The sequence below is a fragment of the Xanthomonas sp. LMG 12460 genome, from assembly GCF_009192895.1.
GTDB lineage: Bacteria > Pseudomonadota > Gammaproteobacteria > Xanthomonadales > Xanthomonadaceae > Xanthomonas_A > Xanthomonas_A sontii.
In genome coordinates, this window is sequence record NZ_NKUH01000017.1 from 1 (window position 1) to 57,671 (window position 57,671).

At 65.3% G+C, this 57,671-nt stretch carries 48 protein-coding genes and 2 tRNA genes (1 of these 50 running past the window's edge); 40 read left to right on the plus strand and 10 right to left on the minus strand.

Features of this window, described 5'->3' with window-relative positions; genetic code table 11:
- From CEK66_RS03335 to CEK66_RS03345, 3 genes are all read right to left on the minus strand, one after another.
- Nucleotides 1–982, minus strand: a 982-nt coding sequence (locus CEK66_RS03335; protein ID WP_152235953.1) for a DUF2272 domain-containing protein, incomplete at its 3' end; no start/stop codon positions are given.
- A gap of 296 nt (nucleotides 983–1,278) precedes the next feature.
- Nucleotides 1,279–2,157 (minus strand): carboxylating nicotinate-nucleotide diphosphorylase, encoded by an 879-nt coding sequence (gene nadC, locus CEK66_RS03340; protein ID WP_152235954.1) that lies wholly within the window; start codon nucleotides 2,155–2,157, stop codon nucleotides 1,279–1,281.
- Complete coding sequence (locus CEK66_RS03345; RefSeq protein ID WP_152235955.1) at nucleotides 2,154–2,423, minus strand: Trm112 family protein; 270 nt, start codon at nucleotides 2,421–2,423, stop codon at nucleotides 2,154–2,156. The genes nadC and CEK66_RS03345 overlap by 4 nt, the downstream gene beginning before the upstream one ends.
- 58 nt (nucleotides 2,424–2,481) lie before the next feature.
- Here CEK66_RS03345 and purE point away from each other — a divergent pair, with 58 nt between their 5' ends.
- A complete protein-coding gene (purE, locus tag CEK66_RS03350; RefSeq protein WP_017909417.1) occupies nucleotides 2,482–2,985 on the plus strand; it encodes a 5-(carboxyamino)imidazole ribonucleotide mutase in 504 nt (167 codons plus the stop codon).
- A complete protein-coding gene (locus CEK66_RS03355) occupies nucleotides 2,982–4,130 on the plus strand; it encodes a 5-(carboxyamino)imidazole ribonucleotide synthase (protein WP_152235956.1) in 1,149 nt (382 codons plus the stop codon). The genes purE and CEK66_RS03355 overlap by 4 nt, the downstream gene beginning before the upstream one ends.
- A gap of 97 nt (nucleotides 4,131–4,227) precedes the next feature.
- On the opposite strand, the gene CEK66_RS03360 is transcribed toward CEK66_RS03355, so the two are convergent.
- On the minus strand, nucleotides 4,228–4,806 hold the full coding sequence (locus CEK66_RS03360; RefSeq protein ID WP_152182728.1) for a Fe-Mn family superoxide dismutase: 579 nt from the start codon (nucleotides 4,804–4,806) through the stop codon (nucleotides 4,228–4,230).
- 125 nt (nucleotides 4,807–4,931) lie between these two features.
- Between CEK66_RS03360 and grxD the strand changes: the two genes are divergently transcribed.
- From grxD to ppnN, 5 genes are all read left to right on the plus strand, one after another.
- The gene (gene grxD, locus CEK66_RS03365; protein ID WP_010342114.1) at nucleotides 4,932–5,252 is read left to right on the plus strand and encodes a Grx4 family monothiol glutaredoxin; all 321 of its coding nucleotides are present in this window, start codon (nucleotides 4,932–4,934) and stop codon (nucleotides 5,250–5,252) included.
- Complete coding sequence (locus CEK66_RS03370; RefSeq protein ID WP_152235957.1) at nucleotides 5,249–5,989, plus strand: SDR family NAD(P)-dependent oxidoreductase; 741 nt, start codon at nucleotides 5,249–5,251, stop codon at nucleotides 5,987–5,989. The genes grxD and CEK66_RS03370 overlap by 4 nt, the downstream gene beginning before the upstream one ends.
- On the plus strand, nucleotides 5,986–6,585 hold the full coding sequence (locus tag CEK66_RS03375; protein WP_017907241.1) for a MarC family protein: 600 nt from the start codon (nucleotides 5,986–5,988) through the stop codon (nucleotides 6,583–6,585). Before CEK66_RS03370 ends, CEK66_RS03375 begins: the two co-directional genes overlap by 4 nt.
- A 405-nt stretch (nucleotides 6,586–6,990) precedes the next feature.
- Entirely contained in the window at nucleotides 6,991–10,212 is a 3,222-nt protein-coding gene (locus CEK66_RS03380) for a TonB-dependent receptor (protein WP_152236001.1), read from the plus strand.
- A gap of 113 nt (nucleotides 10,213–10,325) precedes the next feature.
- Complete coding sequence (ppnN, locus tag CEK66_RS03385; protein WP_017907239.1) at nucleotides 10,326–11,714, plus strand: nucleotide 5'-monophosphate nucleosidase PpnN; 1,389 nt, start codon at nucleotides 10,326–10,328, stop codon at nucleotides 11,712–11,714.
- Here ppnN and CEK66_RS03390 read toward each other — a convergent pair.
- A complete protein-coding gene (locus tag CEK66_RS03390) occupies nucleotides 11,704–12,741 on the minus strand; it encodes a histidine kinase (protein WP_017911246.1) in 1,038 nt (345 codons plus the stop codon). The two genes, ppnN and CEK66_RS03390, sit on opposite strands and share 11 nt — an antisense overlap.
- Nucleotides 12,742–12,968: 227 nt before the next feature.
- Here CEK66_RS03390 and CEK66_RS03395 point away from each other — a divergent pair, with 227 nt between their 5' ends.
- From CEK66_RS03395 to CEK66_RS03425, 7 genes are all read left to right on the plus strand, one after another.
- Nucleotides 12,969–13,463, plus strand: coding sequence for a GspH/FimT family pseudopilin (locus CEK66_RS03395; RefSeq protein WP_017911245.1), 495 nt, complete (start codon nucleotides 12,969–12,971; stop codon nucleotides 13,461–13,463).
- Between the two features lie 25 nt (nucleotides 13,464–13,488).
- The gene (pilV, locus tag CEK66_RS03400; RefSeq protein WP_152235958.1) at nucleotides 13,489–13,965 is read left to right on the plus strand and encodes a type IV pilus modification protein PilV; all 477 of its coding nucleotides are present in this window, start codon (nucleotides 13,489–13,491) and stop codon (nucleotides 13,963–13,965) included.
- The gene (locus CEK66_RS03405; protein WP_152235959.1) at nucleotides 13,962–14,930 is read left to right on the plus strand and encodes a PilW family protein; all 969 of its coding nucleotides are present in this window, start codon (nucleotides 13,962–13,964) and stop codon (nucleotides 14,928–14,930) included. Before pilV ends, CEK66_RS03405 begins: the two co-directional genes overlap by 4 nt.
- Nucleotides 14,927–15,508, plus strand: a complete 582-nt coding sequence (locus CEK66_RS03410; RefSeq protein WP_017907234.1) for a PilX N-terminal domain-containing pilus assembly protein — start codon at nucleotides 14,927–14,929, stop codon at nucleotides 15,506–15,508. Before CEK66_RS03405 ends, CEK66_RS03410 begins: the two co-directional genes overlap by 4 nt.
- Nucleotides 15,509–15,518: 10 nt before the next feature.
- The gene (locus CEK66_RS03415) at nucleotides 15,519–19,268 is read left to right on the plus strand and encodes a pilus assembly protein (protein WP_152235960.1); all 3,750 of its coding nucleotides are present in this window, start codon (nucleotides 15,519–15,521) and stop codon (nucleotides 19,266–19,268) included.
- On the plus strand, nucleotides 19,268–19,690 hold the full coding sequence (locus CEK66_RS03420) for a type IV pilin protein (protein ID WP_152235961.1): 423 nt from the start codon (nucleotides 19,268–19,270) through the stop codon (nucleotides 19,688–19,690). Before CEK66_RS03415 ends, CEK66_RS03420 begins: the two co-directional genes overlap by 1 nt.
- Before the next feature lie 89 nt (nucleotides 19,691–19,779).
- Nucleotides 19,780–19,856 (plus strand) — tRNA-Asn (locus CEK66_RS03425).
- Nucleotides 19,857–19,900: 44 nt separating this feature from the next.
- On the opposite strand, the gene CEK66_RS03430 is transcribed toward CEK66_RS03425, so the two are convergent.
- Nucleotides 19,901–20,551 carry a Tfp pilus assembly protein FimT/FimU gene (locus CEK66_RS03430; protein ID WP_226978481.1) on the minus strand — a complete coding sequence of 217 codons (651 nt, stop codon included), beginning with the start codon at nucleotides 20,549–20,551 and terminating at the stop codon, nucleotides 19,901–19,903.
- Nucleotides 20,552–20,584: 33 nt separating this feature from the next.
- Between CEK66_RS03430 and uvrB the strand changes: the two genes are divergently transcribed.
- The 4 genes from uvrB to CEK66_RS03450 all read left to right on the plus strand — a co-directional run bounded on the left by uvrB (nucleotide 20,585) and on the right by CEK66_RS03450 (nucleotide 25,127).
- A complete protein-coding gene (gene uvrB, locus CEK66_RS03435) occupies nucleotides 20,585–22,615 on the plus strand; it encodes an excinuclease ABC subunit UvrB (RefSeq protein ID WP_152235962.1) in 2,031 nt (676 codons plus the stop codon).
- 98 nt (nucleotides 22,616–22,713) lie between these two features.
- Nucleotides 22,714–22,788: transfer RNA gene (locus CEK66_RS03440), tRNA-Val, on the plus strand.
- Nucleotides 22,789–22,940: 152 nt separating this feature from the next.
- Entirely contained in the window at nucleotides 22,941–23,198 is a 258-nt protein-coding gene (locus CEK66_RS03445; protein WP_152235963.1) for a hypothetical protein, read from the plus strand.
- A gap of 255 nt (nucleotides 23,199–23,453) precedes the next feature.
- Nucleotides 23,454–25,127, plus strand: coding sequence for a type IV secretory system conjugative DNA transfer family protein (locus CEK66_RS03450; protein ID WP_150409464.1), 1,674 nt, complete (start codon nucleotides 23,454–23,456; stop codon nucleotides 25,125–25,127).
- A gap of 185 nt (nucleotides 25,128–25,312) precedes the next feature.
- Here the strand turns inward: CEK66_RS03450 and CEK66_RS20310 are convergent, their stop codons facing one another.
- Nucleotides 25,313–25,450: a hypothetical protein gene (locus tag CEK66_RS20310; protein ID WP_193312563.1), complete on the minus strand. Its 138-nt coding sequence runs from the start codon at nucleotides 25,448–25,450 to the stop codon at nucleotides 25,313–25,315.
- A 77-nt stretch (nucleotides 25,451–25,527) separates the two neighbouring features.
- Between CEK66_RS20310 and CEK66_RS03455 the strand changes: the two genes are divergently transcribed.
- The 13 genes from CEK66_RS03455 to CEK66_RS03515 all read left to right on the plus strand — a co-directional run bounded on the left by CEK66_RS03455 (nucleotide 25,528) and on the right by CEK66_RS03515 (nucleotide 38,770).
- On the plus strand, nucleotides 25,528–25,950 hold the full coding sequence (locus CEK66_RS03455; RefSeq protein ID WP_017916128.1) for a hypothetical protein: 423 nt from the start codon (nucleotides 25,528–25,530) through the stop codon (nucleotides 25,948–25,950).
- Nucleotides 25,951–26,011: 61 nt separating this feature from the next.
- Complete coding sequence (locus CEK66_RS03460) at nucleotides 26,012–27,022, plus strand: VirB8/TrbF family protein (protein ID WP_152235964.1); 1,011 nt, start codon at nucleotides 26,012–26,014, stop codon at nucleotides 27,020–27,022.
- Entirely contained in the window at nucleotides 27,019–27,780 is a 762-nt protein-coding gene (locus CEK66_RS03465) for a TrbG/VirB9 family P-type conjugative transfer protein (RefSeq protein ID WP_017911235.1), read from the plus strand. The genes CEK66_RS03460 and CEK66_RS03465 overlap by 4 nt, the downstream gene beginning before the upstream one ends.
- Nucleotides 27,777–28,955 carry a TrbI/VirB10 family protein gene (locus tag CEK66_RS03470; protein ID WP_152235965.1) on the plus strand — a complete coding sequence of 393 codons (1,179 nt, stop codon included), beginning with the start codon at nucleotides 27,777–27,779 and terminating at the stop codon, nucleotides 28,953–28,955. Before CEK66_RS03465 ends, CEK66_RS03470 begins: the two co-directional genes overlap by 4 nt.
- 19 nt (nucleotides 28,956–28,974) lie before the next feature.
- Entirely contained in the window at nucleotides 28,975–30,018 is a 1,044-nt protein-coding gene (gene virB11 / locus CEK66_RS03475) for a P-type DNA transfer ATPase VirB11 (protein ID WP_017907223.1), read from the plus strand.
- 146 nt (nucleotides 30,019–30,164) lie between these two features.
- On the plus strand, nucleotides 30,165–31,040 hold the full coding sequence (locus tag CEK66_RS03480) for a lytic transglycosylase domain-containing protein (RefSeq protein WP_193312564.1): 876 nt from the start codon (nucleotides 30,165–30,167) through the stop codon (nucleotides 31,038–31,040).
- Nucleotides 31,041–31,113: 73 nt separating this feature from the next.
- Complete coding sequence (locus CEK66_RS03485; protein WP_017911231.1) at nucleotides 31,114–31,509, plus strand: TrbC/VirB2 family protein; 396 nt, start codon at nucleotides 31,114–31,116, stop codon at nucleotides 31,507–31,509.
- Entirely contained in the window at nucleotides 31,502–31,813 is a 312-nt protein-coding gene (locus tag CEK66_RS03490) for a VirB3 family type IV secretion system protein (RefSeq protein ID WP_010340363.1), read from the plus strand. The genes CEK66_RS03485 and CEK66_RS03490 overlap by 8 nt, the downstream gene beginning before the upstream one ends.
- Before the next feature lie 169 nt (nucleotides 31,814–31,982).
- Nucleotides 31,983–34,454: a VirB4 family type IV secretion/conjugal transfer ATPase gene (locus CEK66_RS03495; RefSeq protein WP_152235966.1), complete on the plus strand. Its 2,472-nt coding sequence runs from the start codon at nucleotides 31,983–31,985 to the stop codon at nucleotides 34,452–34,454.
- Between the two features lie 64 nt (nucleotides 34,455–34,518).
- Complete coding sequence (locus CEK66_RS03500) at nucleotides 34,519–35,304, plus strand: hypothetical protein (RefSeq protein WP_051064752.1); 786 nt, start codon at nucleotides 34,519–34,521, stop codon at nucleotides 35,302–35,304.
- A 79-nt stretch (nucleotides 35,305–35,383) separates the two neighbouring features.
- The gene (locus CEK66_RS03505) at nucleotides 35,384–36,475 is read left to right on the plus strand and encodes a type IV secretion system protein (protein ID WP_017907217.1); all 1,092 of its coding nucleotides are present in this window, start codon (nucleotides 35,384–35,386) and stop codon (nucleotides 36,473–36,475) included.
- Between the two features lie 64 nt (nucleotides 36,476–36,539).
- Nucleotides 36,540–36,974, plus strand: coding sequence for a DUF4189 domain-containing protein (locus tag CEK66_RS03510; protein WP_081613217.1), 435 nt, complete (start codon nucleotides 36,540–36,542; stop codon nucleotides 36,972–36,974).
- Nucleotides 36,975–37,159: 185 nt separating this feature from the next.
- Nucleotides 37,160–38,770 (plus strand): alpha-glucosidase, encoded by a 1,611-nt coding sequence (locus CEK66_RS03515; protein WP_152235967.1) that lies wholly within the window; start codon nucleotides 37,160–37,162, stop codon nucleotides 38,768–38,770.
- 993 nt (nucleotides 38,771–39,763) lie between these two features.
- Here CEK66_RS03515 and CEK66_RS03520 read toward each other — a convergent pair.
- Nucleotides 39,764–42,514, minus strand: a complete 2,751-nt coding sequence (locus tag CEK66_RS03520; RefSeq protein ID WP_017911225.1) for a TonB-dependent receptor — start codon at nucleotides 42,512–42,514, stop codon at nucleotides 39,764–39,766.
- Nucleotides 42,515–43,006: 492 nt separating this feature from the next.
- A complete protein-coding gene (locus tag CEK66_RS03525) occupies nucleotides 43,007–45,100 on the minus strand; it encodes a glycoside hydrolase family 97 protein (protein ID WP_152235968.1) in 2,094 nt (697 codons plus the stop codon).
- Between the two features lie 239 nt (nucleotides 45,101–45,339).
- Here CEK66_RS03525 and CEK66_RS03530 point away from each other — a divergent pair, with 239 nt between their 5' ends.
- Genes CEK66_RS03530 through CEK66_RS03540 form a run of 3 tightly spaced genes read left to right on the plus strand, consistent with a single transcriptional unit; the run spans nucleotide 45,340 to nucleotide 50,701 of the window.
- Complete coding sequence (locus CEK66_RS03530) at nucleotides 45,340–47,541, plus strand: Six-hairpin glycosidase-like protein (RefSeq protein WP_193312566.1); 2,202 nt, start codon at nucleotides 45,340–45,342, stop codon at nucleotides 47,539–47,541.
- The gene (locus CEK66_RS03535) at nucleotides 47,538–49,019 is read left to right on the plus strand and encodes an MFS transporter (RefSeq protein WP_152235970.1); all 1,482 of its coding nucleotides are present in this window, start codon (nucleotides 47,538–47,540) and stop codon (nucleotides 49,017–49,019) included. The genes CEK66_RS03530 and CEK66_RS03535 overlap by 4 nt, the downstream gene beginning before the upstream one ends.
- Before the next feature lie 8 nt (nucleotides 49,020–49,027).
- On the plus strand, nucleotides 49,028–50,701 hold the full coding sequence (locus CEK66_RS03540) for an alpha-amylase family glycosyl hydrolase (RefSeq protein ID WP_193312567.1): 1,674 nt from the start codon (nucleotides 49,028–49,030) through the stop codon (nucleotides 50,699–50,701).
- 60 nt (nucleotides 50,702–50,761) lie between these two features.
- Here the strand turns inward: CEK66_RS03540 and CEK66_RS03545 are convergent, their stop codons facing one another.
- Complete coding sequence (locus CEK66_RS03545) at nucleotides 50,762–51,835, minus strand: LacI family DNA-binding transcriptional regulator (RefSeq protein WP_052250749.1); 1,074 nt, start codon at nucleotides 51,833–51,835, stop codon at nucleotides 50,762–50,764.
- 325 nt (nucleotides 51,836–52,160) lie between these two features.
- On the opposite strand from CEK66_RS03545, the gene thrS reads away from it, so the two are divergent.
- The 6 genes from thrS to pheT all read left to right on the plus strand — a co-directional run.
- Nucleotides 52,161–54,065, plus strand: coding sequence for a threonine--tRNA ligase (gene thrS / locus CEK66_RS03550; RefSeq protein WP_017911219.1), 1,905 nt, complete (start codon nucleotides 52,161–52,163; stop codon nucleotides 54,063–54,065).
- A 63-nt stretch (nucleotides 54,066–54,128) separates the two neighbouring features.
- Nucleotides 54,129–54,653, plus strand: a complete 525-nt coding sequence (gene infC / locus CEK66_RS03555) for a translation initiation factor IF-3 (protein ID WP_304412340.1) — start codon at nucleotides 54,129–54,131, stop codon at nucleotides 54,651–54,653.
- Nucleotides 54,654–55,036: 383 nt separating this feature from the next.
- Entirely contained in the window at nucleotides 55,037–55,234 is a 198-nt protein-coding gene (rpmI, locus tag CEK66_RS03560; RefSeq protein WP_010342861.1) for a 50S ribosomal protein L35, read from the plus strand.
- A 10-nt stretch (nucleotides 55,235–55,244) separates the two neighbouring features.
- Nucleotides 55,245–55,604 carry a 50S ribosomal protein L20 gene (rplT, locus tag CEK66_RS03565; protein WP_010342859.1) on the plus strand — a complete coding sequence of 120 codons (360 nt, stop codon included), beginning with the start codon at nucleotides 55,245–55,247 and terminating at the stop codon, nucleotides 55,602–55,604.
- A 203-nt stretch (nucleotides 55,605–55,807) separates the two neighbouring features.
- A complete protein-coding gene (gene pheS / locus CEK66_RS03570; protein WP_010342858.1) occupies nucleotides 55,808–56,803 on the plus strand; it encodes a phenylalanine--tRNA ligase subunit alpha in 996 nt (331 codons plus the stop codon).
- Nucleotides 56,804–56,933: 130 nt separating this feature from the next.
- Nucleotides 56,934–57,671: the start of a phenylalanine--tRNA ligase subunit beta gene (gene pheT / locus CEK66_RS03575; RefSeq protein WP_152235972.1), read on the plus strand. Its footprint extends 1,641 nt past the window's final position; only the first 738 of its 2,379 coding nucleotides appear in the window; it begins with the start codon at nucleotides 56,934–56,936; its stop codon lies beyond the right edge, outside the window.

Consider the following 57,671-nt stretch of genomic DNA (forward strand, 5'->3'; position numbering starts at 1 on the left):
GGACCGCACTGGCCGCGGGCGCGGCGGGCGTCGTCATCGGCGCGGCGGCGGGATCGGTCGGGGCGGTCGGCAGCAGCACCTGCGCCTGCGGTTGCAGCTTCAGCAGGGCCGACCAGTCCTGGCGATTGAAGTCGCACAGTTCCTCGTGGCCAGGCGTGCATTCGAGTGCGGCGCCTTCGTCGTTCTGGTCCTGGGCCAGCGGCGCATCCAGTTGCAGGCGCCCGCTGCGGTCCAGCTTGAGCTTGCGCATGGTCACCGCGTTGAACACGTTGCCGCCGATCAGGTACAGGGTCTGGTCGCCGCCGACATTGGCTGCGACCACGATGTCGCAATGCGATTCCCACGGCAGCGGGCGGCCGCGCGCCAGCGCCTCGCGCAGGCCGGCGGTGCCGACCGGCTGCCGGCGTCCGCGCAGGAAGCACAGCAGATCGCCGGGGGCAGGCTTTTCCTGCTGCGGGTCGGCAAAGCGATAGGGCAGGCCGTCGGCGCCGGCCTGGTAGGCGGCGCGGATGTAGTCGATATGCCGGATCGAGGTGTGGAAGCCGGCCACGCCGGCGCGCACCATCACGTACGACACGAAGGCTGCCGACCACGGGTTGTCGACGATGAAGGCGCGGCAGTCGTTTTCGCGGTAGCGCGACCCGTCCAGCTGCTGGCAGCTCTCGGCACCGTCGAAGCGGCCCATTGCGCCCAGCGTGCCGCTGTCGCGCCAGTAGGTGGCGACGCGCTGCCAGGCTTCGATGCCGTCGTCGGCAAGGTCGGCGCGCTCGGCCTCGGTGACGCGCAGGCCGGCCAGGCGGCCGTCGCGATCGATGAACGGGCGCCACCACAGCCGGTGCTCGTTGCAGGCGGTGCGCACGATCGCCACCGCCGCCGGGGTCAGGCCGAAGCGCGGCGGCAGATCGCAGACTTCCGCGGCCGCGGCGCGGCCGGCGGGAAACAGGGCGGCGACACACAGCAGCGCGAACCAGGGGCGGAACATCGGCGGACTCGGTGGGGACGGGGAAGCGCGCAGCGTCGCAGAGCGGCGTTGGCGAGGCCGTGAAGTGTAGGGCGTGCCGCGCGATCCAGGCAGATCGCGCCGTGCTGGCTAGCGCGTTTGCCGGCGGATCAGGCACTTCGCGATTTGCCCTTGGGGGTGGTGGGAATCACCCAGCGGGGTGGAAACGATCAACGTCGCGACTGGGCCATGCGTGCGGACATGCACGCATGGGATGTATCCGCATTCGCCGCGGGCTTGGAATGGGCGCGCGGTCGCCTCGTCGCGGCTCTGGCCGCCTACTGCGGCGGCGTTCCGAGTTTCAGCGACAGATCCACGGCCTGCACATGCTTGGTGAGTGCGCCGATGGAGATGCAGTCGACGCCGTCCTGCGCGATCGCGCGCACCGCCTCCAGGTCGACGCCGCCGGAGACTTCCAGCGGAATCGCGCGATTGAACGGTGCGGCCGTGGCGATCGCCACCGCGTCGCGGCGCTGTTCCGCAGTGAAGTCGTCGATCAGGATGCGATCGCAGCCGGCCTGCAGCGCTTCGCGCAGTTGCTCCAGAGTTTCCACCTCGACCACCAGCGGCAGCGCCGGCCACTGCGCGCGCGCGGCGGCCACCGCCGCAGGCAGCGAACCGGCGGCGTGGATGTGGTTCTCCTTGAGCATCACCGTGTCGTACAGGCCGATGCGGTGGTTGCTGCCGCCGCCGCAGCGCACCGCGTACTTCTGCGCCAGGCGCAGGCCAGGGAGGGTCTTGCGCGTGTCCAGGATGCGCGCGCCGGTGCCGGCGACCGCGGCCACGTAGGCGGCGGTGGCGGTGGCGGTGGCCGACAGGGTCTGCAGGAAGTTCAGCGAGGCGCGCTCGGCGCTGACCAGGGCGCGACTGCGCCCTTGCAGCAACGCCAGCACCGTGCCGGCGGCCACGCGCTGGCCTTCGGCCACCTGCCAGTCGATGCGGACCTGCGGGTCCAGCGCCTGGTGGCAGGCGTCGAACCAGGGGCGGCCGGCGATCACGGCGTCCTGCTTGCACAGCAGGTAGGCGCTGTCGGCGCGGTCGGGCAGCAGCGCGGCGGTGACGTCGCCGCTGCCGAGATCCTCGGCCAGCGCACGCGCGACATCGGCGGCGATCAGCTCCGCGGCGGGCGCCTGCGGCGGCGCCATGTCGCGGCTCATTTGGCCGGGAAATCGGCGAGCTGGGCGGTGCCGATGGCCTCTTCGGCCAGCAGCACCGGAATGCCGTCGTCGACGCGGAACACCTGCTTGCGGTCGCGGGTGATCAGGGCTTCGCGCAGCGGTTGCGCCTGCGCACTGCCATCGGCGCGCTGCACGCCGCCGGCGGCGATGGCGCGGTTCAGCGCCTCCAGGCCGCGCGCCTCCAGCAGCGCCAGCGGTTGGCGGGTGGCGGGCGAGCACAGCAGGTCGAGCAGTTTGCGGTCCATCCGGTCTTCGTCTTGCGTGGAAGACGGCTAGAATACGTCTTTAAGGCAGGGGACGGCCATGACCTCCAAGCAAACCGCGCCGCTCGTCGGCATCGTGATGGGTTCCCGCTCCGACTGGGAGACCATGCAGCATGCGGCGCAGAAACTCGATGCGCTGGGTGTGCCCTATGAAGTGAAGGTGGTGTCGGCGCACCGCACCCCCGACGTGTTGTTCTCCTATGCCGAGCAAGCGGCCGGGCGCGGCCTGCGCGCGATCGTGGCCGGTGCCGGCGGCGCCGCGCACCTGCCGGGCATGCTCGCGGCCAAGACCGCGGTTCCGGTGCTGGGCGTGCCGGTGCAGTCCAAGGCGCTCAACGGCATGGACTCGCTGCTGTCGATCGTGCAGATGCCGGCGGGTATCCCGGTGGCCACCTTCGCGATCGGCAATGCCGGCGCGGCCAACGCCGCGCTGTTCGCCGCGGCGATGCTGGCCCACGATCACGCTGAGATCGGTGCCGCGCTGGGCGAGTTCCGTCAGCGCCAGACCGACGACGTGATGGCCAAGGACGATCCGCGCCAATGACCACCGTCGGCATCCTGGGAGCGGGGCAGTTGGCACGGATGATGGCGGTGGCCGGCGTGCCGCTGGGCCTGCGATTCGCGCTGCTGGATCCGGCGGCCGATGCCTGCGCCGGGCAGATCGCGCCGCTGCGGGTCGGCGACTATGCCGACGAGACCGCGCTGGCCGCGTTCGCCGACGCGGTCGACGTGGCGACCTTCGATTTCGAGAACGTGCCTGCGGCCAGCGCCGGTTGGCTGGCCGGGCAGGTGCCGGTGTTCCCGAGCCCGGATGCGCTGGCCGTGGCGCAGGATCGCCTGGCCGAGAAGACCCTGTTCCGTGAACTCGGCATTCCCGTGCCGGCGTTCGCCGCGATCGACACCCGCGCCGATCTGGACGCGGCGCTGGCGCAGGTCGGCACGCCGTGCATCCTCAAGACCCGCCGGCTCGGCTACGACGGCAAGGGCCAGTTCCGCATCGCCTCCGCCGCCGACGCCGATGCGGCCTGGGCGGCGCTGGGCGCGCAGGCGGCCAGCGTCGGCCTGATCGCCGAGGCGTTCGTGCCGTTCCAGCGCGAGGTCAGCGTGGTGGCGGTGCGCGGCCGCGACGGCGAGTTCCGCACCTGGCCGCTGACCGAGAACTGGCATGTGCACGGCGTGCTGTCGGCCAGCCTGGCGCCGGCGCAGGCCGATGCCGCGCTGGAGCAGGCGGCGGTGGCGCATGCGCGTGCCCTGGCCGAACGCCTGCAGTACGTCGGTGTGTTCGCGCTGGAACTGTTCTGCCGCGACGGCGAATTGCTGGCCAACGAGATGGCCCCGCGCGTGCACAACTCCGGCCACTGGACCATCGAAGGCGCGGAGACCTCGCAGTTCGAGAACCACTTGCGCGCGGTGCTGGGGCTGCCGCTGGGCTCCACGCGCATGCGTGGCCATGCCTGCATGCTCAACTGGATCGGCGCGATGCCCGACGCCGCACCGGTCCTGGCGCAGCCCGGCGGGCATTGGCACGACTACGGCAAGCAGCCGCGCGAAGGCCGCAAGGTCGGCCACGCCACTCTGCGCGAGGACACGCCGGAGGCGCTGGCGCTGGCCCTGCAGACCGTGGGCGCGCAACTGCAGCGCGAGGCCCAGGTCGCCCCGGTGATCGCCGCGTTGCGCGGCGAGCGCTGAACCAGCAACAGGAGCGCCCAGGCCACGCCTGGGCCAGGAACCGGCAGCCACGGCCGCCGCTCCTGCGAATCTCCAATCCCGACTCCCCAATCCCCGCTTACCGCAGATTGGACGCCGCGAACTCCCAATTGACCAGTTTCCAGAACGCCTGCAGATAGCGCGCGCGGTCGCCGGGATGGTCGATGTAGTAGGCGTGTTCCCAGACGTCGCAGCCGAGCAGCGGCGTGTCGTCGCCGGTCAGCGGGGTGCCGGCGTTGGCGGTGCTGACCACGGCCAGGTTGCCGTCGGGACGCTGCACCAGCCACACCCAGCCCGAACCAAACAGCGCCAGGGCCATGCGCTCGAACTCGGCCTTGAACCGCGCCACGTCGCCGAAACTCCTGGTCAGGCGCTCGCCGAGCGCGCCGCCCGGTTCGCCGCCGCCGCGCGGGCGCAGGCCGCGCCAGTAGAACTCGTGATTCCAGACCTCGGCCGCTTCCTGGAACAGCCGGCCCTGCGCGCGCCGCAGCAGGTCCGGCAGCGCCAGCTCGGCCAGGTCGCTGCCGGCGAGCCGCGCATTGAGCCGTTCCACCAACGCGCGCTGGTGCTGGCCGTGGTGCTGTTCCACCGCGGCGGCGGACAGGTGCGGGGCCAGCGCCGCGGCGGCGTAGGGCAGGGGAGCGAGTTCGATGGGCATGGATCCTCTGGCGGTTTCGGGCGCGCGTCGCGGTACTGCCGCGCGCAGGGCTTACACTATGCGGCTACGCGAGAGTCTAGCCGACCGCCAAGGTCGTTCTTTCGCCCCAGCAGGAGAGAACCCGCATGCAGGTGATGGAGCGCATCCAGGCCGACGTCGAACGCCATCCCATCGTGTTGTTCATGAAGGGCACGCCGCAGTACCCGATGTGCGGCTTTTCCAGCCGCGCGTTGCAGGCGTTGCTGGCCGCCGGCGCCGACCGCCTGCACACCGTCAACGTGCTCGACGAGCCGGAGATTCGTGCCAATCTGCCGCGCTATTCGAACTGGCCGACGTTCCCGCAGCTGTTCATCCATGGCGAGCTGATCGGTGGCTGCGACATCACCATGGAGCTGTTCGAGTCCGGCGAGTTGCAGCGCATCGTGACCGAGGCCTACCAGTCGTGAGTGCGCCTGCGTCGCCGCAGGCCGGCGCGCTGGCGCAGCGGGTGGTCCTGGTCAGCGGCGCCGCCGGCGGGCTCGGCAGCGCTGCGGCGCTGGCCTGCGCCCAGGCGGGGGCCACCGTGGTCCTGCTCGGGCACAAGCCGGCACGCTTGAACCGCGTCTACGACGCGATCGCCGCGGTCGGCGCCGCGCCGCTGCTGTACCCGCTGGACCTGCTCGGCGCCACTCCGCCGGACTACGCGACCCTGGCCGAGCGCCTGCAGGGCGAGCTCGGCCGCCTGGACGGGCTGCTGCACTGCGCCGCCGACTTCTCCGGGCTGACCCCGTTCGAGCATGCCGATCCGGCCCAGTTCGCGCGCGCGATCCACGTCAACCTGACCGCCGCGGCCTGGCTGACCCAGGCCTGCCTGCCGTTGCTGCGACAGGCCGAGGATGCCGCGATCGTGTTCGCGGTGGACGATCCGGCGCGGGTCGGCCAGGCCTACTGGGGCGGCTACGGCGCGGCCCAGCACGGCCGCCGCGGCCTGCTGGCGAGCCTGCACGGCGAGCTGGCCGCCTCGCGCGTGCGCGTGTCCGGCCTGCAGCCGGGGCCGATGCGCACCGCCTTGCGCGCCCGCGCCTACACCCATCAAGAAGACCGCGACGCGGTCGATCCGGCGCGCTACGCCGACGCCTGCGTCGACCTGCTGTCGCCCGCTGGCGCCACGCACCGCGGCGCAATCTGGAATCCCCTGGCATGACCATCCTGTCGGCAGCGCTGCTGCTGTTCCTGATCCTCGACCCGCTGGGCAACATCCCGGTGTTCCTCAGCGTGCTCAAGCCGCTGCCGGCGCGGCGCCAGCGCGTCGTGCTGGCGCGCGAACTGCTGATCGCGCTGGGCGTGCTGATGGGCTTCCTGTGGGGCGGCAAGTACGCCCTGGAAGTGATGCACCTGCGCCAGGAGTCGGTGGCGATCGCCGGTGGCATCGTGCTGTTCCTGATCGGCATCCGCATGATCTTCCCGCGCCCGGAAGGGCTGATGGGCGAAATTCCCGACGGCGAGCCCTTCATCGTGCCGCTGGCCATCCCGCTGGTCGCCGGCCCTTCCGGCATGGCTGCGGTGATGCTGATGGGCAGCAACGAGCCGACCCGGCTGGGCGAGTGGAGCCTGGCGCTGATCCTGGCCTGGCTGGCGACCTCGGCCCTGCTGTTCTCCGGCACGCTGCTGTACAAGCTGCTCGGCATGCGCGTGCTGACCGCGGTCGAGCGGCTGATGGGCATGCTGCTGGTGGCGATCTCGGTGCAGATGTTCCTGGACGGGCTCAGCGCTTATCTGAAGCTGCCGGTCGCCGGCTGAGGTTGCATCGCGGCCGAGTCGGGGGCGCCGTGGGGACGGCGCGCTGGCCCCGGGCGGGCCTCGCTTCGAGCACGCCAGGCTGCTTGCTGCGGCCCCTTCAGGCGGCACGGGTAGGGGGCGTGGCCGGCGGCGGTCCCGGGCGGCCTTGCGTGCCTGTCCCGGCGTTGTCGCCGAAGCCCGCCAGGACTGGGATCGACGTCTTCTGATGTCCGCTTGTGCCGCGTTGTCACGGTTTGGCAACAAATTGGCCCTATGGTGTTAAACTCATGTTAACCCTTGCGGGGAATCGGCAAGGGTGACCAGCCCCCTCATTCCGCGGCCGTGCGTCCGTACCCCGCACGGCCTGCCATGCGCATTTCGTCAAACTCCATCGAGGCTATTGCAATGATTCAACCCCGTCTGCGGATGTCCAAGCTCACTCTGGGCCTCGTTGCGGCGCTGGCCGCGGCGCCGGTGTTCGCCCAGAGCACCTCCGCCGGTGTCGGCGGTGTGGTGACCCACGGCGGCCAGCCGGTCGCCGGCGCCGAGGTGACCATCACCCACGTCGAGTCGGGCACGGTCAGCCGCGCCACCACCGATGCCGCCGGTCGCTACAACGCGCGCGGCCTGCGCGTCGGCGGTCCGTACAGCATCACCATCACCAAGTCGGGTGACGGCACCAAGACCGAAGACGGCGTGTACCTGAGCGTCAACCAGAACGCCACCATCAACGCCGACCTGACCGGCGACATGGCTGCGCCGACCACGCTGGAGACGGTCAACGCGGTCGCCATCGCCACCGGCTCGGAAGTGTTCAGCGCCACCAAGATGGGCTCGGGCACCAACGTCGGCCGCGAGCAGATCGAAGCGCTGCCGTCGATCAACGGCAACATCCAGGACTACATGCGCCTGGATCCGCGCGTGGCCTTCGTCGATCGCGCCTCGGGCACGATCAGCGCCGGCGGCCTGAACCCGCGCTACAACTCGATCAACATCGACGGCGTCTCGGCCAGCGACACCTTCGGCCTGGAAGGCAACAACATGACCACCCGGCGTCAGCCGGTGTCGATGGAAGCGATCGAAGCCATCGACGTCAACCTGTCCAACTACGACGTCAGCATCGCCAGCGCCGCCGGCGCCACCGTCAACGCGGTGACCAAGTCCGGTACCAACGAGTTCCACGGTTCGGTGTACGGCAGCTATCGCGATGGCGACTGGTTCGGCGACAACCCGGACGGCAGCAAGTTCAACGGCTTCACCAAGGAGAAGACCTACGGCGCGACCTTCGGCGGCCCGATCGTCAAGGACAAGCTGTTCTTCTTCGCCAACTACGAGAAGTTCCAGCAGGACGCGCCGGGCCTCGACCTGGGCAGCACCGCGCTGGGCAAGGCCAACGCCAAGTACGGCATGGCCGACGTGACCCGCGCCCAGCAGATCGCCAAGAACTACGGCTTCGACGCCGGCACCCTGGACAGCGACGGCAACACCGACCTGAAGGAATACGCGCTCAAGCTGGACTGGAACATCAGCGACAACCACCGCGCCAGCTTCCGCTACAGCAAGCTCGACCAGAGCAAGCTGCGCATCAATGGTGCCGGCAACTCCAGCCAGGCCTCGCTGAGCTCGTACTGGTACCAGCACGAGAAGTCTGTCGAGAGCTACGTCGGCCAGCTGTTCAGCGACTGGTCCGAGAACTTCTCCACCGAGTTCAAGGTGTCCTACCGCGACTACTCCGCGATCCGCGTGGTGCCGACCAACGCGCCGAGCATCGCCGTGTACTTCGACGGTTCGGTCGCCAACCCGACCGGCGACGTGCTGTTCCTGGGCACCGAGACCAACTCGCAGGGCAACATCCTCACCACCAAGACCTGGAACTACTACGGTGCGGGCACCCTGACCCTGGACAACCACAACCTGAAGTTCGGCGTCGACTACAGCACCAACGACATCTACAACCTGTACGGCCGCAACACCTGGGGCGTGTACACCTTCTTCGGCCTGGACAACTTCGCCAGCGGCCGCTGGAGCTCGTACCAGCTCAACCAGGAGCGTAGCCCGGGTTCGATCGCGGCCGACTACAAGAACAGCAACCTCGGCCTGTTCGTGCAGGACACCTGGTACGTCAACAACAACCTGACCCTGACCCTGGGTCTGCGCGGCGATCGCGCGAGCGTGAGCCCGGATCCGACCTACAACGCCGCGGCGCAGGCCTACTTCGGCTACGACAACAGCAAGATCTTCAACGGCGATTTCCTGATCCAGCCGCGCGTCGGCTTCAACTACACCTTCGACACCGACCGTCCGACCCAGCTGCGCGGTGGCGTGGGCCTGTTCCAGGGCGATGCGCCGCAGGTGTGGATCGGCAACAGCTACTCCAACACCGGCTTCAACTACAACGCTTATAGCCTGACCACGTACGATCCGACGGTGCCGTTCAGCGCCAACAAGGATACCCAGCCGGTCCCGAATCGTCCCGGTTCGGCGACCCAGGGCGTGAGCTTCGTCGGCAACGACTTCAAGCTGCCGTCGCTGTACAAGGCCAACCTGGCCCTGGATCACGAACTGCCGTGGTACGGCATCGTGGCCTCGGCCGAGCTGCTGGTGACCAAGGTCAACAACGGCCTGTACTACAAGAGCCTGAACATCGGTCGCGTCAACAGCCCGGGCCAGGATCCGAGCCCGGCCTACTACGGTCCGGATGGCCGCGCGCTGTACTGGAACCCGGCGCAGACCGGTCGTCCGTGGGCCACTGGCAACAACCGCTACAACCGCAATCCGGCGTATAGCGACGTCTACCTGATCGACAACACCGACAAGGGCAAGACCCAGCAGTTCACCGTGTCGCTGTCCAAGCCGTTCAGCGAAGGCGGCGACTGGTCCTGGACCCTGGGCTACACCTACACCCACGCCACCGAAGTCGGTTCGCTGACCAGCTCCACCGCCAGCTCGGGCTGGGGCTACCAGTACGCCTTCAACGCCAACTCGGAAACCGAGAACACCTCGCGCTACGAGATCAAGGACCGGATCTCCGGCTCGCTGGACTGGAAGCACATGTTCTTCGGCGACTACGAGACCCGCGTGGGCCTGGTCTACGAAGGCCGCAGCGGCCGTCCGTACAGCTACGTGTTCAACGGCGACGCCAACGGCGACGGCCGTTCGACCAACGACCTGTTCTACGTGCCGAAGGGCCCGGGCGACGTGCTGTTCGGCACGCTGAGCAACACCGGTGCGTTCACCGCCAACCCGGCGCTGCAGCAGCAGTTCTTCGACTGGCTGGCCAAGAACCCGCAGCTGGCCAAGTACGCCGGCAGCTACGCCCCGGCCAACGGCTTCCGTTCCGGCTGGATCAACACCTTCGACGTGCGCATCACCCAGCAGCTGCCGGGCTTCTTCAAGGGCCACAAGTCCGAGGTCTGGCTGGACATCCAGAACGTGGGCAACCTGCTGAACAAGAAGTGGGGCCGGATCTACGACTACGGCTTCTACGCCGACGCCCGCGTCGCCAACCTGCAGGGCATCTACCAGGGCAAGTACGTGTACAACACCCTGTACACCGACCAGCCGACGGCCGCCAATGCCGACGCCGACGGCTTCAACACCGGCGTGTCGCAGTGGTCGCTGCAGCTGGGCTTCCGCTATCAGTTCTGATCGCGGCGCACGCTAGCTGAAGCGTTGGAAACGGCCGGGGCGACCCGGCCGTTTTCTTTTTGTGGGGGCTGACGTTAAAGTCGCCGGCTGACGACACCGACAAGACATTCGATATGACGACCAGCAATACGGCGGCGCGCGCGCTGCCGGTAGTGGATGCGCGGATCTACCCGCGCGGCGGCCTGGACATCCTCTCGCGCGTGGAAGTGGCGCGCCTGCGCGATGCCTCCAGCGGCGGCCTGCACGAACTGCTGCGGCGCTGCGCGCTGGCGGTGCTGACCAGCGGCAGCGCCTCGGACGATCCGCGCGCGGCGCGCGATCTGTATCCCGACTTCGACATCCAGGTGGTGCAGCGCGACCGTGGCGTGCGCATCGACCTGCTCAACGCGCCGGCGATGGCCTTCGTCGACGGCGAGATCATCAATGGCGTGGCCGAGCTGCTGTTCGCCGTGGTCCGCGACCTGGCCTACATGGCCATCGAGCTGGGCCCCGAATCCAGCACCGACCTGCAGTCCAGCGAAGGCATCACCAATGCGGTGTTCGGCCAGTTGCGCAATGCGCGCATCCTGCAGCCGACCGATCCCAAGCTGGTGGTGTGCTGGGGCGGCCATTCGATCTCGCGCGACGAGTACCTGTACACCAAACAGGTCGGCTACGAGCTGGGCCTGCGCGGGCTGGACATCTGCACCGGTTGCGGCCCGGGCGCGATGAAGGGGCCGATGAAGGGCGCCACCATCGCCCATGCCAAGCAGCGCAAGCACGACAACCGCTACATCGGCGTGACCGAGCCGGGCATTATCGCCGCCGAGTCGCCGAACCCGATCGTCAACCACCTGGTGATCATGCCGGACATCGAGAAGCGCCTGGAGGCCTTCGTCCGCATCGGCCACGGCATCATCGTGTTCCCCGGCGGTGTCGGCACCGCCGAGGAGATCCTGTATCTGCTCGGCATCCTGCTGCGCGAGGAGAACCGCGACCTGCCGTTCCCGCTGATCCTCACCGGCCCGACCATCGCCGCGCCGTATTTCGAGCAGATCGACCGCTTCCTGCGCCTGACCCTGGGCGAAGTGGCCACCTCGCGCTACGAGATCGTGGTCGGCGATCCGGTGGCGGTGGCGCGCAAGATGGCCGCCGGCATCCAGCACGTGCGCACGCACCGCAAGGAGCAGAAGGACGCGTTCTACTTCAACTGGTCGGTGGACATCCCGCTGGAGTATCAGCGTCCGTTCGAGCCGACCCACGAGGCGATGGCCGCGCTGGATCTGCACCATGGCCGTCCGCCGCATGCGCTGGCCGCGGACCTGCGTCGCGCCTTCTCCGGCATCGTCGCCGGCAACGTCAAGGAAGACGGCATGCGCCGGATCGAGCAGCATGGCCCGTTCGAGATCCACGGCGATGCGGACATGATGCAGGCCCTGGACGAGTTGCTGCGCGCCTTCGTCGAACAGCGCCGCATGAAGATCTCCGGCGAGTATCGGCCCTGCTACCGGGTCATGGCCTGAGTCCGATCCGGATCGTCGCGACGAACCAGGCGCCATCGCTGGCAGTGTGCAGCGAGGCGCCTTCCAGGCTGTCCAGGCGCGTGCGCAGTGCCGACAGGCCGACGCGGTGACCGCGGCCGATATGCGGCGACAGGCCGCCTATCGGCACCGGGTTGCGCACGCTGATCTCCAGGGCGCCGTCGCGTTCGCCGATGGCGATGCCGATCTCGCCGCCCTCGGCACTGCATTCGATGCCGTGGTGCACGGCGTTCTCCAGTAGCGGTTGCAGCGACAGCCGCGGAATCCGCACCGGTGCCGGCGCCTCCGGCACCTCCCAATGGACGCGCAGGCGTGGCCCGAAGCGGATCGCCTCGATGTCCAGGTAACGCCTGGCCAGGTCGATCTCGTCCTGCAGGTCGACCAGGTCCGGCGCGGCCAGCGCGGCGCGGAACAGATCCGACAGATCCATCAGCAGTTGTTCCACCTGTTGCGGTTGCCGGTGCACCAGCATCACCGCGGTATTGAGCGTGTTGAACAGGAAATGCGGCTGCACGCGCGCGGTCAGTGCGTCGATTTCGGCCTGCTTGGCGCGTTCGACCAGTTGCTTGATGCGCACGTGGTTGTGCAGCGCGGCCATGCCGAGCAGGCCGATCAGCAAGGCGATGCCGGACAACTGCAGCGACAGCGTCAGCCATGCGCGGTCGGAGAGCTGCCAGTAGTCGCCGAAGGCATAGAGAATCACGCCGCTGATCAGCCAGGTCAGTGCCTGCATCAGGCCCAGTGTGGCCACGGTGATGGACAGGAAGCCGCATCCGGCCAGCGCCCGGCGCAACAGCAGCAGGCTCGCCAGGGTCAGCAGCGCGACCCACTGGATGCCCAGCGACGCCAGCCCGAAGTAGACCCAGCGGCTCCCTGCCATGCCCGTGCCCGGGACCGGGGTCAGGGCCAGGATGGCCGCGATGCACTCGCCGGCCATCACGATCCAGATCAGGGTCGAGGGTTGCTTGAGGACCTGGAGCTGGTCCTTGGAGTAGGCGGAGGCGGGCATCGGGGTGGAAGGCGGTGGGGCAGGGCCGAGATGCATCATGCCGGCTGGCGCCCTGTCGCGCACGGTCCGTCCACTCCCCCATATCCGCCATCCGTCGGCAACGGCTGGCGCGGTCGCGGTCCGGCCGCTAGCGTGGCCGGCGGGAGAATCTGGGGAAGGATATGGCTGTTCCTTGCGCGCGTGGCCTTGCCGAGCGGACGCAGCGTGGTTTCACGCTGGTGGAATTGATGGTCACCGTGGCGGTGCTGGCGATCATCATGGCGCTGGCGGTGCCCAGTTTCACCGGTCTGATCCGCAGCAACCGCTTGACCGGCGCCGCCAACGAACTGATCGCCGCGGTGCAGTTGACGCGCTCGGAGGCGGTGCGCCTGAACGGTGGCGTCAGCCTGTGCCGCAGCGACGACGGTGCGACCTGCGCCAGCGGCGGCAACTGGACCCGCTACCTGACCGTGGCCCGCGACGGCACCGTGCTGCGCAGCACGACCCTGCGCACTGGCCTGGTCGTCACCAGTACGACCCTGGATGCGATGGGCGACAAGCTGACCTTCGGAGCGGACGGCATCGCGCGCAACAGCAGCGGTACGCCGGTGACAGGAGGCATCGTCGTCTGCATGGCGGTTACCAACCCATCCAACAATGTCCGGAGCGTCAAACTGATGGGCGGCAGCCGCGCCCAGGTCACATCGACATCCGACGGCGGCAGCTGCACCACCACCGGCTGAGCCGGTTCCGGCAAGCGGAGACACCATGAAGCGGTTCGAGAACGGCAGACATATGGCGGGCGTCACCCTCATCGAGGTGATGATCTCGGTGCTGATCCTGGGGGTGGGGATGCTGGGCGTGGCGGCGATGCAGACCACGGCGCTGCGCAACAACCAGAGCGCGCTGCAGCGCAGCCAGATCGTCATGCAGACCTACACCATCCTCGATGCGATGCGGGCCAACCGCAGCGCGGCGATGCTGGGGGCCTACAACACCGGCAGCATGCTCTGCACGGCGCCGGCGGCGGGCGACCTGGTGGCGAACGACAAGGCGGTCTGGCTCAGCGGGTTGAAGGCGGCGATCGGGGGCGACCCGGCGACCACGTGCGGCTCCATCGCCTGCAACGACGGCAATTGCACGATCACTGTGCAATGGGACGACAGCCGCGGCGTGAACTCCAGTGCTGGCGGCAACACCAGCGGCAGCGCGACCCAGACCCTGAGCACGACGGCCCAACTGTGAACACACTGATCGCTCGGGCGCTGCCACGGCGCCAATCCGGCTTCAACCTGATCGAGCTGATGATCTCGATGCTGCTCGGCCTGCTGGTGGTCGGTGCGGCGATCGGCATCTTTCTCTCCAACCGGCAGACCTATGCGGCGACCGAGGGCCTCAGCCGGCTTCAGGAGTCGGCCCGGACCGGTTTCGAGATGATGGCACAGGACATCCGCGAGGCCGGCGGCAATCCGTGCGATTCCGGATTGCCGGTCGCGAACGTGCTGAACAATCCCACGGCGAGCTGGTGGATGAATTGGGCGCTGCCGCTGACGGGCTACAAAAACAGCAACCCGTCCGGTCTCACCGTCACGGCAGGCACCGACGCGATCCAGATCCTCTCCGCGGGTACCGGCGGCGCCACCGTGACCGCGCACAACCCGGCGAACCAGACGCTGACGCTCAACGCGGCAGCACCGGACCTGCACAGCAACGCGATCATGCTGCTGTGCGATCGCCAGCAACTGGCCGTGCTGCAGGTGAACAGCGTTTCCGGCACCACGGCCAGTTACGCGAGCGGCGGCCTCAATACCTGCACACGGCTCGGACGCCTGCCGGGCGTGTGCGTCGCCGGCTCGAACAATTACACCTACGAGATCAACTCCATCCTGACCGAAGTGCGGGCGGTGCGCTGGTATGTCGCGGCCAGCAGCGGAGGAACGGGCGGCACCTCCTTGTATCAGGAAGTGGCCTTGCCTGGCGGCACGAGCCAGAAGAACGAAATCGCCGATGGCGTCACCGGCCTGCAGTTCAAGTATCTGTCCACCGGCGGCACCGCCTATGCCGATGCCAGCGGCGTGGGCAACTGGGCCAACGTGATCGCGGTGAAGATCGACATGACCGTCAGCGCCGATACGTCGGCCGGCGCCAACAAGCAGCCGGTGACGCGGACATTCAGCACGATCGTGAGCATCAGGAACCGGAACCCGTGAACACGTCGCCATCGCCCCGCCGGCAGTCCGGCATTTCGCTCATCGTCGTCCTGTTGCTGTTGCTGGTGATGACCCTGCTGGGGCTCGCCGTCTTGCGCGGCACGCTGCTGCAGGAGCGCATGTCCTCCAACATGTACGACCGCAGCCTGGGGTTCCAGGCCGCCGAAGGCGCATTGCGCGATGCGGAGAAGCTGATTCAGACAGAGGCTGGCAAGGGCAACACCGTCGGCTTCAACTGCGTGAAGGTCCCCGGCACCGTATGCCCTGCCGTTCCCAGCAACACGTATACCGGCAATGCCTCCAGCGGCTGTGCGCTGGGCACCCAGGAGTGCTGGGTGGACGGCACGGTGACGCCGACGGGCCAGGCCGTGCCGGCCCAGTACTACATCCAGTATCTGGGCCAGCGCACCAGCGAGGATCAGCTGGGCCTGGGGTCGAGCATCAATCAGAACCAATACGGCGGCACCGGCGGCACCTCGCTGGAGCACTACTACCGAGTCATCGCGCGCAGCGGCAACCCGGCCGCGTCCAATGGCCGGGCCATCGTCGTGCTGCAGACCAACGTCACCGTCAAGTAAGGATCCCACTATGACCAGTCGAGCGAAGAAGACGACGTACCGGGACTGGCTCCTTGCCGTGGTGGCCGGTCTATTCATCGGTACCGTCGGCGGCGCCGGTGCGGATGTGGATGTCTCGCAGTCGCCGCTGTATGTGGGCAGCGACGTGCCGGGCAACCTGGCATTCGTGCCATCGGTGGAGTTCCCGACGGTGATCAGTAAGGCGAATTTGTCCGATACGTATTCGGCGACGACCAAATTCGTGGGCTATTTCGATTCCGGCAAGTGCTACAGATACCACTACAGCGATACAGAAACTGATCGCTATTTTTATCCGGTCGGACTGCTGGGCAAAAACCCGGGCAGCTATTCCTGTGGCGGGGCCGGCGTATGGGCGGGGAATTTCCTGAATTGGGCGGCCACTCAGACGATCGATCCTTTTCGTTCGGCGTTGACGGGAGGGTATCGCGTACGCGATACCGCGACTGAGACCATTCTCGAGAAGGCGATCGCCGATCGCGACAGTACGGGCAATTTTCCGCGGCGCTTCATAAGCAACAACCAGGTGCTCATCTCCGGTGGAACGGCGGCCAACTGGCAAAGCTTCGGGATGCGCATCGATGGTCTCGGCAACAAGATGAATTTCGCCGCAAGTAACCTCGGAAATGCGCCACGAACTGCGATCGCCTACGACCCTAGCAAGCATGCCCTCGATGGCAGCTACCTTATGCCTGACGGTTCGCCTTGTACGTCCCCTCAGAACATTGGCTGTGTCCAGGATACGAGCCTGACGTTCCAGGTGTCTGTTCGGGTCAAGGTCTGCGATGCCAGTCTGGGTGCCTCGTATCTCGAGGACAACTGCGTCGCCTATCCCAACGGAGGCTATAAGCCGGAGGGGTTGATTCAGCAGTATTCCAAGCGCATTCGCTACAGTGTCTTCGGTTACAAGAACACTGACGATCCTTCCGTGGATAGCGGTATTTTGCGCGCAAACCAGAAGTTCGTCGGGCCATATACTTACAACCCTGATCAGGGAGCGCTTGCGAATGCGGCGCGAGAGTGGGATCCGCAGACTGGCGTCATCTATCAAAATCCCGATGTTTCCGACGCTGCAGCAACGACCGCGGCGATTGGCGGGACAGACCCTCAGTATCAGGTCGTCAACAGCGGCGTCATCAATTATCTGAACAAGTTCGGTCAACTCAATACCGGCAAGAACGTCAAGTCGTACGACGATGTCAGTGAGCTCTATTACGCCGCAATCCGCTATTTCAAACACCAGGGTAATATCGCGGCCTACTCTTCGTTGAGCGGAAACGCGCAGCAGCGATACCAGCAAGCCGATGGTTTTCCGGTCATCACTCAGTGGAACGATCCGATTTCCTATCGCTGCCAGATCAATGTGATCTTGGGTATCGGCGACACCAATACGCATTTGGACAAGAATCTGCCAGGCAACACCACCAACCTGAGTGGCGAGCCGGCCACACCTCCGGAAGTGACCCGCGATACCTCGGTCAGCGTCATCGACCGTATGACCCAGATCTGGCGTAAGGAAGGCAAGTCTGCCAACGACGCCGCCTCCAGCGCGGTCACGTCGCAGTTCAACAGCGACAAGAACTCCGCCTACATCGCAGCGCTCGCCTACGACGCGCACACCAAGGATCTGCGTCCCGACACCGCCAGCGATGGCTTGCCTGGCAAGCAGACCCTCTCCACACACTGGGTCGACGTTGTGGAATATGGCGATTACAAGTCGCCGAGCACCAACCAGTATTGGCTGACCACGAAGTACGGCGGTTTCCGTGTGCCGGAAGGCTACGATCCGGAGACCAATATCAGCGCCTTGGCGGACTCCACCTGGTGGGACGGCAGCTCCTACGTCAATGGCAATGCCAATTACAAGAAGCCGGACAATTACTACCTTGCCGCCGACGCGGAAAAGATGGTGGCGAGCCTGCGCCAGGCGTTCGAGCGCATCCTGGAGGAGATGAAGGGGTCTGCAGCCTCCCTCGCCAGCAATACGACCAAGCTTGAAGCGGGCGCGCGGACGTACCAGTCCGTGTTCTACAGCGGCACCTGGCGTGGCGATGTGGTGGCGTACGACGTCAACCAGACCACCGGCGCGCTGACGCAGGCGTGGAGCGCGGGCGCGCAGCTCCCGGCCTGGGATACCCGGACGATCAAGTTCGTCAACTCGAATGGGAATCTGGACAATTTCGCCTACGGCAAGCTCGCCGGAACGCCGTTGTCGTCTGCAACGCAGAACCAGATCAACTATCTGCGTGGCGATCGCTCGCAGGAGAAGGCCAACGGTGGCGTCCTGCGTACCCGTAGCGGCATCCTTGGCGACATCGTCAACTCGCAGCCGGTCTATGTGGGAGCACCCAATCCACGGCTGTACACGACGGCGACGTTCAACGGCGCCAGCGCTTATGCATCCTTCGCTGCGGCCAAGTCCACGCGCGCGCCGATGATCTATGTCGGTGCCAATGACGGCATGCTGCATGGGTTTGATGCCAGCACCGGTGCGGAGAAGTTCGCCTTCGTGCCGAAAGCGGCGATGACCGGGTTGCTGGACTACACCGATCCGAACTACCAGCACCGGTATTACGTGGATGGCGAACTCACCGTGTCGGACGTCTACTCCGGGGGCAGCTGGCGCTCGGTGCTGATCGGCACCATGGGGCGGGGCGGAAAGGGCATGTTCGCGCTGGATGTCACCGATCCCAACAACATCACTCTGCTGTGGGACAAGACCTCCACGACCACCGACCTCGTCGGACTGGGCAACAATCTCGGCAAGCCGATCATCGGGCAGCTCGCCAACGGCCAGTGGTACGCGATGCTCGGCAACGGTCCTAACAGCAGCGGCGATTCGGCCGATCTCATCCTGGTGAATGCCGTCACCGGTGCGTCCAGCCGTATCCCGACGGGGTCGAGCGGCAACAATGGCCTGTCCGGTGTTTTGGCCTGGTCGTCCAACAACGATTTCATCGTCGATCGTCTGTATGCCGGCGATCTCAATGGAAATGTCTGGCGGTTCGACATGTCCGGCGCGACCGGGACGGTGCGCCAGCTGTTCTCAGCCAACTATGCGTCCAAGGCGCAACCGATCACCGCTGCACCCACGGCGGCGAAGGATCCGGCGACGGGCCTGACCTGGGTGTTCTTCGGGACCGGCAAGTACCTGTCCAGCGGCGATCTGGGCAACAAGGACGTGCAGAGTTGGTATGGCCTGATCGACCGCGGCAGCACCATCCCCTCCAATCGTTCCTCTCTGAACAAGGTCAACATCCTGCAGGAAGGCACCGTCAACGGCTTTGCCGTGCGCGTGATCGAGGACAAGCCCAACGCCGGGCAGGATGGCTGGTACATGGACCTGCTGTCGCCTCCCGGCACGCCGCAGGGCGAGCGCATGGTGGTGTCCAACTTCTTCCAGGGCACGGCGCTGATCGGGACCACGCGTATTCCGGATTCGGGCGATGTGTGCAGCCCCAGCGGCAAGGGCTTCGTGATGGCGATCAACCCGTTCACCGGCGGCCGGCTGTCGCAATCCTTCTTCGACTTGGACGGCAGCGGCGGATCCAGCACCGGCGATACACTCAATGGCACCCCTGTCTCCGGCATCGGCCTGAACAGCAGCCCCAACAGTCCGATCTTCATTGGCAACCAGATGCAGATCGCGTTGGATAACGCGAGTACGACCACGCTCGGTACCAACAGCAGCGCGCTCAGCATGAAGCGCGTGTCCTGGCGCGAACTTCTGAGGAACAATTGATGCGACTTTCTTCCTTTCCGTCCCGCCGGCAGCGCGGCTTCACCCTGATCGAACTGATGATCGTGGTCGCGATCGTGGGTGTTCTGGCGGCGATCGCGTTCGCCAGCTATCAGTCGCACGTCATCAAGGCACGCCGCTCGGCCGCGTCCGTCTGTCTGCAGCAGGGGGTGCAGCTCATCGAGCGGTACTACACGACCAAGATGTCGTATGCCAATGTGCCGCTGCCGACGTGTCCAAGCGATGCGGTGCAGTTCTATGATCTTTCGTTCAGCGTCGCTCCGACTGCGAATGCGTTCAAGTTGACCGCGACGCCTCGTACGGGCAGCCCGCAGGCCAAGGACACCCAGTGCGGCGCGCTCAGCATCGATCAGAAGGGGACGCGTACGACGTCCACCGGCGCTGGCGAGGGCACCTGCTGGTGAAGCTGGGCCGGTAGGGCGCAGTTGCAGTCAGGAAAGCACGGTTTGACCCCTTGCGGTCGGCATGAGGCCTCTATACAATGCGCCTCCCCGCCCGAATAGCTCAGCCGGTTAGAGCACTTGACTGTTAATCAGGGGGTCGTTGGTTCGAGTCCAACTTCGGGCGCCAAATCCGCAAAGGCCGCGAGCGATCGCGGCCTTTGCTTTTGTGCGTCAGTCAGGCGTCCGGCAGGGCATCGGTTCGGTCGCTTTTCGCGTGCGGATGCGTCCGGTGTTGTTGACCACCACCGCTGCGCGTAACCGGCCCCGCTCGCAGATGTTGACGGTCAGGTTGCTGCCGGCGCTGCGCCCATCGGGCAGGAAGCGGACCGAGGGGCGGCCTTGGTTCGAGCGCAGAACCAGGTCGCTGGCGCCCGATGCGCTGCCTTCGCTGAGGATGCTGTCCGGCGCGATCGGCTGGCCTTGCCGTTCCGGGTCGCGGAACACCAGCCAGCCGTGGCTCCAGTCGCTGTCGCTGCGGCAGCCGCCTTCCCCGTTGGACGGGCAGGCGCTGACCGGGACGCCGAAGCTGATCGCGCTGCTGCGTGCCAGGGCGAAGTGCGCGCTCAGCTGGTGCGTGGCCGCCGTCAAGCGCTGGTTCGCCAGCAGTTCCCGGAACGCCGGCAGGCCGATGCCGGCGAGCAGGCAGATCACCGCCATCACGATCATGGCCTCGAGCAATGTGTAGCCTTTGGCTGCAGCGTTCCGCATGTCCGTCGTCTCCCGGTGCGAGGTCGCCAGTCTCGCGGCCGGGCGGCAGGGCTTGAATGAGGGGGTTGTGCGTTCCCATGTAGGAAATCTCCCCGGCGCGGGGTCGGCCGACACTGTCGGCCTCGCTCTTCACCTTGAGGCTTGTGCATGTCCGACCGTTTCCAACTCGTATCGCCGTATTCGCCGGCCGGCGACCAGCCGCAGGCGATCGAGAAGCTGGTGGCCGGCTTCGAGGCCGGCCTGGCCAAGCAGACCCTGCTCGGCGTGACCGGGTCGGGCAAGACCTACACCATCGCCAACGTGGTCCAGGCGATCCAGAAGCCGACCCTGGTGATGGCGCCGAACAAGACGCTGGCGGCGCAGCTGTACGGCGAATTCAAGGCGTTCTTCCCCAACAACGCGGTCGAGTACTTCGTCAGCTACTACGACTACTACCAGCCCGAGGCCTACGTGCCGTCCTCGGACACCTTCATCGAGAAGGACAGTTCGATCAACGAGCACATCGAGCAGATGCGCCTGGCCGCGACCAAGACCCTGCTGTCGCGGCGCGATGCGCTGGTGGTGGCGACGGTCTCGGCGATCTACGGCCTGGGTGCGCCGGAGGACTACCTGTCGCTGCGGCTGATCCTGTCGATCGGCGAGCACGTGGAGCAGCGCCAGTTGATCCGCCACCTGACCGACCTGCAGTACACCCGCAACGAGTACGAATTGCACCGCGGCAGTTTCCGCGTACGCGGCGAGGTCATCGATGTGTTCCCGGCCGAATCCGACAGCGAGGCCTTGCGCATCGAACTGTTCGACGGCGACGTGGAGCAGCTGACCCTGTTCGATCCGCTGACAGGCGAGACGCTGCGCAAGCTGCAGCGCTACACGATCTATCCCAAGACCCACTACGCCACCACCCGCGAGCGCACGCTCAGCGCGGTGGACACGATCAAGCTGGAGCTGAAGGATCGGCTTGAGCAACTGTACGCGCAGAACAAGCTGGTCGAGGCGCAGCGGCTGGCGCAGCGTACCCAGTTCGACCTGGAAATGATGGCCGAGGTCGGCTTTTGCAACGGCATCGAGAACTACTCGCGGCATCTGACCGGCAAGGCGCCGGGCGAACCGCCGCCGACCCTGTTCGACTACCTGCCGCCGGACGCCTTGCTGGTGGTGGACGAGTCGCACGTCACCGTGCCGCAGATCGGCGCGATGTACAAAGGCGACCGCTCGCGCAAGGAAACCCTGGTGGAATTCGGTTTCCGCCTGCCGTCGGCGCTGGACAACCGGCCGCTGCGCTTCGAGGAATGGGAGGCGCGCTCGCCGCGCAGCATCTATGTCTCGGCCACGCCGGGGCCCTACGAGTTGCGCGAGTCGGCCGGCGAGATCACCGAACTGGTGGTGCGCCCGACCGGGCTGATCGATCCGGAAGTGGAGATCCGGCCGGTGGCGACCCAAGTCGATGATCTGCTGTCGGAGATCAACCTGCGCGTGGCCGATGGCGACCGCGTCCTGGTCACTACGCTGACCAAGCGCATGGCCGAGAACCTCACCGAGTATCTGGGCGAGCACGGGGTGAAGGTGCGCTACCTGCACTCGGACATCGACACGGTCGAGCGCGTGGAGATCATCCGCGACCTGCGCTTGGGCAAGTTCGACGTGCTGGTCGGCATCAACCTGCTGCGCGAGGGCCTGGACATGCCGGAGGTCTCTTTGGTCGCGATCCTCGATGCCGACAAGGAAGGCTTCCTGCGCTCCACCGGCTCGTTGATCCAGACCATCGGCCGTGCCGCGCGCAACCTGCGCGGCAAGGCCATCCTCTACGCGGACAAGATGACGCGTTCGATGCAGGCCGCGATCGACGAAACCGGGCGCCGCCGCGAGAAGCAGGTGGAGTACAACCTGGAATACGGGATTGTCCCGAAGTCGGTGGCGCGCCCGATCGTGGACATCCTGGAGGGCGCGCGCGAGGACGCGACCGAGGCCAAGTCGGGCAAAGGCAAAGGCAAGGGCAAGGCGCGCCGGGTCGCGGAAGAGCCGGCCGACTACCGGGCGCTGGCGCCAGCGGAGATCGCCGCGCGGCTCAAAGCGCTGGAGCAGGAGATGTACCAGCACGCGCGGGACCTGGAGTTCGAGGATGCGGCGCGGGTGCGCGACCAGATCAAGAAGCTGCGCGACGCCAGTCTGGTCGGCTAGGCGGGCCGCAGCGGCGCCCGATCGGAAGGTGGGTATTGTTCTTGTCCGCCAGGTGGGCTAAGATTCGCGCCCCTGCAGCGGTGCGCCGCGGCAGAGAAGGGCGGTTAGCTCAGCGGTAGAGCACTACCTTGACATGGTAGGGGTCACAGGTTCGAACCCTGTACCGCCCACCACGACGCGAAGAAGCGAACGTGGAAACGACAAAGCCGGCAGACGCCGGCTTTTTTGTGTCTGCGCTCACGCCACCGGGTGCGTTCGGATGCTGGCCGCGCGGCCGGGCTTGCTTTAGCATCCGAACGGACGATCAGGCGAGGAGGCCAGGCGCATGGTGGAATACCATCATACGGTGCAAGTCAAAGGACGCTACCAGCTCGTGGCGTTGACCCGGGAGCCGGACTACAGCCCGGCCAACGTGGTGGGCTATACGGTCACCACCGACGGCGGTGCGCGGGTGGATCCGCACGACATGTCGTGGGACGAGGCGCGTGTCTTCCTGGACACCCTGATCGAGCGCGATCGGGACGCGGTCAGCGCGGAAAAGAAGCCCTCGCGGAACAAGCCGAGCACGCGGCAGCGTCGCTAGCGCGCCATGCACGTCTGGGCGGGCGAAAACCCGCCGGTAGCGATCGCTCCGCAGAACATGCCGGAGTCCCGGGCATTGCGCAGACGCCATCTGGGGCCTGGCGCTTGTGACGGGCTGACCTCCCTGGCCAAGCGCCGTTTCCGGTCGATGCCGTGCTTGCAGGTCCTCCTGCCGCGCACACCACCGACGCAACTCCTCTCAAAGCACGGAACTCGCTCTAGAATGTCGGCCAGGATGGATCAGGGAGGATAGGGCTTGTCGAATCGTAAACTCGTTGCGGCGGCGCTCGTCGTCGTGCTCACGGCCGTCTGCGGCTATTTCCTGTCCGGCTACCTGGTCCTGCTGCTGCTGAAGCTGGACACGCGGATGTTCGGGCTTGGCACCTACTACCAGTACGTTCACGCCATCGGCTTGCCGGAGGTGGCTCCGTACGTCGGCAAGATCAAATGGGCCGGCTACCTCGGCTTCGGCTTGCCCGGCCTGGTGGCCCTGCTGATCCTGGTGCTGATGTTCAAGCCGCCCAAGCGCAGCCTGCATGGCGACGCGCGCTTCGCCGGCGCGGCCGACCTGTCCAAGCATGGGCTGTTCAAGACCAGCGGCGACGGCATCGTGGTCGGCAAGTTCCGCGGCAAGCTGGTGCGCCTCAGTGGCCAGCAGTTCGTGATCCTGGCGGCCCCGACCCGGTCGGGCAAGGGCGTCGGCGTGGTCATTCCGAACCTGCTGGAGTACCAGGAATCGGTGGTCGTCCTGGACATCAAGCAGGAGAACTTCGATCTGACCAGTGGCTGGCGCGCCAGCCAGGGCCAGGAGGTGTTCCTGTTCAATCCGTTCGCCGAGGACCGTCGCACCCATCGCTGGAATCCGCTCAGCTATGTTTCCGACGATCCGGCGTTCCGCGTCTCGGACCTGATGAGCATCGCCGCCATGTTGTATCCGGATGGCTCCGACGACCAGAAGTTCTGGGTCAGCCAGGCGCGCAATGCGTTCATGGCGTTCTCGCTGTACCTGTTCGAGAACTGGGACGACGAGCGCAACATCGGCTTCCCCGGCGGGCTCGGCACGCCGACGCTGGGCGCGATCTACCGCCTGTCGTCCGGCGACGGCACCGACCTGAAGAAGTACCTGAAGTCGCTGTCGGAGCGGCGTTTCCTCAGCGGCAATGCCAAGTCGGCGTTCTCCAATCTGCTGTCGCAGGCGGACGAGACCTTCGCCTCGATCATGGGCACGCTCAAGGAGCCGCTCAATGCCTGGATCAATCCGGTGCTGGATGCGGCCACCAGCGACAACGACTTCCTGCTGACCGACCTGCGCAAGAAGAAGATGACCATCTACATCGGGATCCAGCCCAACAAGCTGGCCGAGAGCCGCCTGATCATCAACCTGTTCTTCAGCCAGATCATCAACCTCAACACCAAGGAGCTGCCCAAGAGCAATCCGGCGCTGAAGTATCAGTGCCTGCTGCTGATGGACGAGTTCACCGCGATCGGCAAGGTCGACATCATCGCCTCGGCAGTGTCATATATGGCTGGCTACAATGTCCGCCTTCTGCCGATCATCCAGAGCATGGCCCAGCTCGATGCCACCTATGGCAAGGACATCTCGCGGACCATCATCACGAATCATGCACTGCAGATTCTCTACGCTCCGCGCGAGCAGCAGGATGCCAACGACTACTCCGAGATGCTCGGCTACACCACCTTCCGCAAGAAGAACGTCACCCGCGGCAAGGATGTGACCCGAAGCGTGTCGGAGGAGAAGCGGGCGCTGATGCTGCCGCAAGAGTTGAAGGCGATGGGCAACGATCAAGAGGTGTTCTTGTACGAGGGCATTCCGCATCCGGTGAAGTGCGACAAGATCAAGTACTACAAGGATCGCTACTTCACCGCGCGGCTGCGTCCCAAAGTCGATATTCCGACGCTCTCGATATGAAAGTGTGACGAAAAACACCTATTTTTTGGGCGTATTTATCATTTGAACGTTTTTTTGCCAAATGCTTGACGTGGGCATGCCCCTGCGGCACATTCTCGCGAGTATGGCGGTGCGTTGGTAACAGAAACAGGAACAGGGGCGTGGGCCGAACGGCGCACGTAAGGGGTGACATGGAAGGTTTGCTGTCAAATTCCGTTTTCTTCGGCGCTGATCGCGCGGCCTCGGATACGTCCCGTTGTCTGCAGCAGATCCGTGCCCGCGCCGTTTCCGGCGCCTTCCTTGCCGCGACGCGCGTGTCGTGCCGTCGCGTCGAACTTCGCCATCCAGCAGTGGGCCGCCTGCGCGCCGCCCGCTCTCTATACGTTTCCGCAATTCAGAGGCTCGCGTGAAAAGAACGCATATGTTTCGGCTGATCGCTACGTTGAGTGCCGTCGCGCTGTTGAGTGCCTGTGCAACCAGGCCGGCACCCGATTTCCGTGGCAAGTGGAAGCCGGTCAACCGTTTCTCCGAGTCGACCATGGAGATCCCGCTGTACTCGTCGTACGTGTATCAGGCGATCCCGATGGACGGCACGCTCAAGACGATGCTCGAGCGCTGGGCCAAGGATTCGAACATGCAACTGTCCTACGGCATCCAGTCCGATTACACGCTGTATGCCCCGGTCGCCAAGATCAACACCACCAGCATCCAGCAGGCGGTCGCCGAGCTGAGCGTGGTCTATGCGCAGGAAGGGCTGAGCGTGACCGCGGCGGGCAATCGCATCCTGGTGCAGCCGTCGTCGTCGCTGAGCGGCGCGCCGGCAGCCAGCGGCAGCGCGAAGTGACGTCACCGTCGGCCTGCACGCTGCGCGCCGACAGCCACATTACGAAACCTGGTGAAGTCTGATGTTCGGTAAAAAGCCGGTCGAAAGCGAAAACGTCAACAAAGCGGTAGCGAAGGCGGTCAACTACGAAATCAGCATTGCTGATCTGGCTCGCCGCAGCGAGCGCCGTGCGTGGTGGGTCGCCTTCGGCGCGATCATCATGTGCCTGCTGTTGGGCGGCGGTTACTACTACATGCTGCCGCTGAAGGAGAAGGTGCCGTATCTGGTGATGGCGGATGCGTATACCGGCAATTCCTCGGTGACGGTATTGCGCAACAGCGGCGATGTGCAGAGTGTCACCAACAGCGAAGCGCTGGCCAAGAGCAACGTGGCGCGCTTCATCACCGCACGTGAGTCCTACGATTCGGAGATGATGGGGCTCAACGACTGGAATACGGTGTTCTCGATGGCGCCGCGGGACACCGCGGTGGGTGCCGAGTACTTCAATCTGCACGCACCCAACAATCCCTCGGCCCCGTATTACACCTATGGCAAGGCGCGGTCGATTCGGGTCAAGATTCTGAGCATGAACCTGCTCGGCGGGGGCAATAAACCGTATACAGGCGCGAACGTGCGCTTCCAGCGCAGCATTTATGACAAGAAGACGGGGCAATCCACGTTCCTCGACAACAAGTTCGCCATTATCGGCTTCAAGTACAACAGCAATCTGGCCATGGACGACGAACTGCGGGTGCAGAATCCGTTGGGGTTCCAGGTGACCGATTACCGGGTCGACAACGACTACTCGGCCATGCCAGTGCCACCTTCGTCGGCCGTGCAGGCTCCTGAGACCGGCGCGGTTCAGCAGCCTGCGGCCGCGCAGATGCCGGGAGCGGCGGGCGAAGTGCCGATGCAGCGGATGCCAGGTCAGCCGACGGCACCAGGCGCGAACGGTACGGTGCCGGCCACGCAGCCGGCGCCGATGGCCAATCCGGCGAGTGCGCCTGTCTATCCAGGGGCGCAGCCGGCTGCGGCAGCCCCTGCACCCAACGTTGCACCTCAGCACAACGGTAATGGAGCGAACGTTCGATGAGTTTCCTGACGAAAACCGGTTCGGCGCATCTTGCGTTGCTGGCTCTGGGTCTGTTCGCGCCGATTGCATCGGCCCAGGTGGTTCAGCAGTACGAGTACGAGCCTGACAAGATCTATCAGGTGCGTACCGGCCTGGGCATCACCACCCAGATCGAACTGAGCCCGAACGAGAAGATCCTCGATTACAGCACCGGTTTCACCAGTGGCTGGGAACTCAGCCGTCGCGAGAACGTCTTCTACCTGAAGCCGAAGAACGTCGACGTCGATACCAACATGATGATCCGCACCGCCACCCACTCCTACATCCTCGAATTGAAGGTGGTAGCGACGGATTGGCAGCGGCTGGAGCAGGCCAAGCAGGCCGGCGTGCAGTACAAAGTGACCTTCACCTATCCGAAGGACACCAGCTTTGCCGCCGCCAGCGACGAGGTGAAGGACGAGTCGCAGCTCGACACGCGCTTGACCAAGGATCGTCATTACTACTTCGACTACGACTATTCCACGCGTTCCAAGCAAATGTGGATCGTGCCGAGCAGCGTCTACGACGATGGCAAGTTCACCTACATCAAAATGGATCTGACGCGTTTCCCCACTGGCAACTTCCCGGCGGTGTTCGGTCGCGAGAAGGAGAGCGATGAGGATTTCCTGGTCAATACGACAGTCGAGGGCAACACCCTGATTGTCCATGGGACCTATCCCTTCCTGGTCATCCGCCACGGCAAGAATGTTGTCGGCTTGCGTAGGAACAAGCAAAAGTGAACTCGAATCTACCCCCGTCTGACGAAAACTACGGCAACGACCACGGTCAGCCGCGTTCCCCGCATGCGGACGATGCGCCGCGCGAGAATCCCTATTTCGCTCGCCAGCAGCAGACCGCTGACCCGGATCTGGACGCCAATGAGCCGGTGCTCCGCTCCAGCGATCTGAAGAAGCTCAATCGCAAGGCGCTGGTGTTCCTGGGCGGCATCGCCGCGCTGTTGATCCTTGCGATCTTCTGGCTGGTGAGCGGCAGCAGCACGCCTGAGCCGGCACCGAAGCCGCGCCAGGAAGCGGTGGTGGCGCCTGCGTTGCCGCAGACCGCGGCGCCTCCACCGGTGCAGCCGGCCGAGCCGGTGCCACTGGCCGAGCAACCGAGTCTGCCGCCGTTGCCGCCGATGCCCACCGATACCGACACGCAGACGCAGTCGGCTCCGCGACAGGAGCGTGGGCCGTCCTTGCTGGAGCGGCGCATGGCCGGCCTGCAACAGGACGCCGGTGGCCAGGGCCTGGGTGGCATGATGCCGGGACAGGAGCAGGGTGGCGCGCCGATGCAGCAGGAGCAGGAGACCTCTGCCAAGCCGATCGCCAACCCGGACGGTCTGCTGGTGCGTGGCACTTACATCCGCTGCGTGCTGGAAACGCGGATCATCACCGATTTCCCCGGCTTCACCTCCTGCATCATCACCGAGCCGGTGTACTCCATCAACGGCCGCCGCCTGTTGCTGCCGAAGGGATCGAAGATCCTCGGCCAGTACGGTCCCGGGGAACCGACCGGCCCGCGCATGCAGGTGGTCTGGGATCGCATCACCACCCCTACCGGCATCGATGTGACCCTGGTTGGTCCCGGCGTCGACAACCTCGGCAGCGCCGGCCACCCGGGTCAATACAGTGCGCATTGGGCGAGCCGCATCTCGTCCGCGCTGATGATCAGCTTGCTCAGCGACGCCTTCAAGTGGGCGGCGGCCGAGCATGGCCCGAAGACCACGACGACCGGCCTCAATTCCGGCATCGTCACCGAGCAGCCGTACGAGAGCAACACGGCGCAGTCCATCCAGCGTCTGGCCGACCAGGCCCTGGATCGCCGCCGTCCCGCCACCGTGACCATCAACCAGGGCACCATCGTGAACGTCTACGTCGCCAAGGACGTCGACTTCACGGCCGTGCTGCCGCGTTGACAGAGATCGAGACAGCGACGTGACGTTCGACGACTCTCCGACCGCGCAGATCTCCACGGACTTCCTGGATTACCAGTACTCGGTACTGGGCATCCTGGATTACCTCAACTCGCCGGACGTGACGGAAATCTGCATCAACCGTCCTGGCGAGCTGTACCTGGAGACCCTGCGTGGCTGGCAGCGGATGGATATCCCGTCGCTGACGTTCGATCGCGCGCGGCAGTTCTGTACGGCGGTGGTCAACGAGAGCAATACCGGCCAGCGCATCACCGATGCCGATCCGGTGGTGTCGTTGACCTTTCCCACCGGACAGCGCGCGCAGTTCGTGATCCCGCCGGCCTGCGACGCCGGCAAGGTGTCGATCACCATCCGTCTGCCGTCCAAGCACACCAAGACCCTGGAGCAGTACAAGGAAGACGGCTTCTTCCAGGAGATCCTGGAGGTGCAGTCGGGTCTGAGCGAGCAGGATCGCGAGCTTCTCGAGCTGCGGCGGCAGCGCGATTACGCCGAGTTCTTCAAGAAGGCGGTGCTGTTCAAGAAGAACGTCGTCGTTGCCGGCGCCACCGGTAGCGGCAAGACCACCTTCATGAAGTCGCTGGTGAATCACATCCCGCACGAAGAGCGGCTGGTGACGATCGAGGACGCGCGCGAGCTCTTCATCAGCCAACCCAATTCCGTGCATTTGCTCTACTCGAAAGGCGGACAAAGCACGAGCAACGTCACCGCGAAGAGCTGCATGGAAGCATGCCTGCGCATGAAGCCCGACCGCATCATTCTTGCGGAGTTGCGCGGCGACGAGTCGTTCTACTTCATCCGCAACTGCGCTTCCGGTCATCCCGGTTCCATCACCAGCTGTCATGCTGGCAGCATCGGGCAGACCTGGGATCAGTTGGCGCTGATGGTCAAGGCGTCGGCCGAAGGGTCGGGCCTGGAGTTCGCCGTCATCAAGCGGTTGTTGATGATGACCATCGACATCGTTGTCCACATCAAATCGCACGCGGGCCGGCGCTATATCACCGGTATCGATTTCGATCCGGAACGCATGCAGTCGGGCGGGGGATGAATATGTTCATTAAGGTGATAGGGCGAAGCGGCGCCGATTGACTTTGAATTTTTCTTCCAACACGATTGATTTGCGACATCTGCGGCGTTCTGGGCGATTTGCCACGACGTCGATGCATAGGGAGTAACCACGGCATGTTGCCAGGCATGGAACTACTCAGCTGTCCCGAAATGGCGGTTCCGGCTGAAGTCATGCAGCACGTTGTGCGCGTCGAGTCGTCGCACAATCCGTTTGCGATCGGTGTGGTCGGTGGTCGCCTGGTGCGCCAGCCGCAGAACCTGTCCGAAGCGGTGGCCACGGCGCGGATGCTGGAAGAGAAGGGCTACAATTTCTCCCTCGGTCTCGGGCAGGTCAACCGCTACAACCTGATCAAGTACGGCCTGGATACCTACGAAAAAGCATTCAAGACCTGTCCCAATCTGCAGGCCGCCTCGAAGATCCTGGCCGAGTGCTATAGCCGCTCCGGCGGTAACTGGGGCAAGTCGTTCAGCTGTTACTACTCCGGAAACTTCGAGACCGGGTACCGCCACGGTTACGTGCAGAAGGTCTACGCGTCGATCAACCAGGGCAGGGCGCTCGCCGCGTCCACCGCTGGTGCGATCCCGGTGATCCCGGCCGGAAGCGTGCGTCGTGCGCTCAACGACTCGGTGAAGGCCGCGGCGGTGCGCGAAGTCGATTCGATCGTGTCGCGGCGCATCGACGCGGCGGCGAACCAGCTTGCCAGCGGCCTGGCCGCGCAAGGTCAGCCATCTCTGCGCCCTCAGGCTGCCGTCGCGGCGCCAACGCAGCAGACCGCTGGGACAGTTGCGGCCGCACCAGCGGCGCAACTGTCCGCTGCAGATTCCGATCTCTACGTAATACGACCTACAGGCGCCGGCAAAGGAGTGGCGGTTCCTGCAGGTGGCGGAGCGTCCCCAGCTCCGCACGTTTCCGCACACGCGCCTCAGGCCGTGGCGGGAGCGACCGTTCCTGGCGCAAGTACGCCGCCGCCGACGCCTGGCGACGGGGCCTTCGTATTCTAGCCAGATGCAGTAGCGCGGCCATGCAAATGGCTTTTTGATCACCCCCTGTTTTCCAGTCAAGGAGATACTCACGATGTTCAAGAACAATCAGATGAAGTCGAACGCCAAGGTCATCGGCACGGCGGCGTTGCAGGCGGCGGTGTTCACCGTGGCCCTGCTCGCGTCCAGCTTCGCGATGGCGCAGGACTATGCCGGTGCCGATACCAAGGTCTGCAACTTCCTCGGCAAGACCAACAATATCCTGAACATGGCGTCCATCGTGGTGGTGACGATCGCGGTCGTCTTCGCCGGCTACCAGATCGCGTTTGCGCATAAGCGCGTTTCCGAAGTGGCGCCGGTGCTGCTAGGTGGCGTGCTGATCGGCGCGGCCGGCCAGTTGGCCAAGATGCTGATCGGCGACACCGGCCAGAAGCAGTGCACGGCCACTGCGGCGATCGATATGATCCAGCACGTTCTGCACTATGCATAAGAACGTGCTTTTCCGGGGTTGCACCCGACCGGCGATGTTTTTCGGGGTGCCGTACATCCCGTTTTTCATCGGCGCGGGTGGCGGCTTCCTGATGGGTATCTATTTCGATATGTGGCTGCTGCTGCTCATTCCGGTCATCGTCTTCGTCATGCAGCAGATGACCAAGCGAGACGAGATGATCTTCCGCATGCTCGGGTTACGCTGGATGATGCGGATGCGCGTGCGCAACCTGCAGCGCTATTCCGGCATGTGGGTGTTCTCGCCGAATGAGTACAGGAAAGAGGTGCCGGGCGCCAAGCGCTAGCTTGGAATCCGGCATCGGGTCTCGACCCCATGCACGACGCCTGTGTCGTGCATGGGGTTGTTCGGTTTTTCGTGTCGACGCGCGATGGCTTGTCTGAGCGAGGTCGGCAGTTCCCGGGGTATGCGCGCCGGGCCTTGGCAAGACGAAACGGATTCTGAGTCACTTCATTATGTTCATCCCGGATACTTCGATCAGCGAGTTCATTTCCATCTCCACGCATGTGGCGCCGTCCGTGCTGAAGACGACGGGAGGAGATTTCATGCTGGTCTGGCACTTGGGCGGGCTTCCGTTCGTGGGCCGCGAAGAGTGGGAGATCGAACACCGTCACAACACCTTCAATCGCATGCTGCAGACGCTGCGTGCTCCGGATTTCGCCAATGTGGCGTTCTGGGTGCACGATGTGCGCCGCCGTCGTCGCATCAAGAACGAGGGCAAGTTCCAGCAGGCCTTCAACCAGGATTTGTCGGACCAGTATTACGGCGCCTTGTCGTCGCAGAAGATCATGCAGAACGAGTTGTACATGACCATGATCTATCGCCCGGTGGTGACAGGTAAGCGTCTCATGGACAAGTCGTCGAGCATTCCGCAGTTGCAGTCCGAGCAGGACCAGGCGATCGCCAAGGTTCTCGAACTGGCAGGCAACGTCGAAGCCGTGCTGAAGGATTATTCGCCGTACCGGCTTAGCATGTACGAGGCCAGCAATGGCGTGGTGTTCTCCGAGACGCTGGAGTTCTTCGGTTATCTGATCAATCGCATCGACGAGCCGGTACCGGTGCTGCAGGCGCCGGTGCCCGCCTATCTGCCGGTCAGCAAGCACATGTTCGCCAACAAGACCGGCGACTTCGTGATCAAGACCCCGGAGGGTGTCAATCATTTCGGTGCCATTCTGAACATCAAGGAGTACACCGACGGAACCTATCCCGGCATCCTCAATGGCCTGAAGTATCTCGACTTCGAGTATGTGGTGACCCACTCCTTCAGCCCGATGGGACGGCACGATGCACTGAAGGTGCTCGATCGCACCAAGGGCATGATGGTGTCCTCCGGCGACAAGGCGGTCAGCCAGATCCACGAGCTAGACCTGGCGATGGATCAGTTGTCGTCTGGCAACTTCGTTCTGGGCGAATATCACTTCACCATTGCCATCTACGCCGATACGCAGGAGAAGCTTTCGCAGCAGGTGGCGACCACCCGCGCGGAACTGTCCAATGCCGGTTTCGTCTCGACCAAGGAGGATCTGGCGGTCGCTTCCTCCTTTTACGCGCAGTTGCCTGGCAACTGGCGCTACCGCACGCGTATCGCCAATGTCAGCTCACTGAACTTCCTCGGTCTGTCGCCGCTGCACAACTTCGCCCAGGGCAAGCGCGAGAACAATCCGTGGGGCGAGTGCGTCACCACCTTGCAGACCACCAACGGCCAGCCGTACTACTTCAATTTCCACGCGACGCATCCGGCGGAGAACTCGCTCGGCGAGAAGGCGATCGCCAATACCATGGTGATCGGCAAGTCCGGTACCGGTAAGACCGCGTTGATCAACTTCCTGCTCAGCCAGGTGCAGAAGTTCGATCCGATTCCCACCATTTTCTTCTTCGACAAGGACCGCGGTGCCGAGATCTTCGTGCGTGCCTGCGGTGGCAATTACCTGGCGCTGGAGAACGGCAAGCCCACCGGCTTCAACCCGTTCCAGTGCGAGCGCACCGAGGCGAACGTGCAGTTCCTGGCCGACCTGATCAAGGTCCTCGCAGGCAAGATCGAGTACACCTCGCGCGAGGAGGAGGACATCTTCCGCGGCGTGGAGGGCATGCTCGACACGCCTATGCATCTGCGCAGCATGACCAACTTCCGCAAGAGCCTGCCCAACATGGGCGACGACGGTCTGTACGCGCGCATGCGCAAGTGGACGGCCGGCAACTCGCACGGCTGGGTGTTCGACAATCCGGTCGATACGATCGACCTGGAGAAGGCCAGCATCATCGGCTTCGACTACACCGACGTCATCGACAATCCGGAAGTGCGGGTTCCGGTCATCAACTATCTGCTGCATCGGCTGGAAGCCCTGATCGACGGCCGGCCGCTCATCTACGTGATGGACGAGTTCTGGAAGATCCTCGATGGCAAGGGCGGCCTGAAGGAATTCGCCAAGAACAAGCAGAAGACCATCCGTAAACAGAACGGCCTGGGTATCTTCGCCACCCAGAGCCCGGAGGATGCGCTTGCCAGCGACATTTCCGCGGCGCTGGTCGAACAGACCGCGACGATGATCCTGCTGCCCAATCCCAATGCCAGCAAGGAAGACTACATGGACGGCCTCAAGCTCACCGAGGCCGAGTACCAGGTCGTGGTCAGCCTGGACGAGCGCTCGCGCTGCTTCCTGGTCAAGCAGGGCCATGGATCGTCGGTGTGCCAGCTCAATCTGCGCGGCATGGACGATGCGCTGTCGGTCATCTCGGCGTCGACCGACAATATCGAAATCATGCACCAGGTGCTGGAGCGCAAGGCCAAGGAGCACGGCGTCGCGCCGGACGATCTGACGCCCGAGCAGTGGTTGAACGAGTTCTACGCACGTCGCAAGGGCTCCGGAAAATCGGGTCCTGCGAGGTCGGTGTCTTCGGATAATCGGGGGGCGGCGGCGGTCAGCTGACCGCTTCGCCCAGTCACGCGTGGCAATCTTCTACAAGATCTGTGTTGAGGTGTTTATGGATAAGATGACGAAAGTCTTTAGCCGTACAGGTGTCGTTGCTGCAATTGCGCTGCTCACGCTGTTGCCCGCTACTGCTTTTGCGCAGTGGAAAGTGATCGATAAGACGCAAATTGACGAGAATAAAGCCAATACAAAGACGCTGGATCAGAAGCTGGACAAGATCCGCGGGGATAACGAGGTCGGCAAGGCCGAGAAACAGAAGTCCAGTGGCGATGAGGTCGACAAGCCGAAGGAAAAGCTGGTCAAGGTCGACGACAACTACGGTGTGTCCGATTGTGCTAGCAAGACTGCTGGCACTCCCGTGTCAACTGAACAGCAGCAGACCTGCGAATTGATCCAGCGTACGCGTAACTCGCAGTTCAATTACATGGTGGCGATGTACGACATCACCGAAAAGCGGTTGCAGCGCCTGCGCGATCTGGAACAGCAGCGTGCGAAAATCAGCACGAACCAGATCGGCTTGCTGGAAGACAACACGAACAAGCTGATCGCGTTGCGGGCGCTGATGGATATCGATCGTCAGCAGATGGAAGCAGCGATGTTTGCCTACGAGAAGCGCTTGTCCTACCTGACCCAAGTGCAGTCAGCTGGTGGTTGGGCTGCTATGCGCGGCAAGAAAGCGCCTTCCGCCACCAATACTGGTGGAGGTGGCAGCTTGTTCGATGCGTTTGCCGGCCTTAGCGACCTGGCCCAGACGATCGCCGCTGGAGCAGTGATGAAAGGGGCACTGGAGTTGGCTAAGTCGAAAAAGCCTGATGGTGACTATAAGTCTTTGAGTATTGAGAATTAGTCTGTGTTAAGTGCTGCTTGGTTAAAAGTGGCTTGATGGCGGTTTGGCTCAGTGATGAGCATGGCATTATGGAGCGGTCATGAATTTCTTGCAGAATTACGCTAATTACGAGTTCTTCAAAGCCATCAACAATTTTCTGCGAGATGAAATCGACTACTTCCAGTGGTCATTGCTCATTCGCATGTCCGATTGGGTTGCAGTGACCGCGCTGAGCGCGTTGACGCTTTGGATTCTGTTCAAGGGCTACCAAGTTGCGACTGGTCAATCGCGCGAGTCGGCCATGGAGTTGGTCGTCAAGTCGTTGCGGTCGGCGCTGATCATTGGTGTGGCCATGAGCATGGTGGCTGCGGCTCGGCCTGAAGGAATGAAAGGACTGTATTGGAGGCTGACCGATGGACTGAGCAGCGCGATCGTTTACACGGTGACCGGTAGCTCACAGAGTCCCTATGAGGCAATCGACGACAATCTGGCGATGATGCAGATCGCCATGACAAGTATCGATCAGATCGACAGTGCTGGTAATCCGGACATCGAGAAGGAGAAGGATCGCGCGAGGTTGTTCAGTGGGATCGGAATGGCTGGTCCTGGAATCGTGGGCGGCTCGTTGTTGTTGCTGAACAAGTTGGCAATGGCACTGTTCATCGGCTTTGGGCCATTGTTCATTCTTTGCCTGCTATTTGATGCCACAAAGTCATTGTTCCAAAAGTGGTTGACTTATGGGATCGGCACGGTGTTCTCCTTGGGGGTGCTTAGCTTCACGGTTGGCTTGGCGACGAAAGTCGTCGCTGTGGTAGGTGCCGCGTTCTTAGCGAAGTGGGCTGTGTCGGGTGGTGCAACTGAGGGCGTCGGCAGCATGTCATTGCAGCAGGGTGGTATCGGTTTGGTATTGAGTACCCTAATCATTACTGCGCCACCTATGGCGGCTGCATTTTTCCAGGGCACGCTCGGCCAATTCTCTCCTTACTCTGGCTTTGGTCAGGTCGGACGGGATCCTGCGTCTGGTAGGCCTCGCGCGCCGCAGTCACCTGGTGGCGAATCGGCGTTTCGAGGAGGAGATTTCAATTCGTCTCAGTCCGTCACTCCTAATCACTCCACAAGGCAGGTTCAGTTTTCTTCTGACGCTTCTGGTCAAACAGGTGCCGGTAGGTACAGGCCGCAGGACGTCGTTTGATAATATGTTTGGAGGTGATGTTTTGAAGGCGATAGTCTTTGCTTCTTGCTTACTGCTCAGTCCGATGGCCTTGGCGCAAACTGCCTGCCCGTCGGGAGTGGCTCCTGGCAGTCCTCAATGTGGCCCGAGCCCCGGAGGCGAGGATGGGTCTGCGCGGTTGACGGGAGAGTGGATCAAGACGTGGGGGGCTATCGCACGTGCGTCCAGCGGAGATGTCGGAAGCAGCACTGGAAGGTTTTCGGAATCGGATGCTGAGGCCGGTGCGTTGGAAAGGTGTGCTGGCCTCGGAAATTCGGACTGCAAGGTTGTTTTTACCTACAAAAACCAGTGTGTTGCCGTTGTCCAAGGTCCTGATGGAACTGGGGTGGGGAAAATAGTGAGTGGCGCGACCGTGAGCGCCGCGAAGAAAGAAGCGCTGCGTCGCTGTAAAGAGGCTTCAGGTTCTGAGTGCACAGTCATAGGGACGGATTGCTCTAAGCCCTACTTCAGGGAATATTGATTTTCTTTTTGCGGTGTTGGATTTAACGAGTCCTGTTCATGGTGGACGCGTTTTTTCAAGTGATCACTTTCGCCATGTGTGAATACGTATGCAGGCACCGCTGAAATTCCTGCATCAACGCTACTCTAGCGCAGCGTTTCGCGTGCCCGTCGCACGCGCGATCTCTGCCCGAAGGGGGGCGTTGCATGTCTCAGGCTCCATGGTGGCGCGGTGCCGTCATCTATCAGATCTATCCGCGTAGCTTCCTCGACGCCAATGGCGACGGTATCGGCGATTTGCCGGGCATCGTGCGCAAACTGGACTACATCGCGGCGTTGGGCGTGGATGCGATCTGGATCTCGCCGTTCTTCAAGTCGCCGATGGCCGATTTCGGCTACGACATCGCCGACTATCGTGAGGTCGATCCGCTGTTCGGTACCATGGCCGACTTCGATGCCCTGCTGGCCAAGGCGCATGCGCTGGGCCTGAAAGTGATGATCGACCAGGTGCTCAGTCACACCTCGGTGGAGCATGACTGGTTCAAGGAAAGCCGGCAGAGCCGCGACAACCCGAAGGCGGATTGGTATGTGTGGACCGATGCGCGTGAGGACGGGGCGCCGCCCAACAACTGGCTGTCGATCTTCGGTGGCGTGGCGTGGCAGTGGGAGCCGCGCCGCGGGCAGTACTATCTGCACAATTTCCTTGCCTCGCAGCCGGATCTGAACTTCCACAATCCGCAGGTGCAGCAGGCGACCTTGGACAACGTAGAGTTCTGGCTGGCGCGCGGTGTCGACGGCTTTCGCCTGGACGCGATCAATTTCTGCTTCCACGATCCGCAACTGCGCGACAACCCGCCCAAACCGCCGGAAAAGCGCGTCGGCCGCGGCTTCAGCCCGGACAATCCGTACGCGTTCCAGTACCACTACTACAACAACACGCAGGCGGAGAACCTGCCGTTCCTGCAGAAGCTGCGCAGCCTGCTCGACCGCTATCCGGGGACGGTAAGCCTGGGCGAGATCTCGTCGGAGGATTCGCTGGCGACCACGGCCGAATACACCCGCGCCGGGCACCTGCACATGGGCTACAGCTTCGAATTGCTGACCGACGATTTCAGCGCGGCCTACATCCGCGAGACGGTCTCGCGTCTGGAAGCGGCGATGACCGAAGGCTGGCCGTGCTGGGCGATTTCCAATCATGACGTGCAACGCGCGGTGACGCGTTGGGGGCAGGGTGCCGAGACGCCGGCCTTCGCGCGGCTGCTGATCGCGATGCTGTGTTCGCTGCGCGGCTCGGTCTGCGTCTACCAGGGCGAAGAGCTCGGCCTGGGCGAGGCAGAGGTGCCGTTCGAGGCGCTGCAGGACCCCTACGGCATCGCGTTCTGGCCGAACTTCAAGGGCCGCGATGGGTGCCGGACGCCGCTGCCATGGGATGCCAGCGAGCAAGCCGGTTTCAGCACCGGGACGCCTTGGTTGCCGATCGCGGCAGCGCATCGCGCACAATCGGTGGCGGCGCAGGAGGCCGACCCGCAGTCGGTCCTGCATGCGATTCGCCAGTTCCTGGCCTGGCGCAAGCGCCATCCGGCCTTGCGTGAGGGCGACATCGTCTTCCACGAGACGGCCGAGCCCGTGCTGATGTTCCAGCGTCGCCACGCCGCGCAGTGCTTGCTGCTGGCGTTCAATCTGTCCGCCGAGGCCGCCGACGTGGCGCTGCCCGAGGGCAGCTGGCAGGCGCTGCAGGTGCCGGGCGTGGTCGCGGGCTCGGTCGAAGAGCGCTTGCGTTTGCCCGGCTATGCGATGGTGTGCCTGCAGGGCGCATGAGCGGGACCAAATGATTCCTGCGACGGCAGCGTCGCATCCTGCTGTGTGGCTACGGCACTGCCGAGCTGTTGTTTTGGAAAGACAGTCCGGCGTGCATCGCGTCGGATAAGGCCTCATGCATACCACGGACGTGGGCGTTTGTTGGACGACAAGGATCGCTCTGGAAGTTCAGTGTCCGTAGTAAGCATGTTGCGGTGACCACGCCACGCCGTCTTCGCGGTTTGGCGTGCCCGGTAATCAGGGCACGCGTCGTCACCGACAATCACGCCGTCCTGGATCCAAGGCCAGCTCGGAGACTTGCCTTGTTGGCCCACACAACAGACTGCTGCGTCGCTGTCGCTCTTGCTGCCGGCTAGGCGACGCGGCCACGAATCCGCCGTCATCGCTGCGCTGGTGTCCATCGCGGCAATGTCACCATGTCTGCACGCCAGCCTTTGTGATCTGAAACGCCGCTTTTCCAGCGACGCCACCAGGACACGATCTCGCGGCCTCCTGGCTGAGACCCGTCGTTGGCGATGACGGTGCTGGCGTCGATCAGCTGCCGCAGTATCGATTCGGCGCGGATGCATCCTCCGTGGTGCGGTCGGGCCGACCAGTTCGGAGTTCAGCAATGAATGTCCGGGCATGGCGCTTTATGGCACGCAGAGGGCTTGGGCCATGCACTCCTGAAGTGCAGATTTTTTCCGCGAAGCGGCCATTCCGCGCGCTCGCGGCGTTTTGTCGGGATCTTCGCGGACGCGGCGAGATCTCCATCAGTTCACGCGCGATCGCTTTCTGTAGATCTTCTTGCAGGCGAAGGGGCTGGTGTGCGCTCTCCAGGCCGCTCGTCTTGATCCCGATCGGCAAACCAGATCGTCAACGCTGCTCGATCCTGATCTCATCGTTTTCTCGTCGGCCACCGCGGCATTTGACGCAACCGTCCGCGGCAACCGCCCCAACGAAAACGCCCGCCGGGTGCGCCGGCGGGCGTCGTCTGCAGCCTATACGCGGGACTCAGAACTTGTAGTTCACGCCCAGCATGTAGGTGCGTCCCCATTCGACGTACTCCAGCGGGCGATCCTTGGTGCCGGCGTAGGTGCGGTAGGGCGAGTTGGTCAGGTTGCTCGCCTGCAGCAGCAGGCTCAGCCCGGCCAGGCTGCTGCCATCGGCGAAGGTATAGCTGACCTGCGCGTCGGTGACGTTCTCGCCGACCACGTAGCGCAGCGTGCGGTTGCCGTTGAAGTTGCCGATCTCGCCGATGAAGTCCGAGCGCCGCCGCTGGCTGACGCGTGCCTCGAAGCCGTTGCGCTCGTAGTAGGCGGTGAAGTTGTACACCCGCTTGGACAGGCCGGGCAGGTCGATCGGCGCCGAGCCCACGCTGGAGGCGCTTTCGGGATCGACGATCTTGATGTCGCTGTCGTTGAACGTGGCACTGGCCTGGATGCCGAAGCCGCGCAGGCTGTCGGTGAACATGTCCAACGGCAGCGAGGCGGTCAGCTCGAGCCCGCGCAGAGTGCCGCCCTTGCCGTTCTGCGGCGAGGAGAAGGTACCGGTGGTCTGTACCGGCACGGTCATGTTGGGCGGGCGCACGTAGCTGGCGAGCAGGGCGGAGAAGTCGTAATCGTCGCGCGATTGCGTGTAGATGTAGCTCTTCAGGTCCTTGTAGAACACCGCGGCGGCCACGTAGGCCTTCTCGCCGAAGTACTTCTCGTACGACAGGTCCAGCGCGTTGGCGCGCCACGGGTCGAGCAGGGGATTGCCGCCGCTGCCGCCGGGCTTGCCGGTGGAGGTGTCCACGCCGAAGTCCAGGCCGGCGCGCATCTGGTCCACGCGCGGCCGCGCCACCTGCTTGGCCGCGGCGAAGCGCAGGGTCTGCTGGTGCGGGAACAGGAAGGCCAGGTTGAGGCTCGGCAGCCAGTCGTTGTAGGTCTTGCCGGCGTCGATCGGCAGCACATTCTGGCCGGCCGGACGGGACTGGTCGAAGTAGCTGGACTGCGAGCTCTGGTCGGCGTGCTGCAACTGCACGCCGATGTTGCCGCGCACGCCGACCTCGCCGATGTCGGTGTTGATGTTGGCGCGGAGCCAGGCCGTGGTGATCTTCTCCTGCACCGTCCACGACTTCGGAATCAGGTAGTCCAGATTGGTGACCGGGTTGAAGGTCATGTAGCGCGAGACCGCCGCCGGCACGTTCCAGGCCGGGATGGTGCCGATACCGGCGAAGCCGAGGTTGACCGGGTCGTACTGCAGGTCGCTGGCGATGCTGGTGTCGCCCTGCGCGCCGAGCAGGATGTTGCCTTCGGCCTGGGTCTTCTGCTTGCGCCGGTCGGCGTAGTTGACGCCCACGTCGATGTCCGAGAACCAGGTCAGCGCCTGCGGTGCCGGCAGCGTCGCCGCCAGGCGGCCGCCCTTCAGCCGGTCCTCGACCTCCGGCACCTTGCCGTAGCCGGAGCCGTAGATGGTGTTGGTCAGGAACAGGTTGTTCGGGTCGGAGTAGTCGCGGCCGGGGGTGATCTGCGAGAAGCCATTCGGCTTGACCACGAGACCGACCGTGTCCAGCTGCGGCATCGGCACCAGCTGCAGGTTGTTCTCCAGGTTCAGCTCCTTGCGGGTGGCCTTGGAGTAGTTCAGGTCGGCCATCAGGCGCACGCTGCCGAGGTTGAACTCGTTGTTCCAGCCGAATGCGTCGATCTTGTCCTTGCGCTTGTTGTACATGCCGCGCACCAACGGGTACACGCCGCTGGCGGTGCCGCCGGTGAAGCTGCCGCTGGCGTCGACCTGCGGATTGGTGATCAGCAGGCCGGGCGTGTAGCCGCCGTTGTAGTTGCTGAGATTGACCTCGAACTGATTGGCGGTGTCGATCTGCTCGGCTTCGGTATGGAATGCGTCGAAGGTGCTGGTCCAACTGCTGGACGGACGGAACTGCACGGTCGCCATCACGCCGTCGCGCTTGTTGTTGCCGGTGCGGCGCAGCGCCTTGATGCCGTCGGAGAAGTAGGTGCCAGGCGCCACGCCGGGACGGCTGCCGCTGTCAGTGTTCTGCGTGGTCCACGGCTCGTACAGGCCGACCTGGTTTTCCTGGATGGGCATGTCGCTGTGGGCATAGCCGATCGAGAAGCCCAGGGTGTTGTCCAGGAACTGGTCGATGTAGCTGGCGCTGAAGCGGTTGCCGAAGGCGTCGACGTTGGCGGCCTTGCCGAGCGAGCTCTTCTGCAGGCGGCCGCTGACGGCGATCACCCGGTCCGGAAAGCTCAGCGGACGCACGGTCTGCATGTCGATGGTGCCGGACAGGCCCTGGCCGACCAGGCCGGCGTCGGGCGTCTTGTACACGGTCACGCCGTTGACCAGCTCCGAAGGGTACTGATCGAACTCGACGCTGCGGTTGTCGCCGGTGCTGACCACTTCGCGACCGTTGAGCAGGGTGGTGGCGAAGTCGGGCGACAGGCCGCGCACGCTGATCACCTGGGCGCGGCCGGCGACGCGCTGCGCGGCCAGGCCTGGCAGGCGCCCGAGCGATTCGGCGATGCTCACGTCCGGCAGCTTGCCGATGTCCTCCGCCGAGATCGCTTCGACGATGGACGTCGAGTCCTGCTTGATCGCGATGGCGTTCTCGATGCCGCGGCGGATGCCGGTCACCTGGACCTTGTCCAGTTCGGTGACCGGATCCTTGGACGTGGTGGCGGTGGTATCGGACTGTGCAGCAGCCAGCATCGGCGTCATCGCGACGGCCAGCGCCAGCGTCAGCGCGTTGCGCTTGTGGTTCAACATTTTCCCCTCCCAGGCAATGTTGTCTTGCGAATGTCTGAACCGGCGAGGCGGCCGGATGTGCGTGTCGCGCAGCCGCAGGGCGGTGTCGCGATTGCGCTGTATGGTAGACACGCGGCTTCGTCGCGAACGTCCGCTGCATACGTATTCACTGGCCTGCATCGCATTGGAAGCGCTTTCAGGATCGCAATGTCGTGCGCGCGCCGCTACGCCGGTGCCGCGGCGAGCATGCGCGTGCTTCATGCAACTGACGTCGCCTGGCATGAACATTCGGGTGCTGCACTGAGAGTGATGCCAGGGAGTCCGCCGGCATGCGGACGTCGGGCGAGCTCGCAGATGGCGCGACATGGTTTGGCGGAAGCGGCGCGCCGCGCGCCGCTGACCTGCCGCGCACGATGGCGCGGCGCCGCAGAGGCGAGCGCCGTGATCCGGCATGGCGAGTGCATGCCTCCGCCGCTGTGCTGCCGGCGGTGCCGCGTGCCGCATGGTGGTGCGTCAGCGCGATGCTGCCGTGCCAGCGGAGGCTGGCGCCGGGTTCAGCGGGACGAAACGGATCGCCTGGCCGCCGCCGGGCGCCAGCTTCACCTGCAACTGATCGCGGCTGGTGACCACGCGCTGCTCGCGGACGAAGTCGAACGGATTGTGCTGGTAATCTGCGGCGTCGCCGTCGCGGTAGATCTCGGCGCGATAGCGCACGCCCGGTTCGAGGAAGCCCAGCGCGATCGGCAGCACGCGGCCGTGCTCGTCGGTGATGCTGCCGAGGAACCAGTCGCGGCTGTGGCGGTCCTTGCGCACGATGGTCACGTAATCGCCGATCTCGCCGTCGACCACGCGGCTGTCGTCCCAGTCCACCGCCACGTCCTCGATGAAGCGGAAGGCGTCGCGGTGCTGCAGGTAGTGCTCGGGCAGGTCGGCCGCCATCTGGATCGGGCTGTACAGGGTCACGTACAGTGCCAGTTGCCGCGCCAGCGTACTCGGAATCGCGCGTCCGCCGCGGCCCGTCAGGCTGAGGATGCCAGGGGTGTAGTCCATCGGCCCGGCCAGCATCCGCGTGAACACCAGGTTCACTTCGTGCTCCGGCGGGTTCGGCGGCTCGCCCCAGGCGTTGTACTCCATGCCGCGCGCGCCTTCGCGCGAGAGCCAGTTCGGGTAGGTGCGGCGCAGGCCGGTGTCCTTGATCGGTTCGTGGGCATTGATCGACAGGTGGCGCCTGGCCGCTTCCTGCACCACCTTGAGATGGTGGCGGGCCATGAACTGGCCGTCGTGCCATTCGCGCCACAGCGGGCCGCCGGCGGGATTGCGCCGGTCCACCTGTCCGTCGTCGCAGACGTAGCCGGTCTTAAAGGTGTCCACGCCCAAGCGCGCATACAGATCCAGCGCCGCATCGAGCTGATCTTCGTAGTGCTCCACCGCACAGCCGGTCTCGTGGTGGCCGATCAGGTGCACACCCTTCTTCGCCGCGTAGGCGCTGAGCGCATCGATGTCGAAGTCCGCGGTGGCACGGGTGAAGTCGAAGTCGTCGCCGTTGCCGACCCAGTTGCCGTCCCAGCCGGGGTTCCAGCCTTCGACCAGCACGCCACGAAAGCCGTGCGCTGCGGCGAAGTCGATGTAGCGGCGGGTGTTGGCGGTGGTGGCGGCATGTCTGGGGCCGCGCGCCCAGGTGTCCTGGTTCAGGTGCATCGACCACCACACGCCGATGTACTTGGCCGGGTGCACCCAGCTCACGTCGCCCAGCGCGTTGGGTTCGTTGAGGTTGAGGATCAGGTTGGAATCGACCAGGCCGCCGGCGGTGTCGCTGATCTGCAGCGTCCGCCACGGCGTGTCGAAGGGCAGGGACCGGCGCACCTTCCAGCCTTCCGCCGACGGCGACAGTTGCGCATGCAGGCGCTGGCCTTCGCCGCGGCGCAGCCACGTCCCGGCGTAGTCGACCAGGGCCGCCTCGTGGATGGCCAGGTGCAGGCCGTCCTGGCTGCGCAGGGTGAACGGCGTGTGCGCCAGCGGCACTTCGCGCAGCGGCGTGCGCCGGTACAGGTATTCGTAGTGGATGGGCGCGCCGGCGGGAATCCACCAGGCGGTCGCCTCGGGGACGATGTCGAACTCGGTGAGTTCTTCGTCGATGATCGCTTCCTGCATGCCGGCCTGTTGCGGAAAGCTGTAGCGGAAGCCGAGCCCGTCGTCGTAGACGCGGAACACCACCGCGAAGCGGCGCTGGCGGCCGCCGCGCTGGCCCAGCTTCACGCGCAGTTCGTTGTAGTGGTTGCGCACGTAGCGGCGCTCGCCCCAGGGCTGCTCCCAGGTTTCGTCGACGCTGCGGCTGCGCTGGTCCAGCAGCGCGAGGTCGCGATCCAGGCTGCCGTCGCGCAACTGGAAGCCGAGCCGCGATTCGCCGATCACCGGCTCGCCCAGGCGCTGCACGCGATAGCTGGGGCGGCCGTCGTCCAACTGCAGGGAGACGCGCAGGATCTTGCCCGGCGAGTCCACGCGGGCCACCGTCTGCGGCGCGGCGTGCAGGCATGGCGCAACGCACCACAACACGCTCGCCAGCAACGACGGCAGACGCAGGCGCGACAGGACGTCAAACAGCGGCATCTCCTCTCCCAGGGCGACCGTGGCATCGCAACGACTATAGCGAGGCGGTCCGCGGCCGCCGTGGTCCATACGATGAATACGTATGCAACTGCACGCGCCGCGGTGCCGCCCGTCTACCATGTCCGCAGCGCCCCGCGATGCGGAGGCGGCGACCGCAGCGCCGGCATGCCGGCCTGCGCTTCCACCATGCAGGCAAAGAGGGAGGGAGGTCGATCGGTGCGAGCCGGTCTGCCGCTTCGATGCTGAAGATGATTTGCTTGGCCGCCACCTTGGGTGCTGCGGCGTCGGCGTCTGCTGGACAGGCGTCATTGCAGTGGCGTGGCCAGACCGCGCAGGCCGAGGCCACTGCCGACGGCGGTTTCGTGCTGCACGCGGCCCAAGGCACGCGCACGGTGCCGGCGCAGCCGTTGCGCAGCGAGACCGATAGCCTGTTGTTCGATGCGCTGTTCGCGCTGGCGCAACAGGAACTGCGCGACGACCAGGTCCAGGCGATCCGCGATCCGGCGTTCGATCACGGCAAGCCGTTGCCATGCGATTGCTACCAGACCGGCGAGCGTTGGCCCTACGTGTGGACCCGCGATGTCAGCTATGCCGCGGACCTGGCCCTGGCGCGGCTGGATCCCGAGCGCACGCGCCGCTCGCTGCGCTTCAAGCTGTCGCCGATGCGCGGCACCGACGCGCTGCCGGGGCTGTTCGTGGCGCAGGACACCGGCTCCGGCGGCAGCTGGCCGGTGAGCAGCGACCGGGTGGTGTGGTTCCTGGCCGCGCGCCACCTGCTGGACGATCCAGCCTTCGCCGCCGACACCCGCGCCGCGCTCACGGCCACGCTGGCCCAGGATCGCGCGTTCGCGTTCGACCCGCGCATCGGCCTGTACCGCGGCGAGACCTCGTTCCTGGACTGGCGCGAGCAGACCTATCCGGCCTGGACCCGCGAGGATGTCGGCTTCATCGCCAGTTCCTTCGCGCTGTCCACCAACGTGCTGCATTACCAGGCGCTGCGCCTGGGCGAGCGCCTGGCCCGGGAGCAGGGCGACATGCAGGCGGCCGCGCGCTATGCCGATTGGGCCGATGCACTGCGCCAGGCGATCGCGCAGCGTTTCTGGCGCGAGGACCGCGGCACCTACGTCGGCTACATCGGCACGGCCGAGCATCCGGTGCGCTACGAACGCTACGACCTGCTGGGCCTGTCGCTGGCGGTGCTGGCCGACGTGCTGCCGGCCGCGCGCGCGCGCCAGGCGCTGGCCCGCTATCCGGCGGTGGAGGCGGGCAGCCCGGTGGTGTGGCCGCAGCAGCGCGAGGTGCCGATCTACCACAACCGGGCGATCTGGCCGTTCGTAAGCGCCTACGCGCTGCGTGCGGCGCGGCACACCGACGACAGCGCGCGCATCGACCTGGAAGTTCGCTCGCTGCTGCGCGGCGCCGCGCTGGCCGGCTCGAACATGGAGAACTACGAGTTCCTGAGCCAGGCCGTGCATGTCGACGACGGTCCGCTCAGCGGCCCGGTGGTCAATTCGCCGCGGCAGCTGTGGTCGGTGGCCGGCTACCTGGCGATGGTGATCGAGGGCGTGTTCGGCGTGGAGGACGACGGCCGCGTGTTGCCCAAGTTGCCGACCAGCCTGGTGCCCATGCTGTTCGGCGAGCGCCAGGAGATTGCGTTGCAGCTGAAGGACCGCCGGATCGTGCTGCGCCGGCCGATGCAGCTGCAGGGCGACCTGCTGGTCGCCGGCAAGACCCACAGCCAGAACGGCGTCATCACCATCGACTTGGTGGCACGCCACAGCGGAAGTGCGCCCTTGCAGATGCTGACGGCAGAAGACGCCTTCGCACCGCTGGCGCCGCCGGCACCGCAGGTGCGACGCGAGACCGGGGGCTGGCGGGTGCAGGCGGCTGCGGACTCGGTGTTGTACGTCGATGGGCAGGCACGCGAGGGCAGCGCCGACGGCGCGCTGCTGCCGCTGACCGAGCGCGTGCAATGCCTGAGCCTGACCCGGCAAGTGGGGCGCTGGGAATCGCTGCATAGCCCCACCGTCTGCGTCGGTGATGTTGCGCGCGTGGACGGTCCCGACGACTGGACGTGGACGGCGCCACGCGACGGCGCGTATCGGCTTGGCCTGCGTTACGTCAATGCGCATGGTCCGATCAACACCGGTGTCACCGCCGCGGTCAAACGCTTGCAGGTGCAATGCGGCGACGCGCCAGCGCAATCGCAACCCCTGGTGATGCCGCACAGCGTCGGCGAGCAGACCTCCACGACGGCGCTGTTCGAGCTGCAGGCCGGGCAACGTTGCGTCGCGCGGCTGCTGCCGGCGGCAAACATGAGCGCATTGCAGCACTTCGCGCGCTACACCGGTGGCCAGGGCGGCGCCGATGGCGTGGTCAATGCCGCCGATGTCGCCGCGCTGCTGATCGCGCCGGCCGGCCCGATCGAGGAGCGACCATGAGCACCGTGCCACGCGCCAAGCCGGCGCTGTCGTTCTGGCAGATCTGGAACATGTGCTTCGGCTTCCTCGGCATCCAGTTCGGCTTCGCGCTGCAGAACGCCAATGCCAGCCGCATCTTCCAGACCCTGGGCGCGGACATGGAGCAGGTGCCGGGATTGTGGATCGCCGCACCGTTGACCGGCCTGATCGTGCAGCCGATCGTCGGCTACCTGTCCGACCGCACCTGGAACCGCTTCGGCCGGCGTCGCCCGTACTTCATGGTCGGCGCGCTGTTCACCACGTTGGCCCTGCTGGTGATGCCGAACTCGCCGGCGCTCTGGGTGGCGGCCGGCACGCTGTGGGTGCTGGACGCCTCGATCAACATCTCGATGGAGCCGTTCCGCGCCTTCGTCGGCGACCAGTTGCCGACGCGCCAGCGCGCCGCCGGCTACGCCATGCAGAGCTTCTTCATCGGCGTCGGCGCAGTGGTGGCGAGCATGCTGCCGTGGCTGCTGGCGCACTGGGGCGTCAGCAATACCGCGGGGCCCGGAGAGGTGCCGGCGACGGTGCGCTACGCGTTCTATGTCGGCGGCGCGGTGCTGTTCCTGTCCATCGGCTGGACCGTGCTGCGCACCCGCGAGTATCCGCCCGAAGATCTGCATGGCAGCGCCGTCGTCACCGCAGATGCAGCGGTGCAACCGCGCCGTGTCGATGGCGCCGCTGCGCTGTGGTGCGCGGTGGGCATCGCCGGCGCGGCGGCCATCGCCTGGTGCCGCGGCGACCGCATGCTGTACGTGCTGGCCGGCCTGTGCATCGCTTACGGCGTGCTGCAGGGCGTCGCGCCGCGCCTGCGTCGCGGACACATGCTGGCGGCGATCGTCTGCGATCTGCAGACCATGCCGCGGGCGATGCGGCGCCTGGCCGGGGTGCAGTTCTTCTCCTGGTTCGCGTTGTTCGCGATGTGGATCAACACCACCGCCGCCGTCACCCAGACCCACTACGGTACCCAGGACGTCACCTCGGCCGCCTACAACGAGGGCGCCAACTGGGTCGGCGTGCTGTTCGCCGCCTACAACGGCTTCGCCGCACTGGCTGCGATCGCCATTCCGCTGCTGGTGCGCGCCTGCGGGCTGCGCATGAGCCATCTGCTGAACCTGTGCCTGGGCGCGGCCGGCCTGCTGTCGTTCCTGTGGATCCGCGATCCGCAGTGGCTGCTGCTGTCGATGGTCGGGGTGGGCTTCGCCTGGGCCTCGATCCTGTCGCTGCCCTACGCGCTGCTGTCGGACAGCGTGCCGGCGGCGAAGATGGGCGTGTACATGGGCATCTTCAATTTCTTCATCGTGATCCCGCAGTTGGTCGCGGTCAGCGTGCTGGGCTTCGTGCTCACGCACTGGCTCGATGGCCGGCCGCTGTACGCGCTGGCGATCGGCGGCGGCAGCCTGCTGGTGGCGGCGCTGTGCGTGCTGTGGGTGCCGTCGGATTCGGGAGCGAACGCATGATCGATCGGATGTCGCTGTTGGCGCTGGCCCTGCTGGGCGCCTGCGCTGGGTCGGCGCAGGCCCAGGCGCCGGCGCAGGAAGAGTTCTACGGCACGCTGGAGCCGTTCGCCAGCGAGGCGGTGTACTTCGTGGTCACCGATCGCTTCGTCAACGGCGATCCCGGCAACGATCACCGCGACCAGGGCGGCGCGCATCGCACCTTCGACATCCCGATCCCGGCGCCGCCGGGCGAGAGCGACAACATCGGCTACCTCGGCGGCGACTTCAAGGGCGTGGTCGACAACGCCGGCTACATCCGCGACCTGGGCTTCGGCGCGGTGTGGATCACGCCGATCGTCGACAACCCGGACGAGGCCTTCACCGGCGGCAAGCCGATCACCTGGGGCAGCTCGCTGAGCGACCGTGGCAAGACCGGTTACCACGGCTACTGGGGCGTCAATTTCTACAAGCTCGACGAGCATCTGCCGAGCCCGGGCCTGGATTTCGCCGGCTTCACCCAGGCCATGCACGCGCAGCAGCTGAAGGTGGTGCTGGACATTGTCGGCAATCACGGCTCGCCGGCCTGGACCATGCCCAAGCGGCAGCCGATGTTCGGCCAGGTCTTCGACCGCGACGGCAAACTGATCGCCGATCACCAGAACCTGCCGCCGTCCAAGCTGGACCCGGCGCACAATCCGCTGCACGCGTTCTACAACACCGGCGGCAACCTGGCGCAGTTGTCCGATTTCAACGAGCGCAACCCGGCGGTGATGGAGTATCTGGTCGGCGCCTATTCGCAGTGGCTGGGGCAGGGCGCCGATGCGTTCCGCATCGACACCATCGGCTGGATGCCCGACAGCTTCTGGCACGAGTTCGTGCGCCGCATCCGCGCGCAGCGCCCCGGCATGTTCATGTTCGGCGAGGACTTCGACTACAACGCGCACAAGATCGCCAGCCACACCTGGGCCAGCAACGCGGGCGTCAGCGTGCTGGATTTCCCGCTCAAGCAGGCACTGGCGGCGACGTTCGGCCATGCCCAGCGCGGCTACGAGACGCTGCAGCCGGCGCTGTATCTGGAACGCGGCCCGTACGCCAATCCGTACGAGCTGATGACCTTCTACGACAACCACGACATGGCGCGGCTGGACGCCAGCGACGCCGGCTTCATCGACGCGCACAACTGGCTGTTCACCGCGCGCGGCATCCCGGTGATCTACTACGGCTCGGAGACCGGCTTCATGCGCGGGCGCGCCGAGCATGCCGGCAACCGCAACTACTTCGGCCAGGAGCGGGTGAACGCGGCGCCGAGCAGTCCGATCTTCACGCCGCTGCGACGCATCGCCACGCTGCGCCAGCGCAGCCCGGCGCTGCAGCGCGGCCTGCAGCTCAATCTGCAGCTGTCCGGCGACGAGGCGGTGTTCTACCGGGTGTTCCAGCATGCGGGCAGCACTCAGACCGCGCTGGTGCTGCTGAACAAGAGCGACGCGCCGCGCACGCTGGAAGTGCGCCGCTATCTGCAGCCCGGCACCTGGCACGACGGCTTCGACGGCAGCGCCACCGAGGTGACCGATGCGCTGCGCGCCGAGGTGCCGGCACATGGCGTGCGCGTGTTCCTGTCCGATGCGCCGATCGTGCGCCCGGACCTGCGCGCGCGGCTGCGCTGGCTGATGGCGGCCAAGGACGGCGTCGCGCCGACGCCGTAAACGCGGTGCTGCCGGTCGGCGTCAGCGCCGGCCGTCGGCGCGTCGGCGCCCAAGCAGGGCTCAGTTGCGCAGCAGCGACGAGCCGCGCAGCGCCAGCGTCACCGGCAGGGTGCGGCTGCTCACCGGCTGCCCGGCGATCTGCGCCAGCAGGGTGTCCACCAGCACCGCGCCGGCCAGCTTGGTGTCTTGCTGCACCGTCGACAGCGCCGGATCGACGCTGGCCGCCACCGGGATATCGTCGAAGCCGGCCAGGGCCACGTCCTCGGGCACGCGCAGGCCGTGCTCGCGCAAGGCCTTCAGCGCGCCGATGGCGATCAGGTCGCTGGCGGCAAAGAGCGCATCGAAGCGCTCGCCTCGGCCGAGCAGGGCCAGCGCCGCCTCGTAGCCGGACTGCTCGGTGGTGATCGCATCGACCTGTAGCGCCGGCGTGGCCTCGGCGCCGGCCGCGCGCAGCGCCTGCAGGTGGCCGCGGTAGCGTTCCAGGAATTCGGGGTAATGGTTGGAGGCGTCGCCGAGGAAGGCGATGCGGCGGCGGCCCTGCGCCAGCAGGTGCGCGGTGATGTCGTGGCCGCCCTGGAAGTTGTCGCTGCCGATCGACACCCCCGGCTGCCCGGGCAGCACCGCACCCCAGCGCACGAAGTGCGTGCCCTGGTCGACCAGGTGCTGCAGCCGTTGCTGCGCCTGCAGGTAGTCGCCATAGCCGAGCAGGATCAGCCCGTCGGCCTTCTGGCTGTCGCCATAGTCGGCACGCCAGTTGTCCGACAACTGCTGGAACGACACCAGCAGGTCGTAACCATGGCGGGCGCAGGCGCGGGTGATCGAGCCCAGCATCGAGTGGAAGAACGGGTTGATCAGCGAGTCGTCGGTGGTCGGGTCTTCGAAGAACAGCAGCGCCAGGGTGCCGGCATTGCGCAGGCGCAGGCTGGAGGCGTGCTTGTCGACCTTGTAGTTCAGCTCGCGCGCGATCGCCAGGATCTTGCGCCGGGTCTGCTCGTTGACCGCCGGACTGCCGCGCAGCGCGCGCGAGACCGTGGGTTGCGACACGCCTGCCAGATAGGCGATGTCCAGCGATGTGGCCTTGCCTTTGATGACGGCGCGTCCGGGTGCGGGGAAAACGTCGGCGAAGCATGCCATGGCGGCTGTCGTAGCTCTTGCTGCGCTGCAGCGAGGATGGCGGCAGCGCCTCGTCTTCGAGGGCCTTACGTGGTTACCAAAAGGTATCGTTTTGAGAAAGAGTGGTTTACCATTTTCCCAATAACCTGATCCGGACATGGGTGGCCCGCGGCAACGCCGGCCGAGCGTGCGACATGAGCACTACCACCGCCCTCGCTTGAGTTCCCGCCCAAGGCTGTCCGAGCAGGCGCCCTTGTGGCGCCTTCTTTCTGTCCCGCGCCCAGACTGGCCTGCCGCCGAGGTGGCGCGGACGCCATCCCCCCAGTTTCCCTTTCCGCCGACTCCCATGATCACGATCACGCTCCCCGACGGCAGCCGCCGCGAATTCGAACACCCCGTCAGCCCCATGGACGTGGCCCAGTCCATCGGCCCCGGCCTGGCCAAGGCGACCATCGCCGGCCAGGTCGACGGCCGCCTGGTCGACGCCTGCGACCTCATCGACCACGACGCCAGTCTGCGCCTGATCACCGCCAAGGACGCCGAGGGCGTGGAGATCATCCGCCACTCCTGCGCGCACCTGGTCGGTCACGCGGTCAAGCAGCTGTATCCCGAGGTCAAGATGGTGATCGGCCCGGTCATTGCCGAAGGCTTCTACTACGACATCTACAGCGAGCGCCCGTTCACCCCCGAGGACATGGCGGCGATCGAGAAGCGCATGCAGGAGCTGATCGCGCAGGACTACGACGTGATCAAGAAGGTCACCCCGCGCGCCGAGGTCATCGAGCTGTTCAAGCAGCGCGGCGAGGACTACAAGCTGCGCCTGATCGAGGACATGCCCGACGACGTCACCGCGATGGGCCTGTACTACCATCAGGAATACGTGGACATGTGCCGCGGCCCGCACGTGCCGAACACGCGCTTCCTCAAGGCCTTCAAGCTGACCCGCATCTCCGGCGCCTACTGGCGCGGCGACGCCAAGAACGAGCAGCTGCAGCGCATCTACGGCACCGCCTGGGCCGACAAGAAGCAGCTCGAGGCCTACATCCTGCGCATGGAGGAGGCCGACAAGCGCGACCATCGCAAGATCGGCAAGCAGCAGGACCTGTTCCACCTGCAGGAAGAGGGCCCGGGCCTGGTGTTCTGGCACCCCAAGGGCTGGTCGATCTGGCAGGTGGTCGAGCAGTACATGCGCAAGGTCTACCGTGACAGCGGCTACGGCGAGGTGCGCTGCCCGCAGATCCTGGACGTGTCGCTGTGGCAGAAGTCCGGCCACTGGGACAACTACCAGGACAACATGTTCTTCACCGAGTCGGAGAAGCGCACCTACGCGGTCAAGCCGATGAACTGCCCCGGCCACGTGCAGGTGTTCAACCAGGGCCTGCACAGCTACCGCGACCTGCCGATCCGCTACGGCGAGTTCGGCGCCTGCCACCGCAACGAGCCGTCCGGCGCGCTGCACGGCATCCTGCGCGTGCGCGGCTTCACCCAGGACGACGGCCACATCTTCTGCACCGAGCAGCAGATCGAGGCCGAGGTCACCGCCTTCCACCAGCAGGCGCTGAAGGTGTACGGCGACTTCGGCTTCGACGACATCCAGATCAAGATCGCCTTGCGCCCGGAAAAGCGCCTCGGCGACGACGCCACCTGGGACAAGGCCGAGGCCGCCCTGCGCGCCGCGCTCGGCGCCTGCGGGGTGGAGTGGCAGGAACTGCCGGGCGAGGGCGCCTTCTACGGCCCGAAGATCGAGTACCACCTGAAGGACGCGATCGGCCGCACCTGGCAGCTCGGCACCATGCAGGTGGATTTCATGATGCCCGGCCGCCTCGGCGCCGAATACGTGGACGAGCACAGCCAGAAGAAGCATCCGGTCATGCTGCACCGGGCCATCGTCGGGTCGATGGAGCGGTTCATCGGCATCCTGATCGAGCACCACGCCGGCATGTTCCCGGCCTGGCTGGCGCCGGTGCAGGCCGTGGTCATGAACATCACGGACGCGCAGGCAGACTATGTAGACAACGTGCGGAAACTCCTTGCAAATCAAGGCTTCCGCATCGAGGCCGATTTGCGGAACGAAAAAATCGGTTATAAGATTCGCGAACACACGCTGCAGCGGGTGCCGTACCTGTTGGTCGCGGGCGACCGCGAGACGGAAAACGGCGCGATTGCGGTCCGTACGCGATCGGGGGAGGATCTGGGCACCATGTCGGTCGCCGCCTTCGCCGAACGGCTGCGCGCCGAGCAGTTGGCGTGACACCACCCTGGTGCGGACGGAGCCTCCGTCCGCGCCAGTCCGATTCCCCTGGGAGATTGCAACATCAGTACCCCTGACAACAAACAGAACCGCAAGAACCAAGAGATCCGCGTGCCGCGCGTGCGCGTGATCGGCGCGGACGGCGAGATGGTCGGCGTGTTGACCCGCGACGAAGCGCTGGCGCTGGCCGAAGAGGATGGACTCGATCTGGTCGAGATCCAGCCGCAGGCCGATCCGCCGGTCTGCAAGATCATGGACTTCGGTAAGTTCAAGTTCGAGCAGCAGAAAAAGGCCAACGAAGCCAAGAAGAAGACCAAGCAGGTCGAGATCAAGGAAATCAAGTTCCGTCCGGTCACCGACGAAGGCGATTACCAGATCAAGCTGCGCAACATGCGCCGTTTCATCGAGGAAGGCGACAAGGTCAAGGTCAACATCCGCTTCCGCGGTCGCGAGATGAGCCATCAGGAGCTCGGTCGCGAAATGGCCGCGCGGATCGAGGCCGATCTGGGCGAAGACATCGTCATCGAATCGCGTCCGCGCCTGGAAGGCCGGCAGATGGTGATGATGATCGCGCCGAAGAAGCGCTGATCCGCCGCCGCAGCACGGGATCGCGCCCCGCCAACGGCAGGCGCGCGGTTCTCGGGTCTCTGTGGCCAGCTTCTTCTTGACGTTCCGGGCGTAGCGCGGCTGCGCCGTTGCGGCGTGCTCGTGCGCCGCGCAGCCTGCGCGAATCCCGAATCCCGAATCCCGAATCCCGGCGCGCAAGCGCCCGTCGAACTGCATGATTTGCAAGGCATTCCAAGTCCTGGCATAATGCGCGGCCCAGTTCATCGGGTTTGCCGCTCCGGCGGCAATAGGACCCGCCCGGATCCTCAGTGGATCAAGGGCTTACAAGCAGGTAAGGGCACGGACGGAAAGTGTGGCGCAGCCACCGCCCTGACCAGTGACAAAACACCATCAAGGACATTGCAATGCCCAAGATCAAGACCAACCGGGCGGCGGCCAAGCGTTTCCGCAAGACCGCCTCCGGCAAGTACAAGGCTGGTCACGCCAACCGTAGCCACATCCTCACCAAGAAAGCGACCAAGCGGAAGCGCAACCTGCGGCAGACGAACCACGTCCGTGCCGAGGACGCAGGCCGTCTGGACCGTATGCTTCCCTACCTCTGAGGACTGAACCATGGCTCGAGTCAAGCGTGGCGTCCAGGCGCGCCGCCGTCACAAGAAAGTTCTGAACCTCGCCAAGGGCTACTACAACGCCCGTCGCAAGGTCTTCCGCGTCGCCAAGCAGGCGGTGATCAAGGCGCAGCAGTACGCCTACATCGGCCGCAAGCAGAAGAAGCGCAATTTCCGTTCGCTGTGGATCACCCGCATCAACGCGGCGGCCCGCATCAACGGCATGAGCTACAGCCGCTTCATGAACGGCCTGCTCAAGGCCGGCATCACCCTCGACCGCAAGGTGCTGGCGGACATCGCCGTGCACGACGCGCAGGGCTTTGCCGCCCTGGCGGAGAAGGCGAAGGGCGCGCTGGCGGCATAAGTTTGCGAATCCCTGCAGAAACCCGCGCGTCCGCGTGCGGGGTTTCGGCGGGAGCCATCGCAGGCATGCAGGGGAAGGGCGCAAGTCCTTCCCCTTTTGCGTTTTTGGGCGTCCCGATGCGGGGTGCCTGCCGGGTAGGTGAGGTCCCGCATCGGCGGGACACGGTGGCCACGGTTCGGCCGGAGCAGTGAGGCGCGAGTGCAATGAGTGAGATCGATTCCCTGAGCGGGCAGGCGCTGGCGGACATCGCCGCGGCGCAGAGTCCGGAGGCGCTGGAGCAACTGCGGGTCGCGCTGCTCGGCAAGAGCGGCAGCATCACCGCCCAGCTCAAGCAGCTCGGCGCGCTGGCGCCGGAGCAGCGCAAGCTGGCCGGCGAGGCGATCAACCGCGCGCGCGACACGGTGTCCGCCGCGCTGGCCGAGCGCCGCACGCTGCTGGAAACCGCGGCGCTGGACGCGCGCCTGGCCGCCGAGCGCATCGACGTGACCCTGCCGGGCCGGCGCGGCGAACGCGGCGGGCTGCATCCGGTCACCCGTACCCTGGAGCGCATCACCGAGATCTTCGCGCGGCTGGGCTACGAACTGTCCGACGGCCCCGAGATCGAGGACGACTGGCACAACTTCGAGGCGTTGAATTTCCCGCCGCACCACCCGGCGCGGGCGATGCACGACACCTTCTATTTCGGCGACGGCCGCCTGCTGCGCACCCACACCTCGGGCGTGCAGGTGCGCTACATGGGCGAGCATGCGCCGCCGCTGCGCATGATCGCCGCGGGCAAGGTCTACCGCAGCGACAGCGACCAGACCCATTCGCCGATGTTCCATCAGGTCGAAGGCCTGCTGGTCGACGAGCACGCGACCTTCGCCGACCTCAAGGGCACCCTGGCCGAGTTCGTGCGCGCGTTCTTCGAGCGCGATTTCCAGATGCGCTTCCGTCCCAGCTACTTCCCCTTCGTCGAGCCGGGCGCCGAGGTCGACATCGCCTGGCAGCAGCCCGACGGCAGCACCCGCTGGCTGGAAGTGCTCGGCTGCGGCATGGTGCACCCGAACGTGCTGCGCAACGTCGGCATCGACCCCGAGCGCTACACCGGCTTCGCCTTCGGCATGGGCGTGGAGCGCTTCGCGATGCTGCGCTACGGCGTCAACGACCTGCGTGCCTTCTTCGAGAACGACGTGCGGTTCCTGCGGCAGTTTGCTTGAGGCTGGGAGTCGGGAAACGGGAATCGGGAATGGGCAAAGCAACGCAAAGGCTCGTTTCCCCTCTCCGTTTCCGTCCCAGTAGACCGCGTCTTCGATTCCCCATTCTCCATTCCCGATTCCCGGCCCTTCCATGAAATTCAGCGAAAACTGGCTGCGCAGCCACGTTCCGACCCAGGCCACGCGTGAGCAGCTCACCGCGACCCTGACCGCCATCGGCCTGGAGGTCGAGGAGGTCGTGCCGCTCGGCGACGGCCTGCAGCAGGTGGTGGTGGCGCGGATCGTCGAGGCCGCGCCGCATCCCGAGGCCGACCGGCTGCAGGTGTGCCGGGTCGATGCCGGGCAGGGCGAATTGCTGCAGATCGTCTGCGGCGCGCCCAATGCGCGCGCGGGCCTGGTTGCGCCGCTGGCGCTGGTCGGTGCGCAGGTCGGCGGCATCGCGATCAAGCCGGCCAAGCTGCGCGGCGTCGCGTCCAACGGCATGCTGTGCTCGGCCAAGGAGCTGGGCCTGGACAGCGACGCGTCCGGCCTGTTCGAACTGCCCGACGATGCGCCGATCGGCCAGGCGCTGATCGAGTATCTGGGCCTGCCCGACGCCAGCATCGAGATCAAGCTCACGCCCAACCGCGCCGACTGCTTCGGCGTGCGCGGCATCGCCTACGACGTGGCCGCGGCCTGCGGCAGCGACGTGCTGCCGCTGGCGGTGACGCCGGCGGCGGTGAGCAGCGAGCGCGCGCTGGCGGTGACGCTGGATGCGGGCGCCGATGCGCCGCGTTATTGCGGCCGCGTGGTCGAGGACCTGGATCCGGCGGCGAAGACGCCGCTGTGGATGGCCGAACGCCTGCGCCGTAGCGGCGTGCGTCCGCTGTCG

Excerpts from the sequence above, each read along its gene's own strand:
- nadC (WP_152235954.1), bottom strand. The coding sequence starts at position 2,157 with ATGAGCCGCGACATGGCGCCGCCGCAGGCGCCCGCCGCGGAGCTGATC.
- CEK66_RS03345 (WP_152235955.1), bottom strand. The coding sequence starts at position 2,423 with ATGGACCGCAAACTGCTCGACCTGCTGTGCTCGCCCGCCACCCGCCAA.
- purE (WP_017909417.1), top strand. The coding sequence starts at position 2,482 with ATGACCTCCAAGCAAACCGCGCCGCTCGTCGGCATCGTGATGGGTTCC.
- CEK66_RS03355 (WP_152235956.1), top strand. The coding sequence starts at position 2,982 with ATGACCACCGTCGGCATCCTGGGAGCGGGGCAGTTGGCACGGATGATG.
- CEK66_RS03360 (WP_152182728.1), bottom strand. The coding sequence starts at position 4,806 with ATGCCCATCGAACTCGCTCCCCTGCCCTACGCCGCCGCGGCGCTGGCC.
- grxD (WP_010342114.1), top strand. The coding sequence starts at position 4,932 with ATGCAGGTGATGGAGCGCATCCAGGCCGACGTCGAACGCCATCCCATC.
- CEK66_RS03375 (WP_017907241.1), top strand. The coding sequence starts at position 5,986 with ATGACCATCCTGTCGGCAGCGCTGCTGCTGTTCCTGATCCTCGACCCG.
- CEK66_RS03380 (WP_152236001.1), top strand. The coding sequence starts at position 6,991 with ATGTCCAAGCTCACTCTGGGCCTCGTTGCGGCGCTGGCCGCGGCGCCG.
- ppnN (WP_017907239.1), top strand. The coding sequence starts at position 10,326 with ATGACGACCAGCAATACGGCGGCGCGCGCGCTGCCGGTAGTGGATGCG.
- CEK66_RS03390 (WP_017911246.1), bottom strand. The coding sequence starts at position 12,741 with ATGCCCGCCTCCGCCTACTCCAAGGACCAGCTCCAGGTCCTCAAGCAA.
- CEK66_RS03395 (WP_017911245.1), top strand. The coding sequence starts at position 12,969 with ATGGTCACCGTGGCGGTGCTGGCGATCATCATGGCGCTGGCGGTGCCC.
- pilV (WP_152235958.1), top strand. The coding sequence starts at position 13,489 with ATGAAGCGGTTCGAGAACGGCAGACATATGGCGGGCGTCACCCTCATC.
- CEK66_RS03415 (WP_152235960.1), top strand. The coding sequence starts at position 15,519 with ATGACCAGTCGAGCGAAGAAGACGACGTACCGGGACTGGCTCCTTGCC.
- CEK66_RS03420 (WP_152235961.1), top strand. The coding sequence starts at position 19,268 with ATGCGACTTTCTTCCTTTCCGTCCCGCCGGCAGCGCGGCTTCACCCTG.
- uvrB (WP_152235962.1), top strand. The coding sequence starts at position 20,585 with ATGTCCGACCGTTTCCAACTCGTATCGCCGTATTCGCCGGCCGGCGAC.
- CEK66_RS03445 (WP_152235963.1), top strand. The coding sequence starts at position 22,941 with ATGGTGGAATACCATCATACGGTGCAAGTCAAAGGACGCTACCAGCTC.
- CEK66_RS20310 (WP_193312563.1), bottom strand. The coding sequence starts at position 25,450 with ATGGCGAAGTTCGACGCGACGGCACGACACGCGCGTCGCGGCAAGGAA.
- CEK66_RS03455 (WP_017916128.1), top strand. The coding sequence starts at position 25,528 with ATGTTTCGGCTGATCGCTACGTTGAGTGCCGTCGCGCTGTTGAGTGCC.
- CEK66_RS03460 (WP_152235964.1), top strand. The coding sequence starts at position 26,012 with ATGTTCGGTAAAAAGCCGGTCGAAAGCGAAAACGTCAACAAAGCGGTA.
- CEK66_RS03465 (WP_017911235.1), top strand. The coding sequence starts at position 27,019 with ATGAGTTTCCTGACGAAAACCGGTTCGGCGCATCTTGCGTTGCTGGCT.
- CEK66_RS03480 (WP_193312564.1), top strand. The coding sequence starts at position 30,165 with ATGGAACTACTCAGCTGTCCCGAAATGGCGGTTCCGGCTGAAGTCATG.
- CEK66_RS03485 (WP_017911231.1), top strand. The coding sequence starts at position 31,114 with ATGTTCAAGAACAATCAGATGAAGTCGAACGCCAAGGTCATCGGCACG.
- CEK66_RS03490 (WP_010340363.1), top strand. The coding sequence starts at position 31,502 with ATGCATAAGAACGTGCTTTTCCGGGGTTGCACCCGACCGGCGATGTTT.
- CEK66_RS03495 (WP_152235966.1), top strand. The coding sequence starts at position 31,983 with ATGTTCATCCCGGATACTTCGATCAGCGAGTTCATTTCCATCTCCACG.
- CEK66_RS03500 (WP_051064752.1), top strand. The coding sequence starts at position 34,519 with ATGACGAAAGTCTTTAGCCGTACAGGTGTCGTTGCTGCAATTGCGCTG.
- CEK66_RS03505 (WP_017907217.1), top strand. The coding sequence starts at position 35,384 with ATGAATTTCTTGCAGAATTACGCTAATTACGAGTTCTTCAAAGCCATC.
- CEK66_RS03510 (WP_081613217.1), top strand. The coding sequence starts at position 36,540 with ATGGCCTTGGCGCAAACTGCCTGCCCGTCGGGAGTGGCTCCTGGCAGT.
- CEK66_RS03515 (WP_152235967.1), top strand. The coding sequence starts at position 37,160 with ATGTCTCAGGCTCCATGGTGGCGCGGTGCCGTCATCTATCAGATCTAT.
- CEK66_RS03520 (WP_017911225.1), bottom strand. The coding sequence starts at position 42,514 with ATGTTGAACCACAAGCGCAACGCGCTGACGCTGGCGCTGGCCGTCGCG.
- CEK66_RS03525 (WP_152235968.1), bottom strand. The coding sequence starts at position 45,100 with ATGCCGCTGTTTGACGTCCTGTCGCGCCTGCGTCTGCCGTCGTTGCTG.
- CEK66_RS03530 (WP_193312566.1), top strand. The coding sequence starts at position 45,340 with ATGCTGAAGATGATTTGCTTGGCCGCCACCTTGGGTGCTGCGGCGTCG.
- CEK66_RS03535 (WP_152235970.1), top strand. The coding sequence starts at position 47,538 with ATGAGCACCGTGCCACGCGCCAAGCCGGCGCTGTCGTTCTGGCAGATC.
- CEK66_RS03540 (WP_193312567.1), top strand. The coding sequence starts at position 49,028 with ATGTCGCTGTTGGCGCTGGCCCTGCTGGGCGCCTGCGCTGGGTCGGCG.
- CEK66_RS03545 (WP_052250749.1), bottom strand. The coding sequence starts at position 51,835 with ATGGCATGCTTCGCCGACGTTTTCCCCGCACCCGGACGCGCCGTCATC.
- thrS (WP_017911219.1), top strand. The coding sequence starts at position 52,161 with ATGATCACGATCACGCTCCCCGACGGCAGCCGCCGCGAATTCGAACAC.
- rpmI (WP_010342861.1), top strand. The coding sequence starts at position 55,037 with ATGCCCAAGATCAAGACCAACCGGGCGGCGGCCAAGCGTTTCCGCAAG.
- rplT (WP_010342859.1), top strand. The coding sequence starts at position 55,245 with ATGGCTCGAGTCAAGCGTGGCGTCCAGGCGCGCCGCCGTCACAAGAAA.
- pheS (WP_010342858.1), top strand. The coding sequence starts at position 55,808 with ATGAGTGAGATCGATTCCCTGAGCGGGCAGGCGCTGGCGGACATCGCC.